This is a genomic window from Blastococcus sp. LR1, from assembly GCF_020166105.1.
Classification (GTDB): Bacteria; Actinomycetota; Actinomycetes; order Mycobacteriales; family Geodermatophilaceae; genus Blastococcus.
Genome location: NZ_JAIUJY010000001.1, coordinates 791,667 through 848,451, shown reverse-complemented (window position 1 = coordinate 848,451; position 56,785 = coordinate 791,667). Strand labels below are relative to the sequence as shown.

Sequence of the window (56,785 nt, the reverse complement as noted above, 5' to 3'; positions counted from 1 at the left end):
CCAGGTGCTGCTCACCTCGATGCGCGGGCAGGCGCTCACCTACTCGCTGCAGCCGGACGCACCCCGCACCGGCCCGCACCTGGAGCACTGGGCGACGATCGTCGAGGCCTTCACCGCCGCTCCCTGACCTCGGAGGTCAGGCGAGCAGGCGCTTGCTGATGACCTCGTTCATGATCTCGTTCGTCCCGCCGCCGATGCCCAGGATCCGGGCGTCCCGGTAGTGCCGCTCGACCTCGGACTCCCGCATGTAGCCCATGCCGCCGTGGATCTGCACCGCCTCGTTCACGACGAAGTCACTGGCGTTGACGGCGGTGTTCTTGGCCATCGAGACCTCGGTGACGACGTCGTCGCCGGCCAGGTGCCGCAGCAGGACCGTGCGCGTGTAGGTGCGGGCGACGTCGACCTGGCGGGCCATCTCGGCCAGCTTGTGCCGGATCACCTGGCGCGCGGTCAGCGGCCGGCCGAACGTCTCCCGCTGACGGGCCCACTGCACGGTCAGGTCCAGGCAGCGGGCGGCGGTGGCGTAGGCCTGCACGGCCAGGCTCAGCCGTTCGGACTGGAACTGCCGCATGATCTGGAGGAAGCCGCTGTTCTCCGGGCCGACCAGGTTCTCCACCGGCACGCGGACGTCGAGGAAGGAGAGCTCGGCGGTGTCCGAGCAGCGCCAGCCCATCTTGTCCAGCCGCCGTGACACGGTGAACCCCGGCGTGCCCTTGTCGACCACGAGCAGCGAGACGCCGCCGTAGCCCTCGCCGCCGGTGCGCACCGCGGTGGTCACGAAGTCGGCCCGGACGCCGCTGGTGATGAAGGTCTTCGCGCCGTTGACGACGTAGCAGTCGCCGTCGCGCTCGGCTCGGGTCCGCAGCTGGGCGACGTCGGAGCCGGCATCGGGCTCGCTGACCCCGAGCGAGCCGATCAGCTCGCCGGCCAGGGTCGGGCGGACGTAACGCTCGGCCAGGTCGGCCGATCCGCTCGCCACGATGTGCGGCAGCGCGATCCCGTGGGTGAAGAGCGCGGCCACCACGCCGGTGGAGCCCCCGCCCAGGAGGATCTCCTCGGTGACGATGGTGGAGTCGACGGCGTCCCCGCCCCCGCCGCCGACCTCCTCCGGAAACCCGACGCCGAGCAGCCCGACGGCGGCAGCCCGCCGGTGCAGCTCGCGGGGCAGCTCGCCGGCCGCCTCCCACTCCGGCAGGTGCGGGGCGATCTCCCGGCGCACGAAGTCGCGGGCCAGCTGCCGCAGGGCGAGTCGTTCCGGCGTCGTCCACGGGTCGGTGCCCGGTCCGGTCGCCGTCGCTGTCGTCCCGGTGTCCGGCTCCACTGGCGGCTCTCCGATCGTCGGCCCCGAACCCCCTGTCGAGCAGGGCCGGAGCGCGGATGTGTGCGCTGCGCTCCGCAGTCTTCGGGTACCTGACGGAGTCGTCAACTAGCGGCGATGTGGCAGTCTGCCGAGGTCCCGAACCGCCGCGAGAGGAGCCCGATGGCAGCCCCCGGGCAGGAGCAGCTGCCGTCCACCGACCGGGGACGGCGGACCCGCGCCGCACTGCTGGCGGCGGGCCGGGAGCTCTTCGAGGAGCGCGGGTTCGCCGACGTGCGGATCGACCACGTCTCCGAGCGCGCCGGGGTCTCGCACGGCACCTTCTACACCTGGTTCGACTCCAAGGAAGCGCTGCTGCGGCAGATCGTCGCCGACGTCGTCGAGGACATCTTCGCCTCCACCGTCGTCGGCTCCCGGCTGCCGCCCGAGGCCGCCTACGAGCGCATCGAGGCCGCCAACCGGCTCTACCTGGTCGCCGTCACGCGGCACGCGCGGATCCTGCGCGTCCTGAACTCCCTCGCCGACACCCGCGAGGAGTTCCAGCGGCTGCGGGTCGACGTCCGCGAGTCGTTCGTGCGCCGTGGCATGGAGGGACTGGTGCGCCTGCAGGAGCTGGGGCTGGCCGACCGGGACCTGCCGCCGCGTGCCGTCGCCAGCGCACTGGGCGCGATGGTGGAGTCCTTCGCGCACCTCTGGCAGGACCCGGTCGAGGAGCTCGACGAGGACGCCGCCGTCGACGTCCTCACCCGGCTGTGGGCCGGCGCGATCGGGCTGCCCCGCTCCTCCTGGCCCGTCTGAGTCCCTGACCGCGAGGCTCAGTCCGGCTGTGCCCAGGCGGGCCGGCGCTTCTCCAGCAGTGCCGCGATGCCCTCCCGGGCCTCGTCGGACCCGAACCGCTCCGCCGACAGCGCCGCCATCCGGCCGAAGTCCGCGGCCAGGTCCGGTCCCGGCAGGTCCCGCAGCAGCTGCTTAGTGGCGGCGACCGCCTCGGGGGCGCCGAGCGCGAGCTGTGCGACCAGCTCGTCGACGGTGGCGTCCAGCCGGTCCTCGGGCACGGCGCGATCCAGCAGCCCGGCCTCCCGCGCCCGCTCGCCGTCGAACGGCTCGCCGGTGAGGAACAGCTCCCGCGCCGCCCGCGGGTCCATCCGGCGCAGCACCGGGACGGCGATGATCGCCGGGGCGACACCGATGCGGACCTCGCTGAACCCGAAGGTCGCCGTCGTCAGGCCGACGGTGAGGTCGCAGGCGGCGATCAGCCCGAGACCACCGGCCCGGGCCGCGCCGTTCACCCGGGCGACCACCGGCTTGGAGCCCTCCAGGATCAGCGTGAGGATCTCCGGCAGGTTGACCACCGGCCGCACGCCGGTGCGCTGCTCCTTGAGGTCGGCGCCGGAGCAGAAGACCGGCCCGGCCCCGGTGAGGACGACGGCCCGGGTGGCCGGGTCGTCCATCGCCTCCCGCAGCGCGGCGTGCAGCTGCTCGAGCAGCGCGGCGGAGAGCGCATTGCGGTTGGCCGGGGAGTCGAGCGTCAGGACGGCGGCCGGCCCCCGCCGCTCGGCCCGCACCAGGGCCTCAGCCACGGAACTCGCTCCTCAGCTCGTGCTTCTGGATCTTCCCGGTCGCGGTCTTCGGCAGGCCGACGCGGACGTCGATCCGCTTGGGCACCTGGAAGCCGGCGAGGTGCTCGCGGCAGTGGGCGAGCAGCTGCTCGGTCAGCGCCGCCGGGTCGGCGTCCGGGTCGGCCGGGACGACGACGCCGGTCACGGCCTCGCCCCAGCGGTCGTCGGGGACGCCGATGACGGCTGCCTCCACGATCCCCGGAAAGGCCAGCAGCACCCGCTCGACCTCGACCGAGGAGACGTTCTCCCCGCCGGTCTTGACCATGTCCTTGACCCGGTCGGTGAACCAGACGACGCCCTCGTCGTCGAGGTGGCCGACGTCGCCGCTGTGGAACCAGCCGTGCGCGAAGGCGGCGGTGTTCGCGTCCCTGTTGTTCCAGTAGCCGCTCATCACGTGCGGGCCGCGGTAGACGATCTCGCCGGTCCCGCCCGCCGGCACCAGCTCGCCCGCGGGGTCCATGATCCGGGTGTCGACGGTGACCGTGGACGGTCCCCACGACGCGGCCTTGGTCTCCTGGTGCGCGGGCCACTGGAACACCGTGGCCGGCACGCACTCGGTCTGGCCGGAGCCGAGCAGCACCTTGGCGTTCGGGAACGCCGCGGCGATCTCGGTGATCCGCTCCTGCGGCATGGGCGCCATGGCGTAGATGGCCAGCTGGACCGAGGAGAGGTCGCGGGTGCGGATGCCGGGGGTCGCCAGGAGCGCGGCGTACATCATCGGCAGCAGCATCAGGTGCGTGGCCGACCGCTTCTCGATGACCTCCAGGAAGCCCTCGGGGTCGAACCCGCGGGGGAGGACCGCGGTGCCGCCGGTGAGCAGGATCGGCAGCAGCAGGGTGTCCAACGCGGTGGTGTGGAACAGCGGCAGCACGATCGGCATGACCGAGTACTCGTCGCCGCGGCGGTGGCCGGTCTGCAGCGCGTTGCTGAGCACTCCGACGTGCACCGAGAGGTGACTGGTGAGCACGCCCTTGGGCCGGGCGGTGGTGCCCGAGGTGTAGAGGCAGTGCACGGTGTCGCGGTCCTCGACCATCACCTGGACCGGCGTCGGGTCGACGGCGACGTCGTCCCAGCGCCGCACCGGGCGGCCGGCGATCGACTTCGGCACCGAGTCGCCGGTCACGATCACCGTGGTGATCTGCGGGAGCGACGGCAGCACCGCCTCGAGCAGCGGCACGAATGGCGGATCGGCGACGACGGTGCGGGTGCCGGAGTCGCCGAGGATCCAGCCGATGTCCTCCGGCGCGAGCATCAGGTTGACCGGCAGCGCGACCAGCCCCGCCTTGGCGCAGCCGAAGAAGCTGGCGGCGAAGCGCCACGAGTTGCCCAGCAGGAAGGCGACCGGCTCCTGGCGGCCGACGCCGGCGTCGAGCAGCCCGCGCCCGAACGCCTCCGCGGCTGCGTCGAGGCGGCCGTAGCTGATCTCCTCCTCACCGTCGACGATCGCGGTGCGATCGGCGAACAGCTGGGTGGAGCGGGTGAGCAGATCGCCGATCGAGAACCGAGTGGCCAGGTTCAGCTCGAGGGGGTCGATCCCGGACAGGTCAGGACGCATCGTTGCTCTCCTCGACGTTCGCCGTGACGACCGCGAGCGTCGCGCCCGTCTCCACCTGCGCGCCGACGGCGACGTGCAGGGCCTGCACCACGCCGGCAGCGGGCGCCACCACGGGGTGCTCCATCTTCATGGCCTCCAGGACCAGCACCAGCTGTCCTGCCTCGACCCGGTCGCCCTCGGCGACGGCGACCCGGGTGACCGCGCCGGGCATGCTCGCGGTCAGTGAGCCGGGCGCCACCGAGGCGCTCGGCTCGGGGAAGCGCGGCAGCTCGACCAGCGACGTCGGACCCTCCGGGCCGTCGACGAAGTGCGCGTCGCCGTCGACGTGCACGGCGTAGCTGCCGCGCAGGCCGTCGGCCTCGATCTCCAGCCGCACCCGGCCGGGGCCCTCGATTCCGCTGCCGAGCACGCTCAGCTGCACGGCCTCGCCGTCGACGTCGGCGGTCAGCCCGGTCCGGTCCAGCCGGTAGTGCACGGTGCCGACGTCGAAGGTCGTCGTCTGCGGCACCGTCGGGTTGTTGCGCCACCCCGCCGGCAGGTCGCCCAGCACAGGCGCGGCGGCCCGGCGCAGGGCAGCGCCGGCGAGCGCGGCCACGACCGCGTGCCGACGTCGTCCCGCGTCGTCGACCAGCGGCGCGGCGAGGGTGTCCAGGCCGTGCCGTTCCAGGAACGCGGTGTCGGTCTCCCCGGCGAGGAAGGCCTCGCTGCGCAGTACCCGCACCAGCAGGTCGCGGTTGGTCGTCAGCCCGTGCAGCCGGGCCCGGGTGAGCGCGCCGGCCAGCGCGAGCGCCGCCGAGGATCGGTCCGGCGCCCAGGCGATGACCTTGGCCAGCATCGGGTCGTAGTGCACGCCGACCTCGCCGCCGGCCGCGACGCCGCTGTCCACCCGGATGCCGGCGCCGGCGGTCGGGGTGAACTCCGCGTCCGTCGGGATCGCGAAGTCGGCCAGCCGCCCGGACTGCGGAAGCCAGTTGCGGGCCGGGTCCTCGGCGTAGAGGCGCACCTCGATCGCGGAGCCGGTGAGCGTGGGGGAGACCGCCTCGGCCGGCAGCGGACGTCCCGCAGCGACGTCGAACTGCAGCCGGACCAGGTCCAGCCCGGTGACCGCCTCGGTGACCGGGTGCTCCACTTGCAGGCGGGTGTTCATCTCCAGGAAGAAGAACTCACCGGAGTCGTCGAGCAGGAACTCCACGGTCCCCGCGCCGAGGTAGTCGATGGCGCGGGCCGCGGTGACCGCCGCGTCCTGCAGCCGCGAGCGCAGCTCCGGGCCGACGGCGGGTGACGGCGCCTCCTCGACCACCTTCTGGTGCCGTCGCTGGATCGAGCACTCGCGCTCGAACAGGGCGACGGTCGTGCCGTGCCGGTCGCCGAAGACCTGCACCTCGATGTGCCGGGGGCGCTCGACCAGCCGCTCCAGGAAGACCGTGCCGTCGCCGAACGCGGACGCCGCCTCGCGGCCGGCGCCCTCGACGGCCTCGGCCAGCTCGCCGGGCTCGCGGACCGCGCGCATGCCGCGACCACCACCGCCGAACGAGGCCTTGACCAGCAGCGGATAGCCCACCTCTGCGCCGGCCTTGGCCAGGGTGTCGCCGGAGAGCCCGGTCGCGTCGATGCTGGGCAGGGTCGGCACCCCGGCCTGCTGCATGAGCTCCTTGGCAGCGAGCTTGCTGCCCATCGCCTCGACCGCCTCCGGGCTCGGCCCGACGTAGACCAGGCCGGCCTCGGCGACCGCGCGGGCGAACCCCGCGTTCTCCGAGAGGAAGCCGTAGCCGGGGTGCACGCAGTCAGCGCCCGCCTTCAGCGCCGCGGCCACGACGAGGTCGGCCCGCAGGTAGGTCTCGGCGGGCGAATTGCCCGGCAGCCGGACGGCGACGTCGGCATCGGCGACGAAGGGCGCATCGGCATCGGCGTCGGAGTAGACCGCCACGGTGCGCATGCCCATGGCGCGGGCCGTGGCGAACACGCGGCGGGCGATCTCGCCTCGGTTGGCGACCAGCACGCTGGTCAGATTCCGAACGGTCACAGCCGGAACACCCCCCATCCGTCGTGCAGTCCTTCGACCGGTGCGTTGTGGATGGCCGACAGGGCGAGCCCGAGCACCGTGCGGGTGTCGCGCGGATCGATGATGCCGTCGTCGTAGAGCCGTCCGGAGAGGAACAGCGCCAGCGACTCGGCCTCGATCTGCTGCTCCACCGCGGCCTTCATCAGCGCCGCCGACTCCTCGTCGTAGTCCCGGCCGCGCGCCTGGGCGCTGGCCCGGCCCACGATGTCGAGGACGCCGGCGAGCTGGGCCGCCCCCATGACCGCGCTCTTGGCGTTGGGCCAGGTGAAGAGGAAGCGGGGGTCGTAGGCCCGGCCGCACATGCCGTAGTTGCCGGCGCCGTAGGAGGCCCCGATGTTGACGGTGAGGTGAGGGACCCGGCTGTTGGAGACGGCGTTGATCATCTGCGAGCCGGCCTTGATGATCCCGTCCTGCTCGTACTCCGTGCCGACCATGTAGCCGGTGGTGTTCTGCAGGAAGAGCAGCGGGGTGTCGGTCTGGTTGGCCAGCTGGATGAACTGCGCGGCCTTCTCGGCGTCCTGCCGGAACAGCACGCCGCGCGCGTTGGCCAGCACGCCGATCGGATAGCCGTGGATGCTCGCCCAGCCGGTGACCAGCGAGGTGCCGTAGAGCGGCTTGTGCTCGTCGAAGCGGCTGCCGTCGACGATGCGGTCCAGCACGTCACGGGGGTCCAGCGGCTGGCGCAGGTCCGCCGGCGCCAGGTCGAGCAGCTCGTCGGGGTCGAACAGCGGCGGATCGGCGGGCCGTGAGGGGCCGGGGCCGCGCTTGCGCCAGTTGAGGTTGCGGATGATCTGGCGCCCGAGCCGGATCGCGTCCACCTCGTCGACGGCGAGGTGATCGGCGCTGCCGGAGATGCGCGCGTGCATCGACGCCCCGCCGAGCGACTCCTCGTCGGCCTCCTCGCCGGTGGCCATCTTGACCAGCGGCGGACCGGCCAGGAACACCTTGCTCCGGCCCTCGATCATCACCACGTGGTCGCTCATGCCGGGCACGTAGGCGCCGCCGGCGGTGCTGTTGCCGAACACCAGGGAGACCGTCGGGATGCCCTGGGAGGAGAGCCGCGTGAGGTTCCGGAAGCCGCGCCCGCCGGGGATGAAGATCTCCGACTGGGTGGGCAGGTCGGCGCCGCCGGATTCGACCAGGCTGAGGAACGGCAGCCGGTTGGTCTCGGCGATGTCGTGCGCCCGCCCGGCCTTGCGCAGCGTGTACGGGTTGGAGGTGCCACCCCGCACCGTCGGGTCGTTGGCGGAGATCATCACCTCCACGCCCTCGACGACGCCGATGCCGGTGACCTGACTGGCGCCGACGGGGAAGTCGGTGCCCCACGCCGCGTAGGGGGAGAGCTCGAGGAAGGGGCTGTCGCGGTCGAGCAGCAGCTCGATCCGCTCGCGCACGGTCAGCTTGCCGCGCTTGCGGTGCCGGGCCAGGGCGCTCTCGCCACCGCCGGCGTTCGCCAGGCCGCGCTGCTCCTCGAGCTCGGCCAGTCGTTCCAGCAGTGCCGCGCGGTTGCCCGCGGCGCGGTCGTCGAGAACGGTCATGCACCCACCTCCGGGGGCAGCAGGTCCACCGGGACGTCGACTGCGCGGGAGCGCAGCCACTCGCCCACGGCTTTCGCCTGGGGGTCGAACCGGGTGCCCGCGGCGACGCCGTCGCCGAGCAGCCCGGGCAGTTGGAAGAGCAGCGCCCGAAGCCCGGGCAGGAGCTCCCGGGTCACCGGCAGGTCGGCGGCCTCGGGAAGCAGCGCGCGCAGCCGGTCGGGAGTGAGGAAGGCGGCCAGCCAGGCGAAACCGTCGTCGCTGCGCGCGTAGACGCCGAGCGTCGCGGCGCCGCCCTTGTCGCCGCTGCGCGCACCGGCGACGAGTCCCAGCGGCACCCGCCGGGTCGGGCCGGAGTCGCTCCACGCCGGGGCCTCCGCCGCCGCGGGAACGAGAGGAGTGCCCGCGGGAGCAGCGGGGGAGGGGAGGGTCTCCGTCGTCCCGTCGGGCAGGCCGACGATCTGTGGCACCTCCGCCGCCGGCACCCAGGCCGCCGTGTAGACGCCGTACGGCGACGGGCTCGGCGGTGCCGAGGTGGCGTGGAAGCCGGGGATGCTGGCCAGGCCCAGTTCGATGACCGGCACGGTGAAGCCCTTGCCGACCTTGCGCCGGTCGCGGTCCTTGACCGTGATGTGCAGGAGGGCGGCGGCCTCCTCCTGCACGGGGGCGTCCGGGGAGTCGGTGCGGGCCAGGGCGACCCGCACCTCCTCGACGCCCTCCAGCGCGGGTGCGAGCTGGCGGCGCAGGAGTGCGGCCTTCTGCTCGACGTCCAGCCCGGTCAGCGGCAGGGTCATCGAGTTCCGGAAGCCGCCGAGCCGGTTGACCGCGACCTTGAGGTGCGCGCCGGCGGGCACTCCGCGTGCGCCGGAGATCTCGACCCGGTCCGGGCCGGCCTGGCGCAGCCGCAGGGAATCGAACCGGGTGACGACGTCGGGGCCGCCGTAGGAGGTGCCGGTGAGCTCGTAGAGCAGCTGCTCGGTGACCGTCTCGACCGTGACCGCGCCACCGGTGCCCGCGTGCTTGGTGATGACCGACGAGCCGTCGGCGGCGATCTCGGCGAGCGGGAAGCCGATGCGGTCCAGCGCGGCGGGGTCGGCGTCGAGCAGCTCGGCGAAGAAGCTGAAGTTGCCGCCGGTCGCCTGCGCGCCGCACTCCAGCACGTGCCCGGCGACGGTGGCGCCGGCCAGCGCGTCCAGGTCGGCTGTGCCCCAGTCGTCGCGGCCCCAGCCGTGGTGCCAGGCGGCCGGCCCGACGACGAGGCTGGCGTCGGTCACCCGGCCGGTGACGACGACGTCCGCGCCGGCCTCCAGCGCGCGCACGATCCCGCGGCAGCCGAGGTAGGCGTTGGCGGTGAGGGCGTCGACGACGTCGCGGTCGCCCGGTGCGCGGTCGCCGCCGCGGAGCAGCCCGCGCGCGGTCAGGTCACCGACGCGGGGGAGCAGGTCGTCGCCGCTCACCGTCGCCACCTCGACCTGCAGGCCGAGGCGCGCCCCGAGCTCGCTCACCGCCGCGGCCAGCCCCTGCGGGTTGAGCCCGCCGGCGTTGCTGACGACCCGCACTCCGCGCTCCAGCGCGGTGCCGAGGCACTCCTCGAGCTGGGAGAGGAAGGTGCGGGCGTACCCGGCAGAGGCGTCCTCGGCCTTCTGCCGGCCGAGGATCAGCATGGTCAGCTCGGCCAGGTAGTCGCCGGTGAGGACGTCGACCTCCCCGCCCTCGAGCATCTCGCGCATGGCGCTGTGCCGGTCGCCGTAGAAGCCGGAGACGTTCGCGACCCGCAGCGGCGCGGTCATGACCGGGCTCCCAGCGGCTCGCGCCCGGTCCCGGGTGGCCCGGCGAAGGCCTGGGCGATCCCCATCCACTCCTCCGCGCCCGCGCCGGTCACCTCGAGGTCGACGTCGGAGCGGTGCCGGCGCTGGGTGACCAGCAGGCAGAAGTCCAGGGCCGGGCCGCGGACGACGTCGCCGGCGTCCTCGGGTCCCCAGTTCCACTCGGCGCCGTCGGGGCCGCGGAGCTCGACCCGGACCGGCTGCTCGGGGACGGCGAGGCCGCGCACCAGGTAGGAGAACGTGCGGGCGCGGACGCCGATCTCGGCGACCGAGCGCAGCCGCGCCGTGCCGGGGCGGTCCTGGCCGAGCGCGTCCACGACGTCCTGCCCGTGCGCCCAGGTCTCCATCAGCCGGGCGGTCACGAAGGACGCCGGGCTCATCGGCGGGCCGAACCACGGCACCCGGACGCCGGGCTCGAGGGTGCGCAGGGATGCTGTCAGGGCGTCGCGGCCGATCCGCCAGGCGGTCAGCACGTCGGCCGGGGGAGTGTCGCGCCCCTCGGCGGTCAGCTGCTCGACGTAGTCGAGGATCTCGGCGCCGAGAGCGGAGAGCAGTGCGCCGAAGCCCTCCGGGTCGGTGACCGCCAGCAGCGCGTCGCGGTCGAAGAAGCGCAGGTGGTTGATCGTGTCGCGGATGTCCCAGCCGGCCGCCGGGGTGGGGGTGGCCCAGGCGGCGTCGTCCAGCGGGGCGACGCGGGCGTCGAGGTCGGCGGACTCGGCCGCGAGGTCGTCGACCAGAGCGCCGAGCAGCGCGACCCGGTCGCTCACGCGAACCCGTCCATCCGGGCCAGCACCTGCAGCATCACCTCGTCGGCGCCACCGCCGATCGAGGCCAGCCGGCTGTCCCGGAAGAACCGGGCGGTCCAGGTCTCCTCCATGTAGCCCATGCCGCCGTGGAACTGCAGGCACGTGTCGGCGACCTCGCGCAGCAGCCGGCCGGCGGTGAGCTTGGCGACCGTCGCCTGCCGGGTGGTGTCCTCGCCGGCGAGGTAGGACTCGGCGCAGGCGTAGTTGTGCGACTCGAGCACGTCGACGGCGGCGGAGAGCTCGGCCAGCCGGAAGCCCAGGTACTGGCTCTTCATCAGCGGCCCGCCGAACGCCTCGCGCTGCCTGAGGTGGTCGCGGGTGCGTTCGATCGCGTGCCGGCAGCTGCCCACCGCTCCGTAGGCGGCGAACATGCGCTCGACGACGAACTGCGCCATCTGCTGCTGGAAGCCGCGGCCGATCGTGCCGATCGTGTTCGAGACCGGCACCCGGACGTCCTCGAAGTAGAGCTCCGCGGTGTCCGACGACCGGTTGCCCAGCTTGTCGAGCTTCCGCGAGACGGAGAACCCGGGCGTCGTCGTCTCCACGACGATCTGGCTCATCCCGCGGTGGCCGCCCTCGTCGGAGGTGCGGGCCAGCAGGCAGAGCCAGTCGGCCTGGGTGCCGTTGGTGATGTACAGCTTGCTGCCGTTGATCACCCAGTCGTCGCCGTCGCGGACCGCCTTGGTGCGCAGCCCGGCGACGTCGGAGCCCGCACCGGCCTCGGTGACCGCGATGGAGGCGACCGCGGTGCCGCGGATGGCGGGCTCGAGATAGCGGCGCTTGAGGTCGTCGCTGCCGAACTCGTGCAGCGAGGGGGTCGCCATCATGGTCTGGACGCCGATGGCCATCGGGACGCCGGCGCAGCCGGAGCGGTGCAGCTCCTCGCAGAGGATCACTGAGAACAGGTGGTCGGCGCCCTGCCCGCCGTACTCGGGGTCGTACTCCAGGCCGAGCAGCCCGAGCTCGCCGAGCTTCGGGAACAGCTCGTGCGCGGGGAAGATGCCGTCGCGCTCCCAGTCGTCGACGTGCGGGGCGATCTCCTTGTCGACGACGTCGCGGACGACCTTCCGGAACGCCTTGTGCTCGTCGGTGAAACGCATGCGGAACCCCCTGCGGAACGCCCCGGGACCGGGTCGGCGCCGAACTTGACGATGGCGTCAGGTCTATCAGGGAAGTGTGACCCGCACAACGATCCACCGGCTATGGTGCCGCCCGTGATCAGCGTGGCCATCATCGGCAGCGGCTTCGGCGGGCTGGCCGCCGCCGTGCGCCTGAAGCAGGCCGGCGTCATCGACCTCGTGCTCTTCGAGAAGAGCGACGACGTCGGCGGCGTCTGGCGGGAGAACACGTATCCCGGGGCGGCGTGCGACGTCCCCTCGCACCTCTACTCGCTGTCCTTCGCGCCGAAGCCGGACTGGTCACGCCGGTTCGCCCCGCAGGCGGAGATCCACGCCTACCTGCGCGACGTCGCCCGTGACTTCGGCGTCCTGCCGCACATCCGCTTCGGCACCGAGGTGCTCGCCGCGGCCTTCGACGAGGACACCGCTCGCTGGCGGCTCACGCTCGCCGGAGGGGCGGAGCACGAGGCCGACGTGCTGATCACCGCCACCGGCCAGCTCAGCCGCCCCAGCCGGCCCGACGTGCCGGGGCTGGACAGCTTCGAGGGCACCCTCTTCCACTCCGCGCAGTGGAACCACGAGCACGACCTCACCGGCGAGAAGGTCGCTGTGCTCGGCACGGGGGCGAGCGCGATCCAGTTCGTGCCGGCGATCGCACCGCGCACCGGATCGCTGGCGGTCTTCCAGCGCTCGGCCCCCTGGGTGTTCCCGAAGAACGACCGCGCCTACCGCACCCGCGCGAAGGCAGCCTTCGCCCGGGTGCCCGGGCTGCTGCGCGCGTCCCGCGCGGTCACCTACGTGACCAACGAGCTCCGGTCACTGGGCATCAACACCGACGACCGCCTGCTCGCGACGCATCGCGCGGTCTACCGCAAGCACCTGGCGGCATCGGTGGCCGACCCGGTGCTGCGCGCGAAGCTGACTCCGACGGACCCGATCGGCTGCAAGCGCATCCTGCTGTCCAACGACTGGTACGCAGCACTCCAGCTGCCGCAGGTCGAGGTGGTGACCGACCGGATCACCGAGGTGCGGCCGCACTCGATCGTCACCGCCGACGGCGCCGAGCGGGAGGTGGACACGATCGTCCTGGGCACCGGCTTCACCGCCACGGACTTCCTCGCCCCGATGCGGATCACCGGCCGCGGTGGCCGCGACCTGCACGAGCAGTGGGCCGACGGCGCCAGCGCCTACCTCGGCACCGTCGTCCCGGGCTTTCCGAACCTGTTCGTGCTCTACGGCCCGAACACCAACCTCGGCCACAACTCGATCATCTTCATGCTCGAGGCCCAGGTGCGGTGGGTCGTGCAGGCCGTGCAGCACCTGCGGCAGGGGAGCGCGCGCTGGCTGGACGTGCGCCGCGACGTCGCCGAGGCGTTCGACGGCTGGATCCAGCGGCGGGTGCGCGGCACCGTCTTCGCCGGCGGCTGCCGCAGCTGGTACCTGACCGAGAGCGGCCGGAACACCCAGAACTGGCCGGCGTCCACCCTCACCTTCCGGCGCCGGCTGCACCGGCTGCGACCGGAGGACTTCGCGGCGGCCCCGGCCGCCGCTCCCGCAGGAGATGACCGTGTCGCGCAGGCCTGAGCACGTCGACGTCGTCGTCGTCGGCAGCGGGTTCGGCGGGAGCACCGCCGCGCTGCGGCTGTCGGAGAAGGGCTACCGGGTCGCGGTGCTGGAGGCCGGGCGCCGGTTCACCGACGACGAGCTGCCGACGACCTCCTGGAACCTGCGCCGCTACCTCTGGGCACCCCAGCTCGGCTGTTACGGGGTGCAGCGGCTCCACCTCCTGCCCGACGTGCTGATCATGGCCGGCGCCGGGGTGGGCGGTGGCTCGCTGAACTACGCGAACACGCTCTACAAGCCGCCAAGCGCGTACTTCCGCGATCCGCAGTGGGTCGGGATCACCGACTGGGAGGCCGAGCTCGCGCCGTACTACGAGCAGGCGAGCCGGATGCTCGGCGTCACGACCAATCCGACCGTCACCGCGGCCGACGAGATCTTCCGCGAGGTGGCCGAGGAGATGGGGGTCGCCGACACCGTCGTCCCCACGCCGGTCGGCGTCTTCTTCGGCGAGCCGGGGATGACGGTGCCGGATCCGTACTTCGGGGGAGCGGGACCCGAGCGGACCGGCTGCACCGAGTGCGGGTCCTGCATGACCGGCTGCCGGGTCGGCGCCAAGAACACCCTGGTCAAGAACTACCTGCACCTCGCCGAGCGGGCCGGAGCGGTGGTGCACCCGCTCACGACGGTGACCGCGGTGCGTCCCCGCGCCGGGGGCGGCTGGGAGGTGGAAGCCGTGCGCACCGACGCCTGGCTGAGGAAGCGGAGCGTGCGTCGCTGGACCTGCGACCAGGTCGTGCTGGCCGCGGGCACCTACGGCACCCAGCGGCTGCTGCACGCCATGCGCGACGGCGGCACGCTGCCGGAGCTCTCCGCGCGTCTCGGCCACCAGACGCGGACCAACTCCGAAGCGGTGCTGGCGGCGTCCGGACGGCGCAGGGGAACGGTCGACTACAGCCGCGGGGTGGCCATCACCTCGTCGTTCCACCTCGACGAGCACACCCACCTGGAGCCGGTCCGTTACGGGAAGGGCAGCAACGCCATCGGCCTGCTGCAGACGGTGCTGGTCGACGGCGGCGGTCGCGTGCCGCGCTGGCTGAAGGCGCTCGGGGTGATCGCACGGAACCCGGCTGCCTTCGTCCGGCTGCTGTCGGTGCGCGGCTGGTCCGAGCGCACGGTGATCGCGCTGGTCATGCAGAGCCGGGACAACAGCATCGTGGTGTCGGGACGGCGTTCCCGCTTCGGCCGGCGGCTCACCAGCCGGCCCGGTCCGGGCGAGCCCAACCCGACCTGGATCCCGGGTGGTCACGAGGCGGTGCGGCGGATCGCGGCGAAGATCGGCGGCGACCCCGGCGGGGCGATGACCGAGCTGGTGAACATCCCGATGACCGCGCACTTCCTCGGGGGCTGCGCCATCAGCAGGACCCCGGCGACCGGCGTCGTCGACCCCTACCACCGGGTGCACGGCTACCCGGGGCTGTCGGTCGTCGACGGATCCGCCGTCTCGGCGAACCTCGGGGTGAACCCGTCGCTCACGATCACCGCGCAGGCCGAGCGTGCCGTGGCGCTGTGGCCGAACAAGGGGGAGGTCGACCTCCGGCCCGCGCCGGGTGAGACGTACCGGCCGGTGGCTCCGGTGCCGCCGCGCGCGCCGGTGGTTCCGGCCTCCGCGCCGGGGGCGCTCCGGCTGCCGGTGACCGTGCTGACCCGACGGAGTGTCGAAAGCCGGTAGTTGTACTGGATACAGCGTCGGCGATGTCGATAGATCGTGCGTGACCGATATCAGCGCCGATCCGGACCACCCCACCGGCTTCTGGGCCGCGATCCCCCGTGGCGCCCAGTTGGACGAGGCCGGGTTCCGGAGCCGACACCGGATCATCTGCGTGGTCCTCGCGCTGCACCTGCCGATGCTCGTCGGCATCGCGCTGGTCCGCGGCCACTTCCACGGCGTCGCCCTGTTCGGGCAGCTGGCCGCCCTCGTGGCGCTGCTCGGCGTCGCCCTGCTGATGCGCGGCATGATGGTGCGCGCGTCGGCGGCCGCAGTCGGACTGATGTTCGGCGCCGACCTGCTCGTGCACGTCGGTGGCGGTCTCACCGACCTGCACATCTGGTTCTACGTGCTGCTGGCGCTGGTCGCGCTGTACCAGATGTGGACGCCGTTCCTGCTCGCCGTCGCCTTCGTCGCGGTGCACCACGCCGTCACCAGCCTCTTCGCACCCGAGGCGGTGTTCTCCACCGAGCAGGCGCAGGAGAACCCGCTGCTGTTCGCCCTGCTGCACGCCGTCTTCCTGCTGACCGAGGCGTTCTTCCTCGCCTACACGTGGAAGTTCACCGAGGAGTCCGACCGAGGCCGCCGCGCCGAGGCGCGACGGGCCGAGGGGCAGGCGCAGGCGCAGGCCCAGGCGCAGGCCGAGCTCGCCGCCGAGCGCGCGAAGACCGCGGACGAGGCGGCCTGCCGGCTGGCCGAGCAGGAGAAGCGGGCCGCGGCCCTCGAGGACCGGCTGGCCGGGCTGGTCGAGGCCGGCCGCCGGCTGGACGAGAACGTCGGGACGGCGACCGACGTCATGAGCGGGCTGCGGGCGGCGATCTCCGAGATCGCGACGGCCGCCACCCACGCGAGCACCACGGCGAACCAGGCGAGTGCCGGTTCGCGGGAGAGCGCCGAGACGATCGAGCGCCTGGCCGCCACCATGGCCGAGATCGACCAGATCGCCGGCAGCATCTCCTCGATCGCCGACCAGACCAACCTGCTGGCGCTCAACGCGACCATCGAGTCCGCGCGCGCCGGTGAGGCCGGCAAGGGGTTCGCCGTCGTGGCGGGAGAGGTCAAGGACCTCGCCTCCGAGACGGCGCGGGCCACCGAGCGGATCCGGGGCGTGGTCGACACGGTGCGCGGCGACGTGCAGGCGGCCGGGATCGCGCTCGGCAAGGTCCAGGAGGTCATCCAGGGCGTGGTCGAGGCGCAGTCCACCATCTCGGCCGCGGTCGAGGAGCAGAGCGTCTCGACCGCCCAGGCGCAGGACGCCATCGAGGGGGCCTCCCGCGAGGCGACCCGGGTGGCCGAGGACCTGCGGAGCATCGTCGCCGGCATGTGAGCCGCGCACGACGAGGGCCCGGTCGGAATCCGACCGGGCCCTCGCCGTGTCCTGGGTGCCCGCGTCGTGGGCGCCCGCGTGCTCAGGTGACCGGCAGCCCCGCCAGTCCGGCGATCAGCCCGAGCGCCGCGCAGACGCCGAGCGTGCGCAGCACCGACCACTCCACCCGGAACAGCAGCACCGCCGCGATCAGGGCGAGGACCAGTGCGAGCGGCCGCAGCGAGCCGAGGTCGGGGAGCTCCAGGTGCAGCGGCCCGGCGTCGACGGGGCGGGAGTCGGCGAACAGCGTGTGCACCGCGAAGTAGACGCCGAGGTTGGCGATGACGCCGACCACCGCGGCCGTGATCCCGGTGAGCGCCGACGACAGGGACCGGTTGCCGCGCAGCCGCTCCATGTAGGGCGCGCCGAGCAGCACGAACAGGAAGCTCGGCACGAACGTCACCCAGGTGACCAGCAGCGAGGCGAGCACCGCCGCCACCCACGGGTCGAGGTCGCCCGGTGCGCGGTAGGCGCCGAGGAACGCGACGAACTGCACCACCATGATCAGCGGGCCGGGGGTCGTCTCGGCCAGGGCCAGTCCGCGCACCATCTCGCCCGGTGACAGCCAGCCGTAGGTGGCCACGGCCTGCTGGGCCACGTAGGCGAGCACCGCGTAGGCGCCGCCGAAGGTGACGACCGCGGTGCCGGAGAAGAACAGGCCCTGCTCGGTGAAGGTGCTGTGCGCGCCGGTGAGCGCCGCGACGATCGCGATCGGCACACCCCAGACCAGCAGCCCGACCAACAGCACGCGCAGGGTTCGCCGCGTCGTGGGTGCCTCGGTGTGCAGGACGTCGTCGGAGATCACCGGGGGCGGCCCGGCGTCGACGTCGTCGGTCTTCTTCGCCGGCGGAGCGGGGCGCCACCGTCCCAGCGCCCAGCCGGCGAGGCCGGCGACCGCCACGACCACGGGGAACGGAAGGCCGAACAGCGCCAGGGCCAGGAACGCGGCGACCGCCAGCGCGACGAGCTCGGGTCGATCCAAGGTCTTCTTCGCCACCCGGACGACGGCCTGCGCCACGATCGCGAGGACGGCGGGGGCGAGGCCGGCGAACAGCGCGAGCACGGCGGTCGTCGTCCCGAAGGCGACGTAGATCGCCGACAGCACCAGCAGCGCGACGACGCCGGGCAGTACGAACAGCCCGCCCGCGACCAGCCCGCCGCGGGTGCCGTGCAGCAGCCAGCCGACGTAGGTGGCCAGCTGCTGGGCCTCCGGACCGGGCAGCAGCATGCAGTAGTTCATCGCGTGCAGGAACCGGCGCTGGCCGATCCAGCGCTTCTCGTCGACCAGCGTGCGCTGCATGACCGCGATCTGGCCGGCCGGGCCGCCGAAGGTCTGCAGGGAGATCAGGAACCACGCGCGGACGGCGGTGCGGAAGGGCACTCCCGTCTCCTCGTGCGGGGGAGCGGTCTCGCTGGTCATGGACGTCCTCGTCGTCGGTTCCGGGCGGGGAAGGGTCAGGCGGGTTCGCGGCCGAGCAGCAGCCGGCGGCAGTGGAACTCGTGGAGCCCGTCGAAGACCGGGCCCGAGACGGCGAGGGTGCGCTCGTCGTCGAGGTCGGCCTCGTGCACGATCTCGGCGATCCGCCAGAGCACCGGGTCGGTGAGCTCGTAGCGGCGCAGGATCGTCTCGAAGGAGCAGTCGCCGCCGTGGTGGCCCAGGTCGACGCCGCGCATGTCGAAGGGCGTGGCGTCGGATGGCACCTCGGCAGGATCGGCCACGAAGGTGAACTCCGCGTGTGGGTCGATGAAACGGCGGATCAGCCAGGCGTACGCGGCCCGGTCGATGTGGATGCCGGCGCGGGTGGCCCACCTCATCGCGCCGGCACCTCGCTCCGGTCCGCCGCCGCCAGGTCCGCCGCTACCAGGTCGCGCAGCGCCGCAGCTGCGGCATCGCGCTCCGGCGGGGGGAAGAAATCGCGCCGGTCGACGGCGCGGAACTCGGTGCGGAGCCGGCGCAGCGCCCGGGACCGGTCGGCGGGTTCGGCGGTGGCTGCGGCGCGGCACTGCCCGGTCAGCGCCAGGTACTCCTCGGCGCGGGCGGCGGCCATCGTCGTCGCCAGCTTCTTCTCCTGGGCGGTGCTGGTCGGGCGGGCCACCCAGATACCTGCCGTGCCACCGGCCTCGTGGACGTCCCCGGAGAGCCACTCGAGCTGCTCGCGGGTGCGCGCGTCGGACGGGAGCGCCACCAGCCCGTCGGCCAGTTGCACCACGCCGAGCCGCTTGAGCCGGCGCCACAGCGCGGTGCGAGGGCCGGAGGGTTCCCGGGGCAGCCGGTAGGACAGCAGCACCCACTCGCCCGGCCCGGTCGTCGTCACGGCGGTAATGCAGCCACGGTTGCACCGAAACTGTCCAGTGCAGCTGACGGCATCGACGAGCTTCCCGGGCGGGCCGGACGAGTAGGTTCCTCGCATGACGGCCTCTCAGCACGACACCGGGTGGGCGCCGGCGTCGATGCACGCCCTGGCCGACGTGATGAGCCGGACGGCGCGGCGCCTCCAGGAGGAGCACGGCGACGTCGAGGCCACGCTCCAGGCGATCACCGCCGCCGCGGTGAAGGTGGTGCCGCACGTGGACGAGTGCGGCATCAGCTATGTCATCGGCCGCAGGAAGGTCGAGCCACGGGCGTCGACCAGCGCGCTGCCGCGGGAGGTCGACGCGCTGCAGGAGCGGACCGGCCAGGGGCCGTGCATGGACGCGGTGTGGGACGACGAGGTCGTCCGCGCCGACGACGTCCGCACCGACAGCCGCTGGCCGGAGTTCGCCCGGGAGGCCGCGGACCTCGGCGTGGGCAGCATGCTCTGCTACCAGCTCTTCGTGGAGGGCGACCAGATGGGCGCGCTCAACCTCTACTCGCGGACGCCCGGCGCCTTCGACCGCGAGAGCGAGGACTTCGGGCACATGCTCGCCGCCCACGCCGCAGTGGCCATCGCCGGCGCCGAGCACGAGGAGCACCTCCGCGCGGCGGTGAACAGCCGCGATCTCATCGGCCAGGCCAAGGGCATCCTGATGGAGCGGCACAAGCTCACCGCGGACCAGGCCTTCGGTGTGCTCGCCCGGGTGTCCCAGGAGATGAACCGGAAGCTGGCCGACGTCGCCCGCGAGATCACCGACACCGGCGCCGTGCCCAGCGGGACCCGGCGCCGGGACTGACCGCTACTCCCGGACGACCCACACCTGGGCCGGGCCCTGGGGCGTGTCCTGCGTCCGGGCCGGCTGGAACTGCTCGTAGACGCCGAACCACTTGGGACCGTCGTAGACCAGCGTCGAGGAGACCAGCGACTCGATCGGCAGCTCGTCGACCTCGCCGTGCCTCGGGCCGCCCCAGTGGAAGACCAGGGTGCTGCCGGCGATGGAGGTCTCTCGCTTCTTGGGGGAGCGCGCCCGCGGTGCGACCGGGGTGCGGTCGCGTGCGGGGCGTGCGGTCGTCGGGCGGGTCGGGACAGACGTCATCTCGGGAAGCTCTCGTTCGAGGGGCGGGCCGGGGTGGCTGCTTCACCCGTGCACGCTGGGCGGCTCATGCCCACTCCGCGACGGTTCGAACCGGACCGGCGGCGGATGTGGCGCACGCCTCTCCCGCGGCGTGTCGTCGGCGACCTGCCGCCGAGATCGTGGCGCGGGGGCATCCGGCCAGGCATACTTTGCCGAGTTTGGTGGGGCACAACCGAAAGGGACGGACAAGCGTGGTCGAGCCGGGCCGGGGGCCGGTGGCAGAGGAGAGCCAGGACGTCCTGGCACTGCTGGACGAGTTCGCGGACGTCGCGACCTTCCTGGATTCGCTGGTCGCCTGGGCGGTGGAGCAGACCCCCGGCGCCGAGGCGTGCGGGCTCACCCTGGAGCAGGCGGGGCGCGGGATGACCGTGACCTACAGCGGCGAGCTCGCTGCAGCCGGCGACGAGCGCCAGTACGAGCTGGACGACGGTCCCTGCCTGCAGGCGATGCGGACCGGGAAGCGCGTCACGGTCGCCGACATGGCGACCGAGCAGCGATGGGGGCGCTATCCGCAGCGCGCGATCGAGGCCGGGGTGCGCTCGTCGTTGTCCTTTCCGCTCGAGGTCGGGAACCGCGGGCGCGGGGCGCTGAACCTGTACGCGCGGGAGGCGGACGCGTTCACCTCCGCGGACGAGGTGGCCGGACACACGTGGGCCGGCCAGGCCGCCGGCGCGCTGGCGGTGGCGTGGCAGATGGCCGAGCGGGACGAGGTGGTCGACCTGCTGAACCAGGGCATGGTGACCCGGCAGGTGATCGGCCAGGCGGTCGGCCTGCTGATGGCGCAGCGCCGGTGCACCGCGGAGGAGGCCTTCGACATGCTGAAGGTCGCGAGCCAGCGGAACAACGAGAAGCTCCGCGACGTCGCCGCGCGCATGGTCGCCGGTCACGAGGAGGACGCGCGCACCTCGCGCTGACCGCGCTGCGGGGCCCCGGCGCATCCCCTCGCCGCCAGGTCGACGACCTCGCCGACGATCCATACCGCCGGCGGCCGTACCTCCTCGTCCCGGAGCGTGCCCCCGAGGTCGGCCAGGGTCGTGCGGATCGTCCGCTGCCGCGCGGTCGTCCCGTCGGTCACGACGGCGACCGGTGTGGCCGGCCGGCGCCCGTGTTCGACGAGCGCGGCGGCGATGGCCGCCGCGGTGTCGACGCCCATGAGGACGACCACGGTGCCCCGCAGACGGCCGATCGCCGACCAGTCGACCAGGGACTGCGGATGACCCGGCGGAACGTGCCCGGAGACGACGACGAACTCGTGCGTGAGCCCGCGGTGGGTCACCGGGATGCCGGCGATCCCGGGTACGCCCACGGCACTGGTGACGCCTGGCACCACCTCGACCGGGACGTCGGCGGCCACGCAGGCGAGCACCTCCTCCATGCCCCGGCCGAACACGAACGGGTCCCCGCCCTTGAGCCGCACGACCTGCTTTCCCTCCCGCGCGGAGGACACCAGCACCTCGTTGATCTGCTCCTGCGGCATGGCGCGTCCCCGGGGCAGCTTCGAGGCGTCCACCAGCCGGACGTCGGGGCGGAGGCCGGCCACGAGCGTCCGGGGGGCGAGGTGGTCGACCACGACCACGTCGGCGAGCGACAGGGCCTGCTGTCCGCGCACCGTGATGAGACCGGGGTCGCCGGGTCCGCCGCCGACCAGGACGACGCGGCCGGACCGGCCCTCGTGCGCGGGCCGCTCCTCCGCCGGCGGGAGCAGGGAGTCGGGGAGCGCGGAGGAGTTCTCCCGGTCGTCGAGGCGCGTGCAGAAGATCCGGCGGTCCTCGGCGTCGCCCACGACGACCTCGTCGACCGCGGCCTCACCGGTCGCCGCCACGGCGTACCAGGCGCCGTCCAGGTCTCCTGACGCATAGGAACGGCGGGTCCACGACGCGGAACCCGCCGCGGCCATCGACTCCAGGGCGGGAACGACCGTGGCGCTGACGACGGTGACCAGCGCATCGGCGTCGAGGAGCCCGGCCGCGGCCCGGTAGGCGGCCGGACCGCCCCCGACGACGACCACCCGCCGGCCCTGCAGGCGGAGGCCGACGGGGTGCAGCGGAACGGGCCGGAGCGGCGACGTAGTGCTCACGGGACCTCCTCGGGGTCGGGATCGGATGGGAGGACGGCGGTGAGCGCCTCGGCGAATGCCCGCGAGACGTCCGGCTCGCGCACGGCGATGCGGAGGTGGTCGGTGGTCAGGCCGGGGAAGGTGTCGCCGCGGCGCACCGCCCAGCCCCGCCGCCGGAGCTCCTCCCGGACGCGGCCGCCGTCGGGGACGCGGAGCAGCACGAAGGACGAGCGCGGGGACCCCTCGACCACCACGGATGGGGGCAGCTCCGCGAGCAGGGCGGCGCGCCGGCTCTCGAGGTCGCGGGCAGCGGCGTCGGCCTCGGCACGTGCGGTCGCCGTGCTGCAGGCGGCCAGCGCCGCGAGCGCGGGTGTGGACACCGGCCAGTGCGGCTGCTGCGCGGCCAGCCGGGCGACCAGCTGCGCCGGGCCGAGCGCGTAGCCGACCCGCAGACCCGCCAGCCCCCAGGTCTTGGTCAGGCTCCGCACCACGACCAGACCCGGAAGGTCCCGCCGGGACGCGAGGGACTCCGGCTCTCCCGGAATCGTGTCGGCGAACGCCTCGTCGACCAGCAGGACCCGTCCTGGCCGCGCCAGCTCGGCGACCACCGTCGCGGGGTGCAGCACGGAGGTCGGGTTCGTCGGGTTGCCGAGCACGACCAGGTCGGCATCCTCGGGGACGGCCGACGGGTCGAGGCGCCATCCGTCCTCGGCCCGCAGGACGACTCGGGTGACCGGGTGGCCGGCCGCCCGCAGTGCCGCCTCGGGTTCGGTGAACGACGGGTGGACGACGGCGGCGAGGCGGGGCCGCACCGCCCGGGCGACGAGGACGAAGGCCTCGGCCGCCCCCGCGGTGAGGAGCACCTCGTCGACCGGGCGGCCGGAGGCGGCGGCGACCGCCGCCCGGGCGGGGCCAGGGTCCGGATAGGCCGCGGCGGCATCGATCGAGGCGTGCAGGACGGCGCGCAGCCACTCCGGCGGCGCGGCGACGCGGACGTTGACCGCCAGGTCGATCAGCCCGGGGGCCAGCTCGGCGTCGCCGTGGTGGGAGAGGTCGGTCATGCGCCCGGCACCTCTGCCTCTGCCTCTGCCCCTGCCACTGCCACTGCCACGGTCACGCGGCCGAGCGCCGTCTTGGGCACCGTCAGCGTGCCGCCGTCGAGCAGGGCAGCGGCCTCGGCCACCGACGGGGTGCCGACGGTGGCGGCGACGCGGTCGGACGGGGTCGGCACGGGGACGCGGGCCAGGGCGGACGCGGGGTGCCCGACGAGCCGCCAGCCCCGGCGCATCGCCGCCTCCTGCAGTCCCGGTTCCCGCAGTCGGGCGTCGAGGGTGGACAGCCGCACGTCGGTGCTGTCGGCCGGCAGCACCGCGTCCACGGCGGCGAGCACTTCCTCGGCGCCGATTCCGCTCGTCGTCCCCACGCCCACGGTGATCACGGGCGGGCTCCCGGCTCGGGCAGTGCGGCCAGCAGGTCTCCTGCGGTTCGCGGAAGGGCGCCGGGTGGCAGCAGGCCCAGCCCGCGCAGCCTCGTTCCGAGCGTCAGCGCCCACGGCCGGTCCAGTCGCGCGCGCCCGAGCAGGGCCGGATCCGCCAGGACCTCGTCGGGGGGACCCTGGACGACTCCCCGGTCCACCACCACCGCGACCTCGTCCGCCCACCGGAGTGCGAGGTCGACGTCGTGGGTGCTCATGACCACGGTGGAGTCGTTCTCCTGCAGCCTGGCAAGCGCTGTCAGCGTCTCGGCCACCGCGGCCGGGTCGAGGCCGGCGGTGGGCTCGTCGAGCAGCAGCACGCACGGCCGCATGGCGACAGCGCCTGCGATGGCGACCCGCTTGCGCTCGCCGAAGGACAGCTGGTGGGTGGGGCGCGCCGACAGGTCGTCGACGGCGAGCAGGTCCAGCGCCTCGTCCACCCGGGCGCGCGCTTCCTGCTCGTCGAGCCCCAGGTTGAGCGGGCCGAACGAGACGTCCTGCGCCACGGAGGCGCTGAACAACTGGTCGTCGGGGTCCTGCAGGACGAGCTGGACGGTCTGCCGGTGCGCCCGCAGGCCGGAGCGGGTGTACGCCACGGGGACGCCGTCCACGGTGACGGTGCCTGCGGCCGGGCGCAGCGCCCCGGACAGGCAGCGCAGCAGCGTGGTCTTGCCCGAGCCGTTGGCTCCGAGCACGGCGAGCCGCCGTCCGGCGGGCACGGTCAGCGATGCGCCGTCCAGCACGCGGCTGCCCGGCCCGTACCCGACGACCAGCCCCTCGGCGGCCAGCGCGCGGTGGCTCATGCCAGCACCAGCGAGGCGGTGACGATGCCGGCGATCCCGGCGCCCGAGGCGGTGAGGAACAGGGCGGAGGAGGGCAGCGTCTCGGGCAGCACCCGCAGGCCGGTTTCCATGCCCCGTCCGGCCAGCCCGTCCTGCATCCTGCGGGCGCGGTCCCAGGAGCGGACCAGGACGGCGGCGGCCAGGGCGCCCGAGGAGCGGTAGGAGCGGCGCAGCGAGGAGTACCCCATCCGCGCGGCCTGTGCCTCGCGGATGGTGCGCAGGCTGTCCAGCAGCACGAACAGCAGCCGGTAGACGACCGAGGCGACCTCGACGACGGCGGCCGGCACCCGCGCGCGGCGCAGGGCGGGGAGCAGATCCGACATCGGCGTCGTCGTCGCCAGGAGCAGCACCGCGGCGCCCCCGGCCATCGCGTGCCCGACGAGGGAACCGGCGGTGGCCGCCGCGTCCGGTGCCCAGCCGGGCCCGCCGCTACCGATCTGCACGACCGCGGTGACCGCGCCGACTGCCACGAACGCCAGCGGCCAGCGCACCGCCCGGCCGAAGGTGCGGGCGGGCACCCGGGCGGGGCCCAGGGCGAGCCCCACCGCGGCGATGCCGACCAGCAGGCTGCCCGGCCACGCCGGGAGCACGAGGGCGGTGACGACGAGGCCGCCGCAGAGCAGCAGCTTGTCGCCGGGGGCGCGCCGGCGCCAGGCGCTGGCCCACGCCGCGTCGTCCACGGCCAGACCGGTCACCGCGGTTCGGCGGCCTGGCGGCGGCCGCGCAGCAGACCGAGCACGTAGCCGAGCACGCCGGCCCCGAGCGCGGCCTGCAGGGCGAACAACCCCGACTCGACCTCACCGGCCGGGCTGAACAGCGGATCGAACCAGGGGGTGTGGCCCCCGGCCTCCAGCTCCTCGGTCACGGCGGCGTCGGTGCCGCCGTACTCGGAGGTGCCGCCGTCCAGCAGGAGCGGTACGGCGAAGAGCGCGACGACGGCGAGGACCAGCAGCGCGTTGACCAGGGTTCGGCGGGTCACGCGGCACTCCCGGTGGGAGCGGGGGTCAGGATGCCGAGTCGCTCGAGCTCGGGCCGGGCGTTTCCGGTCAGCGCGCGGAACAGCAGGACGCCGAGCAGCCCCTCGCCGACGGCCAGCGGGATCTGGGTGACGGCGAAGACGCCGAGGAACTTGACCAGCGCGCCGGCCAGGCCGCTCCCGGCGTCGGGGAACGCCAGAGCCAGCTGGACGGAGGTGGTGACGTAGGTGGCCAGGTCGGCCAGCGCGACTCCCGCGAAGACGGCCGGGAGGAGCCCCGCGCCGACCGCTCTGGTCAGCCGGTAGGCGCCGTAGCCGACCCACGGTCCGACCACGGCGAAGGCGAACGCGTTGGCTCCCAGGGTGGTCAGCCCGCCGTGCGCCAGCAGCAGTGCCTGGAACAGCAGGACGACGGTGCCCAGCAGCGCCATCACCGGTGGCCGGAAGAGGATCGCTCCGGGGCCGGTGCCGGTCGGATGGCTGGAGCTTCCGGTGACGCTCGGCAGCTTGATGGCACTGAGCACGAAGGTGAAGGCCCCGGCCGCGCCGAGCAGCAGCGTCGCCTCCGGGTTCTCCCGCACCTCCCTGACGACGGCCCGGGCGCCGTGCACGACGAACGGTGCGGCGGCGATCGTCCAGCCGACCGCGTGCCCGACCGGCAGGAAGCCTTCAGCGATGTGCACGGGCGTGCTCCGATCGACGGGCGCAGGCGGTGACGAAGCGGGAGGCGAGCTGCGGACTGCCGGCCCAGTTCAGGTGCAGGTAGGAGGCGTGCACGCTGCCGGCGACGAACCCCTCGGGGCCGGCCTCCGACCAGCGCCAGGCGCCGTCGCGGCCGGCCGGCGGGTCGGCGTGCGTGCGGTGGAACTCGTGGCCGCGCACGCGGGTGCCGGCCGGTGCGAGCACCGAGTCGGACACGGCGACCGCCGACCGGTAGCCGAGGGTGAGCCGGGGCGACATCGCCGTCGCCACGTCGAGCACTCCGCACATCGGGACGCCGTCGAGCTCGCGGGCCAGGTAGAGCAGCCCCGCGCACTCCGCGGCCACCGGTGCGCCCCGGGCCGCGAGCGCCGCGACCTCGGCGCGCAGCGACTCGTTGGCCGACAGCTCGGCGGCGTGCACCTCGGGAAAGCCGCCGCCGACCACGAGCCCTGCGGTGCCGGGTGGCAGTACCTCGTCGCGCAGCGGGTCGACGGTCACGACCTCCGCTCCCGCGGCCTCGAGCAGCTCGGTGTTCTCCGCGTAGCCGAAGGTGAAGGCGGGACCGCCGGCGACCGCGATCCGCGGCCGGCCCGGGCTGGTGGCGACCTCGGCGGCGGGATTCCAGGGGCGGGCGTCCAGCGGAGGAGCGGAGCGGGCGAGGGCGAGCACGGCGTCGAGGTCGACGGAGGAGGCCACGACCTCGCCCAGCCGGCGGACGGTCGCCAGCGCCGCGTCCGACCGCTCGGCCGCCGGGATCAGGCCCAGGTGCCGGGACGGTGTGTGCAGCTGCTCCATCCGGCGGACCGCGCCGAGCACCGGCACCCCGGCCGCGCCGAGCGCCTCGCGCAGGATCGACTCGTGCCGGTCGCTGCCGACCCGGTTGAGGACGACGCCGCCGAGCCGGACGGCGGGGTCGAAGGTGGCGAACCCGTGCACCAGCGCGGCCACGGACCGCGCCTGCGAGGAGGCGTCGACGACGAGCACGACCGGCGCCCGCAGCAGCCCGGCGACGTGCGCGGTGGAGGCGAAGCCCGGCTCGACCGACGGGTGGCTGGCGCCGTCGAACAGGCCCATCACGCCCTCGACGACGGCGACGTCGGCCGGCCCCGGGTGCATCGCGCCGCGCAGGAACAGCGGCGCGATGCGCTCCTCGCCGACCAGCCAGGGGTCCAGGTTGCGGCCCGGGCGGCCGGCCGCGAGACCGGAGTAGCCGGGGTCGATGTAGTCGGGGCCGACCTTGTGCGGCGAGACGGTGAGCCCGCGGGCGGTGAAGGCGGCGACGAGCCCCGTGGCCACCGACGTCTTGCCCGCGTTGCTGCTCGGGGCCGCCACGACGATCCGTGCTGTCCCCCGCCCGCCCCTGCTCACCACTCGATGCCTCGCTGACCCTTCTGGCCCGCGTCCATCGGGTGCTTGACCTTGGTCATCTCGACCACCAGGTCCGCCGCTTCGATCAACGCCGCAGGGGCGTCGCGGCCGGTGATCACCACGTGCTGGGTGCCGGGCCGGGAGGTCAGCGTCGCGACGACGTCGTCCACGTCGACCCACCCCCACTTCAGCGGGTAGGTGAACTCGTCGAGCACGTAGAAGCGGTGTGCCTCGGCGGCCAGGTCGCGCTTGATCTGCGCCCAGCCCTCGGCGGCGTCGGCGGCGTGGTCGACCTCGCTGCCCTGGCGGCGCGACCAGCTCCAGCCCGAGCCCATCTTGTGCCAGACGACCGGGCCGCCCTCGCCGGTCTGCTCGTGCACCCGGCCCAGTGCGGTCAGCGCGTTCTCCTCGCCGACCTTCCACTTGGCGCTCTTGACGAACTGGTAGACCGCGGTCGACCAGCCCTGGTTCCACGCGCGCAGAGCCATGCCGAACGCCGCGGTGGACTTGCCCTTCATCTCGCCGGTGTGCACGACGAGCAGCGGGCGGTTGCGCCGCTGCCGCGTGGTGAGCCCGTCCTGCGGGGTGACGGCGACCTGTCCCTGCGGCATCAGGCGGCCCTCGCGCCGCGGACCGTGGCGGCCAGCGAGTCGGCGGCGAGCTCGTCGAGCCGGAGGGTCTGCGCGCCGAGCGCCGTCCCCAGCGTGGCGGCCAGGCCGAGGCGGACCGGGCCGGACTCGCAGTCGACGACCACCGCGGCCGTGCCCGTCGCAGCCAGCAGCGCCGCGGCGGTGCGGGCCTCGGTCAGCGCGGCACCTCCGCGTGCCCCGGTGGCCCGGCCGTCGGTGACGACGACGAGCAGCGGCCGGCGCTGCGGATCGCGGATCCGCTCCCGGCGGAGGACCTGCTGCGCCTCGATCAGCCCCGCGGCCAGCGGCGTCCGCCCGCCGGTGGGCAGCTCGGCGAGCCGGGCGGCCGCCGCCTCCACCGACCAGGTGGGCGGCAGGGCGACCTCGGCCGCCGCGCCGCGGAAGGTGACCAGTCCGACCTTGTCGCGGCGCTGGTAGGCGTCCAGCAGCAGCGACAGGATCGCGCCCTTGACCGCGCCCATCCGGGCCCGGGAGCCCATCGAGCCGCTGGCGTCGACGACGAAGAGGACGAGGTTGCCCTCGCGACCCTCGAGGACGGCCTGGCGCAGGTCCTCGCGGGCGATGCGCAGGCCGGGGCCGGTGCGCCCGCGCGCCCGCTGGTGCGGCGCGGCGGCCAGCACGGTGCCGGTCAGGTGCAGCTTCGTGACGGTGCCGGCCGGGCGGGTGGACCCGACGACGCGGCCGCGCTCCGAGCGGGCCCGCGACCGGCGGCCCGAGGCGCCGGCGCCGATGCCGGGCACCTCCAGGCGGCGCGCGCGGAACGGGTCCGACGGTGCGACGGCGGCCCGGTCGGGTGCCGGTGCGGCGTCGGCGGAACCTCCGCCCTCGCCCCGGGGCGAGGTGGTCGGCTCGCCCGCCGACTCAGGGCCATCGTGGCCATCTCGGCCCTCGGGGGCCGGGCCGTCGGGGGTGCCGGAGGGCGGGGGAGGAGTGCCGCCGTCGTCGCCGGGGCCGTCGCTTCCGCGGTCGTCGTCCTCCGGGCCGTCGTCGTCGGGGCCGTCGTCGTCCGGGCCGTCGTCGGGGCGGCTGTCGGCCAGCGTCGAGTCGAGGAGGTCCTCGTCGAGCCCAGGGGCGTCGAACGGGTTGCGCCGGCGGCGGTGCGGCAGCGCGAGGCGGGCGGCCACGCGCACGTCGTCCTCGGTCACTTCGTCGCGGCCGCACCAGGCGGCGTGCGCGATCGCGGCGCGGGCGGTGACCAGGTCGGCGCGCAGGCCGTCGACGTCGAAGGCGGCGCAGACCGCGGTCACCTGCTGGAGCGCGGCGTCGGAGAGCACGACGTGCGGCAGCCGGGCGCGGGCGTCGGCGATGCGGTCGGCCAGCGCGGTCTCCTCCGTCGCCCACGTCGTGGCGAACCCGGCCGGGTCGGCGTCGGAGGCGAACCGGCGGCGCACCACCTCGGCGCGCTGGGCGGGGTCGCGCGGCGCGGCCACCTCGACGGTGAGGCCGAACCGGTCGAGCAGCTGCGGCCGCAGCTCGCCCTCCTCCGGGTTCATGGTCCCGACGAGGAGGAAGCGGGCGGCGTGCCGGACCGAGACGCCCTCCCGCTCGACGTAGGCGGTGCCCATCGCGGCGGCGTCCAGCAGCAGGTCGACCAGGTGGTCGTGCAGCAGGTTGACCTCGTCGACGTAGAGCACGCCGCGGTGGGCGGCGGCCAGCAGGCCGGGCTCGAACGCCTTGACGCCCTCGGTGAGCGCGCGCTCCAGGTCCAGCGAGCCGACGACCCGGTCCTCCGAGGCGCCGACGGGCAGCTCGACCAGCCGGGCCGAACGGGCGGGGCCGCCGGCGGTGGGCTCGTGCGGGCCGTCGGGGCAGGCCGGGTCGGGTGCCGCGGGATCGCAGGCGAACCGGCAGCCCGGAACGACGGCGACCGGCGGTAGCACGGCGGCCAGCGCACGGACGGTCGTCGACTTCGCCGTGCCCTTCTCGCCGCGCACCAGCACGCCGCCGACGGCGGGGGAGACGGCGTTGAGCAGGAGGGCCAGCCGCATGTCGTCCATGCCGACGACGGCGCTGAAGGGGTACGTCATGCCGAAAAACGGCGCACGGAGCACGGTCCTCTCCCCGGGTGTCCACGCCCGGAGGTGGCAGGAGCGCGACGGCGGGAGTTCCTGACTAACCGGAGAACCGGCTCACAGTGGCGGGACCGCGCCGGAATCTCACCGGGCTTCCTCCACTGCCGTCGCGTGTGGCGGCGTCATGGAACCACAACCGGTGCCCGGACCGACAGCCCCGGGGTCAGCCCGCGGCCGAGCCCGGCGGCAGGAGCGGGAGGTCCGGCGGAGCTCCGGTCTCGATCAGCCGCCAGAGCGCCGCGGTGTCGGCGTGCTCGGCGACGAGGTCGCCGAGACGGTCCAGGCGGGCCTCGCGGACCGCGGCGAAATCCGTGTCCGGAGCGGGGACGAACCGGCGACCGGTGGTGCGCGCGACCTCGGCGAGGAAGGCCCGCCGGAACCCGTCGTTCTCCAGCGCGCCGTGCCACGTGGTGCCGAGGACCGACCCCGCCCGGGCGCCGTCGAGGAACGGCTCGGCGGCAGGGGTGCCGGAGTTCCAGTCCACGGTGACCACCCCGTGGTGGATCTCGTAACCGTCGACGGGCTGCCCGAGGGCTGTTCCCGACGGCCGTCCCAGGGTCTTCTCGGGGGCGAACCGGACGTCGGTGGGCAGCAGGCCGAGCCCGGCGACGGTGCCGGCGCGGGACTCGACGTCGTCGGTGATGGTGCGGGCCAGCATCTGGTGGCCGCCGCAGATGCCGAGGACCGGGCCGTCGGCGGCGGCGTGCCGGCGCACCGCCTCGGCCAGGCCCGTCTCCCGCAGCCAGGCGAGGTCGGCGACGGTCGACCGCGTGCCGGGGAGGACGACGAGGTCGGCGTCGGCCAGCTCCTCGGGTCGGGTCACGTACCGGACGAGGACCCCGGGCTCGGCGGCCAGCGCGTCGAGGTCGGTGAAGTTCGACAGCCGGGGCAGCCGGGCGACCGCGACGCGGAGCACGTCTTCGCCGTGCGGCGGCGCGATCATCGCGCCTCCGGTCGGCACGCCGAGGGAGTCCTCGACGTCGAGCTCCAGCCCGCCGAGCCAGGGCAGCACCCCGAGCGTCGGACGGCCGGTGAGCCGCTCCAGCTCGACCAGGCCGGGTTCCAGCAGGCGGACGTCGCCGCGGAACTTGTTGACCAGGAACCCGGCGACCAGCCGCTGGTCGGCCGGCGGCATCAGCGCGACCGTGCCGTAGAGCGCGGGGAAGAGCCCGCCCCGGTCGATGTCGCCGACCACCAGGACGGGGAGCTCGGCGGCGGTCGCCAGGCCCATGTTGGCGATGTCGTCGGCGCGCAGGTTGATCTCGGTGGGGGAACCCGCGCCCTCGCAGATCACCACGTCGAAGCGGGAGCGAAGGTCGGCCAGGCTGGTCAGCACCTGCTCCAGCAGCGCGGCCTTCATCGGCCGGTAGCTGAGCGCGGTCACATCGGCGACCGCCCGCCCGAGGACGACGACCTGGCTGGAGTTGTCGCCGCCGGGCTTGAGCAGCACCGGGTTCATCGCCGCCTCGGGCTCGACCCGTGCGGCGGCTGCCTGCATGACCTGCGCCCGGCCGATCTCCGCGCCGTCCAGGGTGACCATGGAGTTGTTGCTCATGTTCTGGGCCTTGAACGGCGCGACGGAGACGCCCTCGCGCACCAGCCACCGGCAGATGCCCGCGGTGACCACCGACTTGCCGGCGTCCGAGGTGGTGCCGGCGACCAGCAGCGCCCCGCTCACGACCGGCCCCGCATCAGCCGGGTGACCACCGCGAGGACCGCAGCGCTGATCCAGACGGCCCTCGACAGCCGGACGGCGGCGCCGATGTCGGCGGCCGTCGGCGGCCGGCCCGACCCCAGGAACGGACGGTCCTCGACCCGGGAGCCGTACACGTTCCGCCCGCCCAGCCGAACGCCGAGCGCGCCCGCCGCCGCCGCCTCGCACCGACCGGAGTTCGGGCTCGGATGCGCCGCGCCGTCGCGCAGCCAGGTGCGCAGCGCGCCGGTCGCGGAGCCCCCCGTGGCCCCGGCGCAGACGACGGTCAGTGCGGCGGTGAGCCGGGCCGGCAGCCAGTTGGCGACGTCGTCCAGGCGCGCCGACGCCCAGCCGAACCGCTCGTAGCGGGGCGACCGGTGGCCGACCATCGCGTCGAGGGTGTTCACCGCCCGGTAGCCGAGCAGCCCCGGAAGACCGGCGACCGCGCCCCAGAAGAGCGGGGCGACCGCTGCGTCCGAGGTGTTCTCCGCGACGGACTCGACGGTCGCGCGGGCCAGCCCGTCCACCCCGAGCGCCCGCGGGTCCCGGCCGGCCAGCGCCGGCAGCGCCGCGCGGCCGGCGTCGACGTCGCCGGCCTCCAGCGCGGTTCGCATCCGGGTCGCCGCGCGGCCGAGCGAGGTGCCCCCGAGGACGGCCCAGGTCGCCGCGGCGGTGGTCAGCGTCCGGGCGATCGGGGAGCTCCGCGTGCTGCGGTCGACCAGCGATCCGAGCCCGGACGCCGCCGCGACCAGCCCGAGCGCGTGGCCGGTGCCGACCGCCCGGGAGTCGCGCCAGACCGCCCGCTCGAGCGCGGCGGCGACCGTGCCGAAGCCGGCCACCGGATGGGCGCGCCGGGGGTCGGCGAACAGCAGGTCGGCGGCGGCGCCCAGCGCCAGGCCGGTCGCGATCGAGGTGTCCATCGCCGCCCATCGTGTCAACCGGCCCCGGAGGGCCGGTGCCTAGGATCGCCCGTCGTGCGTGCTGAGAAGCGGGGAAGCCCTGCGCCGGTGACCGTCGTGGGCATCGGCGCCGACGGCTGGGACGGGCTCTCCCCGACGGCTCGCCGGGCGATCGAGTCGGCCGACGTGCTGCGCGGCAGCGCCCGCCAGCTGGGGCTGGTGCCGGCGTCGGTGACCGCCGAACGAGTGCCCTGGCCCTCGCCGATGGGCCCGGCGCTCGCCGCGGTGCGCGAGACGCACCCCGGCCGTCGCGTCGTCGTCCTGGCCAGCGGCGACCCGATGTTCTCCGGCATCGGCACCTCGCTGGTCCGGGCGCTCGGACCGGAGGTCGTGGACGTCGTCCCGCACTCCTCGTCGGTGACCCTGGCCTGCGCGCGGCTCGGCTGGGCGGTCGAGGAGACGACGGTCGTGACGGTCGTCGGCCGGCCGGTCGAGCTGCTCGCCCCGCACGTGACCCCGGGCCGGAGACTGCTGGTTCTCGGGTCGGACACGCGCTCGCCCGCCGCGGTGGCGGACCGTCTCGTGGCCTGGGGCTACGGCGCCAGCCGGGTCACGGCCCTGGCCCAGCTGGGCGGCCCGGACGAGCGGCGGTTCGCCGGAACCGCGGCGGAGTGGCCGCACGCCGAGACCGATCCGCTGGTGCTGACCGCCGTCGAGGTGGTCGCCGACCCCGGCAGCGTGCCGCTGCCGACGACACCGGGGCTGCCCGACGACGCCTACGAGCACGACGGCCAGCTGACCAAGCGCGACGTCCGGACGGTGACGCTCGCCCGGCTGGCCCCGCTGCCGGGTCAGCTGCTGTGGGACGTCGGCGCGGGGGCCGGGTCCATCGGGATCGAGTGGATGCGCGTGCACCCGTCGTGCCGCGCGGTCGCGGTCGAGGCGCACCCCGACCGGGCCGCGCGGATCGGGCGGAACGCCGGCCGGCTCGGTGTGCCCGACCTCCGGGTGGTCCACGGCCGGGCGCCGGAGGCGCTGGCCGGCCTGCCCGCGCCCGACGCGGTCTTCGTCGGTGGGGGAGCGACCGCTCCTGGCGTCCTCGACGCGTGCTGGGACGCCCTGCCCACCGGCGGCCGGCTGGTGGTCAACGCCGTCACGCTGGAGAGCGAGGCGGTGCTCGCCGAGCGCCATGCACGGGAGGGCGGTGAGCTGGTCCGGCTCGGCGTCGCCACCGCCGCCCCGGTGGGCGGCTTCACCGGCTGGAAGCCGGCCATGCCCGTGACGATCTGGTCGGGAGTCAAGCCATGACGGTGCACTTCATCGGAGCCGGCCCCGGTGCCGCCGACCTGGTCACGCTGCGCGCGGCCCGGATCATCGCCGCGGCCCCGGTCTGCCTCTACGCGGGCGCCCTGGTGCCGCGCGAGCTGCTGGACACCGCTCCGGCCGGGGCCCGGCTGGTCGACACCGCCGACCTCGACCTGGACCAGATCACCGCGGAGCTGCTGGCCGCGCACGAGGCCGGTCACGACGTCGCCCGGCTGCACTCCGGCGACCCGTCGGTCTACAGCGCGATGGCCGAGCAGATGCGCCGGCTGGACGCGCTGGGCGTGCCCTACGACGTCGTCCCCGGGGTGCCGGCGTTCGCCGCGGCCGCCGCCTCGCTGAAGCGGGAGCTCACCGTGCCGGGCGTGGGTCAGACGGTGATCCTGACCCGCACCTCGGCCCGCTCGACGCCGATGCCGGAGGGGGAGGACCTGGCAACGCTCGGCGCCTCGCGGGCGACCCTGGTGCTGCACCTGGCCGTGCAGCGGATCGCCGAGCTGGTGCCAGAGCTCGTGCCGCACTACGGCGCGGACTGCCCGGTGGCGGTGGTCGCCCGGGCCAGCCGGGACGACGAGCTGATCCTGCGGGGCACCCTCGCCGACATCGCCGGGCAGGTCGCCGACGCCGGGGTGAAGCGGACGGCGGTCGTCATCGTCGGAGCCGTGCTGACCGCGGGGGAGTTCCCCGACAGCCACCTCTACTCGACGACGAGATGCCGCTGAGCGCGGCCCACGATCGTGCCGCCGCGGTCGATGACGACGACGTCCACCTCGACCGGCGCCCCGCGGAGGACGCCGAGGGCGGTCTCCCGGGCGCCGGCCGCGACCAGGTCGCCGAGCGGCAGACCGGCCGCCTGGCACTGCTGGAGCGCGTCGAGCGCGGTGTTCGCCGCCCGCACGCCCTCCACCAGCTCGGGTGCGCCGCCGGCGTCGCGGACCAGAGCGGCCAGCGACTCCGTGGACACCTGCGAGCGGCCCGAGTGCAGGTCGAGGTGACCATCGGCGAGCTTGGCCAGCTTGCCGATCCCGCCGGCGATCGTCAGGCGGGGAACCGGGTGACGCCGGAGGTACTTCAGCACCGCACCGGCGAAGTCGCCCATGTCCAGCAGCGCGTCCTCGGGGAGCCCGTGGAGCTCGGTGACCACCCGCTCGCTGGTCGAGCCGGTGCACCCGGCCACGTGCTCGTGCCCGGCCGCCCGGGCCACGTCGATGCCGCGACGGATCGAGTCGATCCACGACGAGCACGAGTACGGGACGACGACGCCGGTCGTGCCCAGGATCGACAGCCCGCCCAGGATGCCCAGCCGCGGGTTCCACGTCTTGCGGGCCAGCTCCTCGCCGTGCTCGACCGAGATCTCGACGACGACGTCGCCGGTGCCCCCGTGGCGGGCGGCGACCGCCGCGACGTGCTCGCGCATGAACTGCCGCGGCATCGGGTTGATCGCGGGCTCGCCGACCGGCAGCGGAAGCCCCGGCTTGGTCACGGTGCCGACGCCCTCCCCGGCACGGAAGGTGACCCCGGTGCCCGGTTCGCCGTGGGTCACCCGCGCCGAGACGAGCGCCCCGTGGGTGACGTCGGGGTCGTCGCCGGCGTCCTTGACCACGCCGACGGTCGCGGCGCCGCCGTCCAGCGCCTCCCTGGCCAGCGCGAACGACGGGTGCTTGTCATGCGGCAGGTCGATCACGACCGGGTCCGGGAACTCGCCGGTGAGCAGCGCCGTGTACGCGGCGGTGGTGGCCGCGGTCGCGCAGGCGCCCGTCGTCCATCCGTAGCGCAGCCCCGTGGCGCCGTCCCGACTCACGCGATCAGCATGCCTGGACGCTTCCGGTGACCGGCCGGGTGCTGGTCCTCGGGGGCACGGGGGAGGCGCGACGGCTGGCCACGGCGCTGGTCGCCGATGGGGTCGACGTGCTGACCTCGCTGGCCGGCCGGGTCGCCGATCCCGCGCTGCCGGCGGGCGAGGTGCGCGTCGGAGGCTTCGGCGGCGCCGAGGGGCTGACCGACTGGCTGCGGGCCCACCCGGTGCGCGCGGTGGTCGACGCGACCCACCCGTTCGCCGCCGTCATGACCGCCTCGGCGGCGCGGGCGGCCGAGGTCACCGGCGTTCCGCTGCTCCGCCTGCAGCGCCCCGGATGGTCCGAGCAGCCGGGCGACGACTGGCGGTGGGTCGGGTCGCTGGCTGACGCCGCGGCGGCCGTCGACGGCTTTTCCTGCGTCTTCCTCACGACGGGCCGGCAGGGGCTGGGTGCCTTCGCCGGACTGACGGCGCACTGCCTCGTGCGCTCCGTCGACGCTCCGGAGCCGCCGCTGCCCGCGCGGACCACGGTGGTGCTGGCGCGCGGTCCGTTCACCGTCGACGAGGAGCTGGCGCTGATGCGCGAGCACCGGGTCGACGTCGTCGTCACCAAGGACTCGGGCGGGTCCCTGACCGAGGCCAAGCTGACCGCTGCCCGCGAGCTCGGGCTGCCGGTCGTGCTGGTCCGGCGCCCGCCGCTGCCGGCCGGGGTGCCGACGGTCGCGACCGTCGACGAGGCGCTGACCTGGCTGCGCGCCGGTCTCGATCCGACCACATCCGTTGACTGACTGGCGGGGGACGAGGACGGTCGCCGCCATGCGATGGCGGACGACCGTCTCCGTGACCGGTCCTCTCGAGTGCCGGGACGGCGACCCCTCCGCACCCGACCCGGAGCGCTCGCTGAGCGACGTCGACGTCCAGTTCTTCCAGGGCGAGGGCTCCCCGGAGACGCTGGGCGACGTCCGCAGCACGGGGACGACCTACGACGGCACCGTGGTCATCGTCGTGCCGGAGGACGCGGAGCACGGACCGGCTCGGATCTCGGTCGGCGGACTGGCCGGAGCAGGGATCACCGTCCTCCCCTGACCGACGTCACCCGTTCAGGCGTGCAGGGTGCCGTCGGGATCGGCGGTGACCGCGGGCAGGACCCGCGTCTCCCCGCAGCCGGGTCCGTTGGGCTCGACCAGCTCGGTGCGTACGGTCCCGCTGCCGCGGTACAGCTCCCCGCCGGTGCCGGGATCGGTCAGCGTGACGCGCACCTCGACCTCGTCCCGGTCGGGGATGCGCGGCTCGATCCGGTGCACGGTCTCCTCGACCGGCGAGCCCTCGTACCAGGGGTCACGGGCACCGCAGTCGCTCTCGACGCACAGGCTGGCGCCGACCGTCCGCGGATCGACGTCGAGCGCGCTCACGTCCACGCTCACCGCCGTCACGAGCATGACCAGGCTGCACGCCTGCGGGGGTCCGCCCTCGCTGCAGCCGGCCAGGACGAGAAGCGCGAGGGCCGCTCCCGGCCGGACCGGTGACCGGGTGCCCCGAGCTCGTCGTGCCACGGGGTCAGCCTGTCACCGCGGAGCGGCCCCGGGGTAGCTCCGCGACGTCCAGACCAGGCCCGACGGCCCCACGCGCGTCTGGGACGAGCCGATGATCAGCAGGCACCGCATGTCCACCGTCTCCGGATCCAGATCGCCCAGGGTCGTCACGGTGAGCCGCTCCTCGGGGCCGCCGACGTCCCGGCCGACCACGACCACGGTCTCTGGCGACCGGACCTCCAGCAGCGCCTCCCGCGCCTCGCCGAGCTGGTGCGGGCGGTGCTTCGACCGCGGGTTGTAGAGCGCGATCACCAGGTCGGCGGCCGCCGCGTGCCGCAGCCGGTCGACGACGACGTCCCACGGCTTGAGGACGTCGGACAGCGACAGCACGCAGAAGTCGTGGCCCAGCGGTGCGCCGACCTTCGAGGCCACCGCCTGGGCCGCGGTCAGCCCCGGAACGATCCGCACCGGAACGCCGGCGAACTCCGGCCGGCCGGCCACCTCGAGGACGGCGGCGGCCATCGCGAAGACGCCGGGGTCCCCGCTGGACACCACGGCCACCCGCCGTCCCGCGCGGGCGAGCTCCAGCGCGTGGGCCGCGCGCTCGGCCTCCACCCGGTTGTCGGTCGGGAACCGCTCCTGGCGCGGGTTGGCCGGCACCCGGTCCAGGTAGGGGCCGTAGCCGATCAGCACCTCGGCGGTGGCCAGTGCGTCGGCGGCCTCGGGGGTCGTCCAGTACCGCGCGCCGGGGCCGAGCCCCACGACGACGACCTCGCCGGCGGGCCCGTCGCCGTCGGCGGCCCGCTCGGCCATCGGCAGCTCACCGATGAGCGGGCTGGGCAGCAGCACCAGCGAGAAGTAGGGGACGCTCTCCGGGTCCACCTCGGCGAGGGGGAGGGTCCGCTGCCCCTCGGTCGTCGCACGCTCGACGTACAGCGCGCGGTCGAGGACGCCCGCCTGGTCGAACGCCTCGCGGACCTGCGGAAACGTGCGCCCAAGCTTCATCACGGCGGCGGAGTCCGTCGTCGACAGCCACTCGGCGAGCTCGTCGGCACCCAGCGTGCCGGGCAGGACGGTGAGCACCTCGTCGCGTTCCACCAGCGGCCGGCCGACGGCCGCCGCGGCGCCGCTGACGCTGGTCACGCCCGGGACGACCTCGGTCGGGTACCGGTGCGCGAGCCGCTTGTGCATGTGCATGTACGAGCCGTAGAAGAACGGGTCGCCCTCGGCCAGCACGACGACGTCGCGACCGGCCTCCAGGTGTGCGGCCAGCCGGGCGGCCGCCGCCTCGTAGAACTCGTCGATGGCGCCCTGGTAGCCGCCGGGGTGGTCGGTCGTCTCGGTGGTGACCGGATAGACCAGCAGCTCCTCGATCTGGCCCTCGTGCAGGTAGGGCGCGGCGATCCCGCGGGCGACCGAGCGACCGTGCCGCGCGGCGTGGAAGGCGACGACGTCGGCCGCGCCGATCAGCCGGGCGGCCTTCACGGTGACCAGCTCCGGGTCGCCCGGGCCGAGCCCGACCCCGTACAGGCGCCCGGTCATTCGACGTCGCTCGCGATCGCGTTCACGGCCGCGGCCGTGATGGCGCTGCCACCGCGGCGGCCCCGCACGACGAGGAAGTCCAGGTTCGAGGCGGCGAGGGCGTCCTTGGACTCGGCGGCGCCGATGAAGCCCACCGGGATGCCGAGCACGGCCGCCGGCCGGGGCCCGCCCGCGGCCACCATCTCCAGCAGGTGGAACAGCGCGGTGGGCGCGTTGCCGATGGCGACGACGGCCCCGCCCAGCCGGTCCCGCCACAGCTCCAGCGCGGCGGCGGTGCGGGTGGTGCCGAGCTCCGCGGCGAGGCCGGGGGTGCGCGGGTCGTTGAGCGTGCAGAGGACGTCGTTGTCCTTCGGCAGCCGTCGTCGGGTGATCCCGGAGGCGACCATCTGGACGTCGCACAGCACCGGTGCGCCGGCGTCGAGCGCCGCGCGGGCGCGTTCGACCACGGCGGGGGCGAAGGCCAGGTCATCGACCAGGTCGACCTGCCCGCAGGCGTGGATCATGCGCACCGCGACCCGTGCCACGTCCTCCGGGAGGGCGGCGAGATCGGCCTCGGCGCGGATGGTGGCGAACGACTGCCGGTAGATCTCGGCGCCGTCCTTCTCGTACTCGTGCAGCTCCATCGGGCGCAGAGGCTACGTCCCGGGAACGCAGGCCGGCCGCCGGGGCGGGTCAGCCGGCGCGGGTGGTGACCGGCTCGTCGGTGATGCGGGGAAGGATGAGGATCTCGGTGCCGTCCGGGCGGAACGTGCGCCATCGGCCGTCGGCTTGTCGCTCGATCCGGAAGCCGTGGTGGACCTTGGTGTGGTGCCGCTCGCACAGCAGAGCGCCGTTCTCGAGGCAGGTGTCCCCGCCGTCGATCCAGTGGATGACGTGGTGGACGTCGCACCAGTAGGAGGGGGCGTCGCAGCCGGCGAACACGCAGTGCTGGTCCCGGACCTCGATCGCCCTGCGCAGGTGTGGCGGGAAGAGCCGCTTCGTCTGACCGAGGTCGAGGGGTTGGCCTTCGGGGCCGATCACGATGCGGGTGACGGCGCCGTCGCAGGCCAGCCAGCGGGCCTTGGCCGCGGAGATGATGCCGCCGAACGTGGTGCGCCCGGCCCCGGCACCGGGGGAGGTGTCCATCAGGTCCTCGTGGTCGATGAGCACCCCGACGTGCGGCTTGTGCCCGCGCAGCGTGGGCAGGCTGCCGGACGCCAGCACGTTGTCGCACAGCTGCACCAGGGCATCCCCGGCCTGCTGGGCGCGGCTGCGGGTGTCACCGGCGGGGCGGCAGGCCTGCACGATCGACTCGATCGCGGCCTGGAACTTCTCCCCGCCCACCTCGTCGAGCACGAACCGGCCGACGACCAAGCCCTTGCTGTCCCGCGAGACGGTCAGGCTGCGCTGCTCGGTGGGGTCGGGTTCCTCTCCGTCGGGGTCGAGCCGCTGAAGGTAGTGCTTCACGACCTGGACCAGTTCGGTGTGCGGAGCCCGCACCGCGGCATCGGTGAGCGCGGCGTCGATCGCCGCGACGTCCACGCCCTGCGCCTGCGCCCGGGCCAGGTTCTCCGCCGAGGCGACCGGCGCGATCACCGACACCGCCTCCGGGCTCACCGCCCCCGCCGCAGCCGCCGCGGCCAGGACGGGCAACGACTCCAGAGCACGGCCGTTGCGCACGATCTGGGCGGCCGCACCCTGCGACAGCCGGTGGTGCCCCCGCAGCCAGGAGGCCATCGACGCCTTCCCGTCGTGCTCGGGGGCCTGGGTCAGCTCGCCCTCGCGCACGCTGCGGGCCAGATCGGCGTCCAGGCGGTTCCGCGCCCGTACCAGCACGGCCGACCGTTCGAGCATCGCCGGCCCGAAGCTGGACTTCAGATCCTGACCGGCGAGCGCCTGCAGAGCGCCGTCGAGGCACTCCAGCGGTGTCTCGCAAACGGTCGAACACACGTACGAACAGTACCGCTTCGCGAGTCCTGCGGCTACCTGTTCTCGCAGGTCAGCGGCTTGTCCACAGATCTCAGGCAGGCCTTGACGAAGGCGACGCAGGCTCTCTGCGGAGGAAGCCGCTCAGGCGATCCAGTAGCCGGTCGGCGTCGCCACCACGTCCACGACGTCTCCCTGCGGGCGACCGCAGCGCCGCTCGCAGCCGACCCAGTGCTGCCGGGCGCCGTCCGCCGGGAGCTCTCCGGCGGTCACCGCCGCCACGACGTCGCCCCGGACGTCGGCCAGCGACTTCGCGCACCCGGGCCGTCCGGCGCACGCGGTGACCCGGAGCCAGGGGCTGCCGGGGTCCAGCACGAGCCCGGCGGCCGCGAGCCCGGCCATCGCCGACGCGTCCGGCAGGTCCGGGACGACGACGCTGCGCCACGGCGTCAGCTGCACCTCGGTGGCCGTGGTGCTGGCGAGGAGCTCGGTCTGCTCCGCGGTCAGCCGGCCCAGCGGGACGACGGCGACCAGCGCGGTGCGGCCGTCGTCCTGGCGCACGGCGCCGGCCGGGCTGACGGCGGGCGACGGCGGAACGGGTCGGGGCTCGGCGTGCGCGCCGCCCAGCGCGGCCGCGATACGGGCGGAGCCGTCGGCCAGTTCGCCCACCCGCCAGGCGGTGCCGCCGTCCGCTTCGCGCACGTCGAGGAAAGCGCGGGTCGCGGCCAGCGCGAGCGCGACCGCCCCGTCGGGGTCGGTGCGCAGTCCGCTGTCGACGCCGGCCAGCAGCAGCGCGACCGTGCTCCGGTCCAGGGCCAGCAGGCCGATGTCGGCACCCAGCCCGGCGACGTCTCCGCGGCCGTCGTCGAACGCGGCGAGGAAACGGCCGGGCAGCCGCGCCAGCTCCGGATCGCCGCACTGCCCGGCGTCGAAGGCCGGCACCCAGGACCGGACGTCGAGCAGCCCGCCGGACCGGCCGGAGAGCACGCTCGCCAGCACGTTGCGCGCCGTCTCGTGGGTCGCGCTCGGCAGCAGCCCGGCCGCTGCCAGCCGGTTGCCGAGCTCCGGCGCGGCCCCCTGGTCCAGGCCGCGGAGCTGCACGTTCCCTCGGCTGGTCAGCTCCAGGGCGCCGTCGCCGAGTTCGCGCGCGGCGGTCGCGAGCACCCGCAGCTGCACGGCGGTGAGCACGCCCCCGGGGACCCGGACCCGGGCGAGGGCGCCGTCGGCAGCGGCGTGGGTCTGGAGCGCGCCGGGGCAGGCGTCCGCCCGGTCGCGGAGCGGGAGAGGGGTCATCGCGGTCCGAGGCTACGACCCCCGACTAGGGCCGGCCGTCGAACGACATCCACACCCGCCGTCGCTCGGAGCGGCTGCGCACCTGCGCCATCGCCTCCACCCGGCGGCGCTGCTCGGCGGAGGCCACGTGCTGCACGACGGCGGTCTCGGCCGCGCGCATCGCCTTCTCCGCGGCGAACTCCGCCGGGGTGGAGGGGAACTCGTCGGCCCCGTCGGGGTCATCCCCGTCGACCCGGCGGGCGTAGGGGCTGTCCGACGGCAGGTTCCCGCTCACCCGCCCGTAGGTCCCCAGCACGAGCAGCAGGAAGCCGGCGATCACGGAGAACACGACGTTGCTCAGCCGGAACGCCAGGAAGTTGAGCTCGGTCTGCAGCACCGCCAGATTGGCCAGCGCCGAGACCAGGAACAGCACGCCGACGACGATCATCACCGTCGAGGCGATGCGCGGCCCGCTGAGCGCCGCACCCACCAGCACAGCGGCGGTGACCAGCGAGATCGTCGACAGCAGGCCGTTGCTGGACAGGCCCAGGATCCGTTCGCCCTCGGTCGAGAAGAAGTCCAGACCGCCGGCGAAGCCGAGCACCCCGAAGACGGCGATCACCGTGGCGACCAGCACCGCCCCGGTGCGGTGCACCAGATGGACCCGGCTGCCGGGCGGCTCCGCACCGGCGGGCGTCGCGGGGGATGCCGAGCGGGGGGCAGAGGTGGTGGAGCGGCGGAGATGCGGGCGCAGGGTCATGGCGACTCCCTCGGGCGGACCGGCGGACACCTGCTCTTCGCGGGCGGCACCGCCACTGGATGCGCGCCGCGGTGCGGTGGACCGGTAGCGTCCGGCGCACACCACGGCAGTCAGCGAGGAAGTCGGTGCGAATCCGACGCGGTCCCGCCACTGTGAGCCCGGCCCCGAACTCGGGGGCCGGCTGAGCCAGACACTCCGGCTGCCGTGCCCGACGACCCGGGGCGCGGACCCCGAGTGAGGAACGCGCCGTGAGCGACCCTGCCTTCACCCTGCTGTCCACCAGCGACACCGATCTGCTGTCCGCCCGCGCCTCGGGTACAGGCTGGCGGCTGGGCAACCCCGCGCGGCTGGACGCTCCGGGCATCGCCGCGCTCGCTGCCGGCAGCGCGCTCGTCGTCGTCCGGATCCTCGGGGTGCGGCGGCAGTACGAGGAGATGCTGGCGCCCCTGCTCGCCGGGCCCGCGCCGGTCGTCGTCCTCGGCGGCGAGCAGGTGCCCGACGCCGAGCTGATGGAGCTCTCCACCGTGCCGATGGGCGTGGCCACGGAGGCGCACGGCTACCTGGCGCAGGGCGGCCCGGACAACCTCGTGCAGCTGCGGCGGTTCCTGTCCGACACCGTGCTGCTGACCGGCGAGGGCTTCGAGCCGCCGGCGGTGGCGCCCGACTGGGGAGTGCTGGAGCGAACGCCGCGGACGACGAGCGGCCCGCGGGTCGCCGTCCTCTACTACCGGGCGCACCACCTCTCCGGGAACACCGGCTTCGTGGAGTCGATGTGCCGTGCGATCGAGGACGCCGGCGGGCAGGCGCTGCCGGTGTTCACCTCCTCGCTCCGCTCGGTGGGCCCGGAGCTGCTGGAGACGCTGCGCACCGCCGACGCCCTGGTCGTCACCGTGCTGGCGGCCGGGGGTTCGCGGCCCGCCACCGCGCAGGCCGGCGGGGACGACGGCGCGTGGGACGTCGGCGCGCTGGCCGCGCTGGACGTGCCCGTGATCCAGGGCCTGTGCCTCACCCGGTCCCGCGCGGAGTGGCTGGCCGACGACGACGGGCTCTCCCCGCTCGACGTCGGCAACCAGGTCGCCATCCCGGAGTTCGACGGCCGGCTGATCACTGTGCCGTTCTCCTTCAAGGAGACCGACTCCGACGGGCTGACGCAGTACGTCGCCGATCCCGAACGGGCGGCGCGGGTGGCCGGCACCGCCGTCGCCCATGCCCGGCTGCGGCACACCCCGCCGGCCGAGCGGCGGATCGTGGTGATGCTCAGCGCCTACCCGACCAAGCACGCGCGGATCGGGAACGCCGTCGGCCTGGACACCCCCGCCTCCGTGGTCCGGCTGCTGGCCGCGATGCAGGGTCAGGGGTACGACATCGGGCCCTTCGACGGCCCTGGCGCGCTGCCTGGCGTCGCCGAGCTGGACGGCGACGCTCTCTTCCACGCGCTCATCGCGGCCGGCGGCCAGGACGCCGACTGGCTCACCGAGGAGCAGCTGTCCGGCAACCCGGTGCGCATCCCGGCCGAGCGCTACCGCGACTTCTTCGACACGCTCCCCGCCGACCTGCGCGAGGCGATGACCGAGCACTGGGGCGAGGCGCCCGGCTCGCTGTTCGTGGACGGCGGCGACATCGTCTTCGCCGCCCTCCGCGCGGGCAACGTCGTGGTGATGGTCCAGCCGCCGCGCGGCTTCGGGGAGAACCCGATCGCGATCTACCACGACCCCGACCTGCCGCCGTCGCACCACTACCTGGCCGCGTACTGGTGGCTGCGGTCGGAATTCGGCGCGCACGCGATCGTGCACGTCGGCAAGCACGGCAACCTGGAGTGGCTGCCGGGCAAGACCGTCGGCCTCTCCGCCTCGTGCGGCCCCGACGCAGCCCTCGGGGACGTGCCGTTGGTCTACCCGTTCCTGGTCAACGACCCCGGCGAGGGCTCGCAGGCCAAGCGCCGCGCGCACGCGACGCTGGTCGACCACATGGTGCCGCCCATGGCCCGCGCCGACTCCTACGGCGACATCGCGCGGCTGGAGCAGCTGCTCGACGAGCACGCCAACATCGCGGCCATGGACCCGGCGAAGCTGCCTGCCGTCCGCGCGCAGATCTGGACCCTGCTGCAGGCCGCCAAGCTCGACGCCGATCTGGGCCTGGCCGAGCGCCCGGAGGACGACCACTTCGACGAGATGATCCTGCACGTCGACGGGTGGCTCTGCGAGATCAAGGACAGCCAGATCCGGGACGGCCTGCACGTCCTGGGGACGCCGCCCAGCGGGCAGGACCGGGTCGACCTGGTGCTGGCCATGCTGCGTGCCCGGCAGATCTGGGGCGGCTCGGTGGCACTTCCGGGTCTGCGCGAGGCGCTGGGTCTGGTCGAGGACGGCACCGCCGGGCGGGTCGAGACCGACCGGATCGAGGCGCTCGCCGAGGCGCTGGTCGTCGCGATGGAGTCGCGCGCATGGACCCCCGCAGCCGTCGACGACGTCGTGCACGAGGTGCTCGGCCGGTCGGACGAGGCGGTCGCGGCGGTGCTGCGGTTCGCCGTCGCCGAGGTGGTGCCCCGGCTGGCCCGGACCACCGACGAGCTCGACGCAACCCTGCACGCGCTCGAGGGCGGCTACGTGCCGGCCGGCCCCAGCGGTTCGCCGCTGCGCGGGCTGGTAAACGTGCTTCCGACCGGCCGCAACTTCTACTCGGTCGACCCGCGCGCCGTGCCCTCACGGCTGGCGTGGGAGACCGGCCAGGCGATGGCGGAGTCGCTGGTCGACCGCTACCGCGCCGACACCGGCGACTTCCCGCGTTCGGTCGGGCTGTCGGTGTGGGGGACCTCGGCCATGCGCACCTCAGGGGACGACGTCGCCGAGATCCTGGCGCTCCTGGGCGTCCAGCCGGTGTGGGACGAGGCGTCCCGGCGAGTGACGGGGCTCGAACCCGTTCCACTGGACGAGCTGGGCCGGCCGCGGATCGACGTCACCGTGCGGATCAGCGGCTTCTTCCGGGACGCCTTCCCGCACGTGGTGACCATGCTCGACGACGCGGTCACCCTGGTCGCCGGTCTCGACGAGCCCGCCGAGCGGAACTACGTGCGGGCGCACGTCGACGCCGACCTCGCCGCCCACGGCGACCGCCGCCGGGCCACCACCCGGGTGTTCGGCTCCAAGCCCGGCGCCTACGGGGCCGGCCTGCTGTCGCTGATCGACTCCCGCGACTGGCGCGGGGACGCCGACCTCGCCGAGGTGTACGCGGTGTGGGGCGGCTACGCCTACGGCCGCGGCCTCGACGGCGTGCAGGCCCGGCCGGACATGGAGACGGCCTACCGGCGGATCGCCGTCGCCGCCAAGAACGTGGACACCCGCGAGCACGACATCGCCGACTCCGACGACTACTTCCAGTACCACGGCGGGATGGTGGCGACGGTCCGCGCGCTGACCGGCCGTGCGCCGGCGGCGTACATCGGGGACTCGACCCGGCCGGAGTCCGTGCGCACCCGATCGCTCACCGAGGAGACCGCCCGCGTCTTCCGGGCGCGGGTGGTGAACCCGAAGTGGCTGGCCGCGATGCGCCGGCACGGCTACAAGGGCGCCTTCGAGCTGGCCGCCACCGTCGACTACCTCTTCGGCTACGACGCCACCACCGGGGTGGTCGCCGACTGGATGTACGAGAAGCTGGCGCAGACCTACGTGCTCGATCCCGAGAACCGGGAGTTCATGGAGAAGTCGAACCCCTGGGCCCTGCACGGGATCGCCGAGCGGCTGCTGGAGGCGGTCGACCGGAAGATGTGGGCCGAGCCCGACCCGGCGCTGCTGGCCGAGCTGCAGCAGGCCTACCTCGACACCGAGGGCGACCTGGAGGGCGGGGAGTCACCGGCGCAGGCCCGTACCTGAGCGCCGGAGGACCGCGCAGTCATCCCTGGGTCGGGTTCGGTATCTCAGGCCAGGGCGCCGGCGAGGACGTGGGCGGCGATCGCGCCGGCCACGGCCAGCACGAGCCAGGCGAACCAGCGGCGCAGCCGGTCGGTGTCGACGCGTGCGGCGAGCCGTCCGGCGGCGAGGGCGGCGACGACGGCCGGAGCTGTGAAGGCGACGGTCGTCGGTACGTCGAGGGCGGCGTCACCCGCATGCGCGAGGAAGCCGGCGGCAGAGTTGATCGCCACCACCAGCAGCGACGTTCCGACGGCGGTGGACATCGGGAGGCCGAGGGCCAGGACGAGCACCGGAACGATGAGGAAGCCGCCGCCGACCCCGAGCAGGCCGGTGAGGAAGCCGATCGCCAGGCCGCCGGCCAGCGTCCGCGGCAGGCACCGGTGCCAGTTCACCCGGCCGCCGTCGACGCTGCATGCGGTGCCGATCGCAGGCTCCTCCTGCAGCATGCGGACGCCGGCGGCGACCATCAGGGCGACGAACAGTGCCAGGGTGACGGCGTCGGGCAGCAGCCGGTTGGCGGCGGCCCCGGCGAAGGCGGTCGCCGCGCCGGCCGCACCGAACAGCAGCCCGATCCGCCAGCCGACCTGGCCCGCCCGCAGCCGCGGCAGCAGGGCGACCAGCGCGGTGATGCCGACCATGACCAGCGAGGTGGCGACGGCCTGCTGCAGGTCCTGGCCGGCGAGGAGCACCAGCGCCGGCACGGCGAGGATCGAGCCACCACCGCCGAGCAGCCCGACGAGCGCGCCGATGACCAGGCCGAGGCCGACCGGGACGGCGATCACCGGGCTGCCGCGGCAGTGAGGGGCATCAGCGGCGGCCGGTGAGCCTGGCCAGCCAGCCGCCGGAGCGCTCGGGTCGGGGGTGGCCCGGGCAGCGCTGGGCGCTCGGGACGCCGGCCATCACGCGGTCGACGTGCTGGCCGCAGCCGGCCCAGGTCGTCCTGCCGCAGGTGGTGCAGGGAACTGCTCGGCACATGGGGGATCTCCTCTGTTCTCGATGGACGTGCGAAATGGGGTGGGGGGTCAGGCGGCGTCGGCGTGCAGGCCGACGGCGGCCGCGCCGGTGCCGGGGTCGCCGTAGCCTCCGTCGACCAGGACGGGACGGCGGCCGGTGCGGGCGAGCAGCGAGGCGGCGATCGAGGCCCGGTAGCCCGAGCCGCAGTAGACCCACACGTCGCCGGCGGGCAGCTCGTCGATGCGGTCGGTCAACTCGTGGATCGGGATGTGCCGGGACCCACGCACGCCGCCGCCGGAGCGCTCGTCGGCGCGCCGGGCGTCGACCACCACCAGGCCGGGGTCGACGGCCAGGGCCTCGGCCAGGTCGGCGAAGTCGCGGACCGGATACGAGGCCGGCTCCTGATCGGCGACGAGCTCCTCAGGGCTGCCGATCGCGGCGCCGGCGAGCCGGTCGATGCCGATGCGGACCAGCTCGCGGCGGGCGTCGGCGACCTGCTGCTCGGTCTCGCCGATCAGGGTCAGCGGCGCTCCCCACGGCACGAGCCAGCCCACGTAGGTGACGAAGTTGGCGATCGCCAGCTCGAAGTTCAGCGCGCCCGGCAGGTGCTGGTGCGCGAAGGCGGTGCGGCTGCGCAGGTCGATGACCCACTCGCCGGCGGCGAGCCGGCCGGCCAGCTCGGCGGCGTCGACAGGCCGCGGCAGAGAGAGGTCCACCGGTGCGGGGCCTGCGGCGTTGACCGGGCCCATGTGCGCGTACCAGGCGGGGACGGCGGTCAGGCCGGCGACCAGCTGGTCGACGAACGTCTGCTCGTCCTGCGTCAGGGCCGGGTTCACCGCCGCCTGCTCGCCGACGGTGGAGGAGTCCCCGCTGGTCGGCGTGGCCGCGCAGAACGAGCCGAAGCCATGGCTCGGGAACACCAGGGTGCCGGCGGGCAGCTCGTCGACCAGCCGGCGCACCGAGTGGTACTGGGCGTGCGTGAGCTCGTCGGTGTGCTCGGGGCCGACCAGGTCGGTGCGGCCGGTGGAGCCGTGCAGCATGGAGCCACCGGTGAAGACCGCCTGCACCGACCCGGCATCGTCGGTGAGCACGTAGCTGACGTGGTGGTGGGTGTGGCCGGGGGTGTGCAGCACGCGGATGCGCATCGGGCCGGCCTCGAGGACGTCGCCGTCCGCGGCCGGCACCCGCTCGTAGGCCACCGAGTCCCCGGCCGGGACGGCGTACCGCGCGCCGGTCGTCCGGGCCAGCTCGAGCCCGCCGGTCACGTAGTCGTTGTGCAGGTGGGTCTCCAGTACGAGCGCGATGCGGACGTCCCGCTGCTCCGCGAGGGCCAGCACCCGGTCGATGTCGCGCTGCGGGTCGACGACGACGCCGACGCTGCCGGCGCTGACCAGGTAGCTGCGGTCCCCGAGGCCGGTGGTCTCGATGACGTCGATCTGCACGGAAGCTCCTAGGTACGATAAGGTACGGTACGGTACGGTACGGGGCAGGGGTATCCAGATGACGCAGGAACCGGAAGGTTCGTCCCGGCGTCAGGCGGCTGTCAGGCGAGGGAGAGGAAGAGGCGTTCGAGCTCGCGGAGGTCGACCTCGCGCGTCTCGCCGTCCTCGTTGGTCGAGCAGTAGCGCATTCCCGTCGAGACGACGGCGAAGCCGGCCTTGCTCAGCGCCTTGGAGGCGGCGGCCAGCTGGGTGACGACGGCGGAGCAGTCCCGGCCGTCCTCGATCATGCGGACGATGCCGCCGATCTGACCCTCGATGCGCTTGAGCCGCTTGACGACGTCGGCGAGCTCGCCCTGGGGGATGTCCACGGCGACGACGGTACATACCCCGGGGGGTATCCGCCACCCGGGGTCCGGGGGGTCACCCGGAACGGCGAGAGGCCCCGGTCGGTAACCGACCGGGGCCTCTCTTCGTGGGGTGAGTGACGGGACTTGAACCCGCGACATCCAGGATCACAACCTGGCGCTCTACCAACTGAGCTACACCCACCGTGTGCCCACCCCGGACGCGGACGCCCGAGGGAACGCGGCAACGATACCGGAGACCGCGGGCCGATCCGCCGGGGGATCGGCAGGCGTCAGGCGGTGCCGGCGTCGCCCGCGCTCAGCAGCTCGCTGAACGAGCCGGTCACCTGCTCCGCGGCGCTCTTCGCCTGATCGCTGTTCGGGCCGGGCGTCGGCACGAACAGCGTCTGCCGGTAGTAGGCCAGCTCGCGCACCGACTCGATGATGTCGGCCAGCGCGCGGTGGGCCAGGCCCTTGGCCGGCTGGGCGAAGTACACCCGCGGGTACCAGCGCCGGGCCAGCTCCTTGACCGAGGAGACGTCGACCATCCGGTAGTGCAGGTGGTCGTCGAGCTCGGGCATGTCGCGGGCGAGGAAGCCGCGGTCGGTGCCGATCGAGTTGCCGCACAGGGGGGCGGTCCGGCGCTCCGGCACGAACCGCTTGATGTACGCCAGGACCTGCTGCTCGGCCTCGGCGACCGTGAGCGTCGCCGCGCGGACCTCGTCGGTGAGCCCGGACTTCGCGTGCATGTCCCGCACGAACTCGGTCATGCCGTCGAGGTCGGCGTCGTCGGCGGAGATGATCAGGTCCAGACCGGGGTCCAGCACGTTGAGGTCGGAGTCGGTGATCAGCACCGCGATCTCGATGAGCTTGTCGTTGATGAGGTCCAGACCGGTCATCTCGCAGTCGATCCAGACCAGGTGTCCCGCGCTCTCCGCCACGTCGGCTGAGAGTACGCACCGCCCGTCGCGTGCGCCCCGATCGCCCCGCGGGTGTCGGCTCTGGCGCACCAGCGGCAACGGCGCGAGCCGAAACGCTCGGCCACGGCCCGGTTCACCGCTAGGGTCGCCGGAACGCCTCACGTCAGGAAGCAATCCCTGTGTCGACTGCACCCGCACGCACCACGCCCGAGGCCCCGGGAACGCTCCGCGCAGGGCTGGCCCACCCCGTGGCGCTCCTCCGGTGGCTCTGGACTGCCTACATGACGCCCGGCCGCCCGGGGCGGGCCACGGACCAGACCGAGCTGCGGTGGATCTACACCGCCTGGCTCGGGGCTTTCCTGCTGAAGATGCTGGGCTCGTCGTGGGACGTCTCGTGGCACTTCAAGTGGCTGCGCGACGACCTGGCACCGCCGCACCTGCTCAACACCGTCGGCACCGCGGTCGTCGTCGTCCTGGTGCTCTTCCACAGCTACAGCGGCTACGGCGTCGACCGCCGGGCGCTGCGGCTCATGCAGGTGGGCATCGGCACCTTCCTGGTGGCGATCCCGATCGACATCGTCAACCACCGCATCAACGGGCTGGACATCACCAGCTGGAGCCCGAGCCACGCGCTGCTCTACCTCGGCACGGCGATCATGCTGGCCGGCGCGCTGCGCGGCTGGTGGCTCTACGCCGCGCCGGGCCGGGTGCGCGACCTCGTCTCGCTGGGGCTGTGGCTGTTCTTCGTCGAGAACGTCGTCTTCCCGAACCAGCACCAGGAGTACGGGGTCCTGTCGCTGGAGGCCTACCAGGCCGGCCGCACGACGGCCGAGCCGATGCTCCTGGACTTCGCCGCCGCCCAGGGCCAGACGCCGGCCATGTTCATGCTGCCGGTGCCCTCCTGGGTGCACCCGGCCTGGCTGATCTGCGCGGGGCTGCTCTCCCTGGTCGTGGCCCGCAAGATGGTCGGCCTGCGCTGGACCGCGACGGTCATCGCCGTCGTCTACCTGGGCTACCGCGGGGTCATGTGGCTGGCGCTGGTCGCGATGGGCTTCCCGTCCTCGGTGCTCCCGGTCGTGCTGATCCTCGGTGCCGTGCTCATCGACGTCGCCGTCACCCACCGCGTGCCGGGCTGGGCCGCGGGGATCGCGGTCACCGCGGCCGTCTACGGCCTGGCGTTCCCGCTGGAGGCCATGGGCCTGCTGCCGCCGTGGAACTGGTGGTCGGCGCTGCCGGTCGCCGTCGGTTTCGCGGTGCTCTGGGCACTGGTCGACCTCGTCGGGCGCAGCTCCTGGCTGGCCCGCTGGCGGGTCGCCGACGAGCCCGCAGTGCTCGCCGAGACCGCCACCGCCTGACCCGCTCCGCCTCGGCGCGGAGCGCCGGAGCGGCTGCGGGGATGACGTAGCGTCGACGGTGGCTGCGTCACGGGGGCGCCGGAGCCCGCACCCCGACGTGCGCCCGGCGGCGCAGACCGGAACCGAACGAGCGAGCGCCCGGAGGACGACGACGTGCTGGTCCTGACTCCCGAGCCGTTGCAGACGGCGGGGGAGCGCGCCTTCTTCGGCGAGCTGTCGCGGTGGGACACCGGCGCCTCGGTCCGCGCCGCGGTGGTCGCGTCGATCCCGCTGGTGGACGGGCCGCTGGGGCGCCGGCAGTCCGACGCCGTCCTGCTCGTGCCCGAGGGCGTCGCAGTGATCCGGGTGGTCGAGGTGGCGCGGCAGTCCGGCGTCGTCACGGCCACGCCGGAGGGTGCGTGGAGCATCGCCGCCGAGGGCGGGGACAGCCAGGTGCTGCAGCTCGCCGGAGGCGGGTCCAGCCCGCTCGACGGGCTGATGCGGGCCGGCATGGACACCGCGGTGAAGCTGCGCCGGGCAGGGCTCGAGCCCGGCCGGATCGCCCGGCTCACGGTCCTCGTCGGCGAGGTCACCGGACTGGTGCCGGCCGACGGCGACCTGGGGGAGGGCGACATCGTCGCCACCCTCGAGCCGAGGTCGCTGCTGCTGGCCTTCGCCCGGGCCAGCCGGCACGCCGGCGTCGACAACCCCCGGCTCTGGACGACGGCCGACGTGCGCGCGGCGCTGCTGGCGCTGGAGCTCCCCGGCCGCGGACCGACCGTCGAGGAGCTGAACGGGGAGGCCTTCCCCTACTCGCCCTACGTGCTGCGCCGTCCGCAGCTGCTGACCCCGGCCGCCATGGCCGCCGCGCCGATGATCGCCGACCCCGCCGCGCCGCCCTCGGAGGGCAGCGCCCCGGTTCGCGGCGCCGCCGATCCGCTGAGCGCCACCGCGGTCGCGCGCGCGGTCGCCGCCTCGGTCGCCTCCGGGCACGCCGCCGCCGTGTCGGCCGCGGCGCCACCGCGGGCGGCGCCCAACCTGACCGGGCAGCGGGACACCGTCGCCGTCGACGGCCCGGCCTCCCCGCCGAAGGGTGACGCCGGGATTGGCGGCCTGTTCGCGGGTGCCGCGCCCGAGCCGGAGCAGGCGGGACCGGCGCGGACGGCCGTCCAGCCGGTGACCCCGCGGGCCGAAGAGCCGCCGCCGCGGCCGCCGCTGTCGCCCGCGTGGCTCCCTGCTGGCCCGGACCGATCGCCGACCGAGCCCGGGTCCGGCGGCGACCGGTCCCGCTGGACGCTGGTCGTCGCCGCAGCGGTGCTCGCGCTGGTCGTCGTCTGCGGCGTCGCCGTGTGGCTGGTGAACTCCGGCGACCCGGAGGGCGGGTCCGGGAACGGCGGAACCGCCGCGGCGACCCCGACGGCCGAGGTGGGCCCCGTGCCCGGCGACGTGCTGCCCGCCGGGGGGACCCGCTTCACCGTCGAGCAGGTGCAGGTCGACGACACCTGCGCCGGGCACGCCTACGGGGACGTGGCCACCTTCCTGGAGGGCACCGACTGCCTCGGGCTCTCCCGGGCGCTGTACTCCGCGAGCGTCGAGGGCGCTCCGGTCGTGGTCTCGGTGTCCCGGGTGGCCATGGCCGACCCGGCGACGGCGCGGCAGCTGCGCGGGCTGGCCGACACCAACGGCAGCGGCAACGTCAGCGACCTGCTGCGCGAGGGCGTCACGTTCGACGGCGCCCCGGAGGCGCTGAGCTCCGCCGAGTACGCCAGCGCCGTCTCCGGAGCCACGGTCACGATCGTGGAGAGCTCGTGGTCGGACCCGGCGACGGCGGGCAGCACCGCGGCGATCGACGCCGTCGCCACCGCGGGCCTGGCGCTGCCGGTTCCCCCTCTGCCGAAGTAGCCGGGCCCTCGGGCCGACGAGCCCTCAGGTCGTCGCGGTCAGCGGTGCGAAGTCCGAATCGGCGACCGGTACATCGAGCTCGAGGCTGAGCCACTCGTGGATCTCGGCGCTCAGGCCGTCGACGATCTTGGTCGCCCGGAGCACGAGCCCGGTGAGGACATCGACCTCCAGGACGAACTCGTCACCGCCGGCGATCATCCCTAGGGCGTTGGCAGCTGGATCCTGGTCCTGGGTCTCGGCTCGGGGAACGAGAGTGACCGTGTAGCAGTGCCGCCCAGCGACGCGTGACCTGCTGACGGGTCTGAGCTCGAAGAGCTTCGGCAGGCGTCCGGGGCGCAAGAGGGCCAGCGCCTCTGCACCTCCGTGGCTCAGTCCCGGATCGCCCACGTTGGTCGACACCTTCGGGCCGGTGCGCACCCAGAAGATCGGCCCGTCGAGCACCAGGAGGTCCGGCGGTGTGTCGTCACCCTGGGAGGACAGCCGCTCGACGCGCACCCTGGTGCCGTTGCGATCGACCGTGACCGTTCGGAGTGCCTCGACGACCGCAGGTCGGCTCCCTTCCGATGGGAGAGTTGGTGATTCCCACACCGCCGAGCCGGACGCCGCCAGACGAGCGAAGTGCTGGTCGAAGGCGAGCAGGACCAGATCGTGACGCCGCCAATGCCTCCACACGCCGCGCGCGGTCGTCCACGAGGAGTCTGCGTCCTGCATGAGCTCGATGAGCCCGCCGCCGCTCGGCTCGGTGGGCTCTGGCCCTTCGTTCACGGCTGGCTCTCCTCGGTACGGTGCATCGACGGCGGTGCAGCGGGCGATCACACCAGGGGCATGACCGCCCGCCGCTATTCGGGGGTCAGCGGAAGACCGTCACCGTAGGCACGGCCCGCGATCAGGTGCCGCAGCCCACGCTGACGATCGTTCCGAGCTTGTCGTACACGGGCTGATGGTTCACAGACATTTGAACGGCGACCGGCCTGTAGTAACGGGTCACACCAGGAGTGCAGGGATAGCTGGCGTCGGAACGATTCATGTAGCCGGTTGCCTTGCGGGTGATCGAATCGAATCGAGTGGTCTCCTTATTGCACCCGTAGTTGGCACCTACCCGATCGCACACCTGAACGCCTGCCTTGATCTCGGTGTAGACCGAGCCCGACGTGCACTGCCAGTAGGCGCCGAACTGGACCGATCTCGTATTCCGAATCGCATTCGAGAAGGTCCCTCGGCACACTCCCACTGGCCAGTTGGCCGTCGACATGCCATCGCCGGTCGAAGCCTCGGCGGGAGGCGTGTCGACCTCCCAGCTGTTTGCGTACTGCGAGCCAGGGGGATCGTCGATCACTCGGGGGCCCTTGGGAGCGGCGTTCGCCGCCCCCGCCCCGACTGCTGACAAGCAGTAACGCAGCACAAATTGCGACTAGGACCCGAGACTTCGCTGAAGCACCTTCCGGTAGCGGGGAAGGTGAATCTTGGGTATCAGTAGTCGTCGCGTCAATAGCTTCGGCTATTCCTGCTCCGATATGCGCCCGGATCCTCTGAGACGGGGAAGGCCGACGGAGAGCGTCCTCCTGCCCTGGGCCGCCGTATTCGACCAGAACGACTCTTGTCGCCCGTGATCGATGCTGCGGGCAGGGGCGCGGAAGGGGCTGTAGATGTGTATTCGACCCGGCGAGGGTGGAGGCGACCACGTTCGGTCGGTCTGCACGGTCAGGCGGTCGCGGCGGCCCAGGCCATCGCAGTCAGCAGTGCGGCCATGGCGGAGCGGTCCAGCCGGCCAGCGCTGTGCGGGGTGGAGTTGATCAGCCCGAAGACGGCGTGCGCCCGTGCCCGGCAGGTGGCGGCCTCCGCGCCGGGGTGCAGGCGTGCCAGCACCGCCACCCACACCTCGACGTACTGGCGCTGCAGCCGGCGCACCTGGCCGGCCTGCTCCTCGGCCAGCGACGGGAGGTCGCGGTCGTGCACCACGATCAGCGCCGGGTTGTCGAGGGCGAACTCGACCTGGAAGTCGATCAGCGCGCGCAGCTGGGCCTCCGGATCCGCGCCGGCGGCCGCGACCCGCGCCCGGCCACCCTCGGCCAGTCGCTCGCTGATCCGCAGCAGCATCTCGGCGAGCATCGCGTCCTTGCTCGCGAAGTGCCGGTAGATCGCCGGGCCCGTCACGCCCACCGCGGCGCCGACGTCGTCCACACCCACCGCGCGGGACCCGCGCTCGGCGAACAGCTGGGCCGCGGCCTGCAGGATCTGCTCGCGGCGCGACGGGCGGTCGACGTCGGCGTGCAGCGCCGCGTCCCGCGTCGAGATCATGCCGGGATGCTAGCGCGGCCGTGAACCACTGTTAACTCCTCGTCGTGGGGAGTGGACCGCAGCTGTGAACCACCGTTAACCTCAGCCCGTGGACGCACCGGTGCTGCCCCGAGCCCAGTCGGCCGACCCCGAGGCGGCGGCCCGCAACGCCGCGGCGCATGCCGAGTTGGCTGCCGACCTGGCCGGTCAGCTGCGGCGGGTGTCGCTCGGCGGCGGTGAGCGCGCCCGCGAGCGGCACTCCTCCCGCGGCAAGCTGCTGCCCCGCGAGCGGATCGACGCCCTGCTCGACCCGGGCAGCCCGTTCCTCGAGCTCTCCGCGCTGGCGGCGCACGGCATGTACGACGGCGATGCGCCGGCCGCCGGGATCATCACCGGCATCGGGCGGGTGAGCGGCCGCGAGTGCGTGATCGTCGCCAACGACGCCACCGTCAAGGGCGGCACCTACTACCCCATGACGGTGAAGAAGCACCTGCGCGCGCAGGAGGTGGCGCTGTCCAACCGGCTGCCCTGCATCTACCTCGTCGACTCCGGCGGGGCCTTCCTGCCGATGCAGGACGAGGTCTTCCCCGACCGCGAGCACTTCGGCCGGATCTTCTTCAACCAGGCGAACCTCTCCAAGGCCGGCGTCGCGCAGATCGCCGCGGTGATGGGGTCGTGCACCGCCGGCGGCGCCTACGTGCCGGCGATGAGCGACGAGTGCGTGATCGTCCGCGACCAGGGCACGATCTTCCTGGGCGGCCCGCCGCTGGTGAAGGCGGCGACCGGCGAGGTCGTCACCGCCGAGGACCTCGGTGGCGGCG

54 protein-coding genes, 1 tRNA gene and 2 riboswitches (2 of these 57 only partly in view) are annotated in these 56,785 nt (G+C 74.2%); of the genes, 15 read left to right on the top strand and 40 right to left on the bottom strand.

What is annotated here, in order from left to right:
* A protein-coding gene (locus LBW97_RS04205; RefSeq protein ID WP_224498142.1) for a TetR/AcrR family transcriptional regulator crosses the window boundary here: on the top strand, window positions 1–127 show its 3' portion. 425 nt of this gene lie to the left of the window's left edge; only the last 127 of its 552 coding nucleotides appear in the window; the start codon falls outside the window, past its left edge; the stop codon is at window positions 125–127.
* 9 nt (window positions 128–136) lie between these two features.
* Here the strand turns inward: LBW97_RS04205 and LBW97_RS04200 are convergent, their stop codons facing one another.
* A complete protein-coding gene (locus tag LBW97_RS04200; protein ID WP_224498141.1) occupies window positions 137–1,321 on the bottom strand; it encodes an acyl-CoA dehydrogenase family protein in 1,185 nt (394 codons plus the stop codon).
* A 159-nt stretch (window positions 1,322–1,480) separates the two neighbouring features.
* Here LBW97_RS04200 and LBW97_RS04195 point away from each other — a divergent pair, with 159 nt between their 5' ends.
* On the top strand, window positions 1,481–2,116 hold the full coding sequence (locus LBW97_RS04195; RefSeq protein WP_224498140.1) for a TetR/AcrR family transcriptional regulator: 636 nt from the start codon (window positions 1,481–1,483) through the stop codon (window positions 2,114–2,116).
* Between the two features lie 17 nt (window positions 2,117–2,133).
* On the opposite strand, the gene LBW97_RS04190 is transcribed toward LBW97_RS04195, so the two are convergent.
* Genes LBW97_RS04190 through LBW97_RS04160 form a run of 7 tightly spaced genes read right to left on the bottom strand, consistent with a single transcriptional unit; the run spans window position 2,134 to window position 11,821 of the window.
* On the bottom strand, window positions 2,134–2,898 hold the full coding sequence (locus tag LBW97_RS04190) for an enoyl-CoA hydratase-related protein (protein WP_224498139.1): 765 nt from the start codon (window positions 2,896–2,898) through the stop codon (window positions 2,134–2,136).
* Window positions 2,891–4,492 carry a class I adenylate-forming enzyme family protein gene (locus LBW97_RS04185; protein ID WP_224498138.1) on the bottom strand — a complete coding sequence of 534 codons (1,602 nt, stop codon included), beginning with the start codon at window positions 4,490–4,492 and terminating at the stop codon, window positions 2,891–2,893. The genes LBW97_RS04190 and LBW97_RS04185 overlap by 8 nt, the downstream gene beginning before the upstream one ends.
* Window positions 4,482–6,515, bottom strand: a complete 2,034-nt coding sequence (locus LBW97_RS04180) for a biotin carboxylase N-terminal domain-containing protein (RefSeq protein ID WP_224498137.1) — start codon at window positions 6,513–6,515, stop codon at window positions 4,482–4,484. The genes LBW97_RS04185 and LBW97_RS04180 overlap by 11 nt, the downstream gene beginning before the upstream one ends.
* On the bottom strand, window positions 6,512–8,092 hold the full coding sequence (locus LBW97_RS04175) for an acyl-CoA carboxylase subunit beta (RefSeq protein ID WP_224498136.1): 1,581 nt from the start codon (window positions 8,090–8,092) through the stop codon (window positions 6,512–6,514). The genes LBW97_RS04180 and LBW97_RS04175 overlap by 4 nt, the downstream gene beginning before the upstream one ends.
* A complete protein-coding gene (locus tag LBW97_RS04170) occupies window positions 8,089–9,879 on the bottom strand; it encodes an acyclic terpene utilization AtuA family protein (RefSeq protein ID WP_224498135.1) in 1,791 nt (596 codons plus the stop codon). The genes LBW97_RS04175 and LBW97_RS04170 overlap by 4 nt, the downstream gene beginning before the upstream one ends.
* Window positions 9,876–10,682, bottom strand: a complete 807-nt coding sequence (locus tag LBW97_RS04165) for a TIGR03084 family metal-binding protein (RefSeq protein ID WP_224498134.1) — start codon at window positions 10,680–10,682, stop codon at window positions 9,876–9,878. Before LBW97_RS04165 ends, LBW97_RS04170 begins: the two co-directional genes overlap by 4 nt.
* On the bottom strand, window positions 10,679–11,821 hold the full coding sequence (locus LBW97_RS04160; RefSeq protein WP_224498133.1) for an acyl-CoA dehydrogenase family protein: 1,143 nt from the start codon (window positions 11,819–11,821) through the stop codon (window positions 10,679–10,681). Before LBW97_RS04160 ends, LBW97_RS04165 begins: the two co-directional genes overlap by 4 nt.
* A gap of 114 nt (window positions 11,822–11,935) precedes the next feature.
* Between LBW97_RS04160 and LBW97_RS04155 the strand changes: the two genes are divergently transcribed.
* The 3 genes from LBW97_RS04155 to LBW97_RS20325 are packed head-to-tail and all read left to right on the top strand — an operon-like array spanning window position 11,936 to window position 16,494.
* Entirely contained in the window at window positions 11,936–13,423 is a 1,488-nt protein-coding gene (locus tag LBW97_RS04155) for an NAD(P)/FAD-dependent oxidoreductase (protein ID WP_224498132.1), read from the top strand.
* Window positions 13,401–15,131, top strand: coding sequence for a GMC family oxidoreductase (locus tag LBW97_RS04150; RefSeq protein WP_304505390.1), 1,731 nt, complete (start codon window positions 13,401–13,403; stop codon window positions 15,129–15,131). Before LBW97_RS04155 ends, LBW97_RS04150 begins: the two co-directional genes overlap by 23 nt.
* Before the next feature lie 40 nt (window positions 15,132–15,171).
* Window positions 15,172–16,494: a methyl-accepting chemotaxis protein gene (locus LBW97_RS20325; RefSeq protein WP_308010409.1), complete on the top strand. Its 1,323-nt coding sequence runs from the start codon at window positions 15,172–15,174 to the stop codon at window positions 16,492–16,494.
* Window positions 16,495–16,576: 82 nt separating this feature from the next.
* Here the strand turns inward: LBW97_RS20325 and chrA are convergent, their stop codons facing one another.
* From chrA to LBW97_RS04130, 3 genes are read right to left on the bottom strand one after another with little or no spacing between them, the layout of a single operon-like run.
* Entirely contained in the window at window positions 16,577–17,953 is a 1,377-nt protein-coding gene (gene chrA, locus LBW97_RS04140) for a chromate efflux transporter (protein ID WP_224498130.1), read from the bottom strand.
* A gap of 35 nt (window positions 17,954–17,988) precedes the next feature.
* Window positions 17,989–18,348 carry a chromate resistance protein ChrB domain-containing protein gene (locus tag LBW97_RS04135; protein WP_224498129.1) on the bottom strand — a complete coding sequence of 120 codons (360 nt, stop codon included), beginning with the start codon at window positions 18,346–18,348 and terminating at the stop codon, window positions 17,989–17,991.
* A complete protein-coding gene (locus LBW97_RS04130) occupies window positions 18,345–18,848 on the bottom strand; it encodes a Chromate resistance protein ChrB (protein ID WP_224498128.1) in 504 nt (167 codons plus the stop codon). The genes LBW97_RS04135 and LBW97_RS04130 overlap by 4 nt, the downstream gene beginning before the upstream one ends.
* Before the next feature lie 94 nt (window positions 18,849–18,942).
* Here LBW97_RS04130 and LBW97_RS04125 point away from each other — a divergent pair, with 94 nt between their 5' ends.
* A complete protein-coding gene (locus LBW97_RS04125) occupies window positions 18,943–19,683 on the top strand; it encodes a GAF and ANTAR domain-containing protein (protein ID WP_224498127.1) in 741 nt (246 codons plus the stop codon).
* 3 nt (window positions 19,684–19,686) lie between these two features.
* On the opposite strand, the gene LBW97_RS04120 is transcribed toward LBW97_RS04125, so the two are convergent.
* A complete protein-coding gene (locus tag LBW97_RS04120; protein ID WP_224498126.1) occupies window positions 19,687–19,983 on the bottom strand; it encodes a hypothetical protein in 297 nt (98 codons plus the stop codon).
* 230 nt (window positions 19,984–20,213) lie between these two features.
* Between LBW97_RS04120 and LBW97_RS04115 the strand changes: the two genes are divergently transcribed.
* Entirely contained in the window at window positions 20,214–20,936 is a 723-nt protein-coding gene (locus LBW97_RS04115) for a GAF and ANTAR domain-containing protein (protein WP_224498125.1), read from the top strand.
* Here the strand turns inward: LBW97_RS04115 and cobA are convergent.
* The 12 genes from cobA to LBW97_RS04055 form a co-directional block, all read right to left on the bottom strand.
* Window positions 20,906–22,099, bottom strand: a complete 1,194-nt coding sequence (gene cobA / locus LBW97_RS04110; RefSeq protein ID WP_224498124.1) for a uroporphyrinogen-III C-methyltransferase — start codon at window positions 22,097–22,099, stop codon at window positions 20,906–20,908. The genes LBW97_RS04115 and cobA overlap by 31 nt on opposite strands.
* Window positions 22,096–23,139, bottom strand: a complete 1,044-nt coding sequence (gene cobC, locus LBW97_RS04105) for an Rv2231c family pyridoxal phosphate-dependent protein CobC (RefSeq protein ID WP_224498123.1) — start codon at window positions 23,137–23,139, stop codon at window positions 22,096–22,098. Before cobC ends, cobA begins: the two co-directional genes overlap by 4 nt.
* Window positions 23,136–23,516, bottom strand: a complete 381-nt coding sequence (locus tag LBW97_RS04100) for a cobalamin biosynthesis protein (RefSeq protein ID WP_224498122.1) — start codon at window positions 23,514–23,516, stop codon at window positions 23,136–23,138. The genes cobC and LBW97_RS04100 overlap by 4 nt, the downstream gene beginning before the upstream one ends.
* Window positions 23,513–24,355: an energy-coupling factor ABC transporter ATP-binding protein gene (locus tag LBW97_RS04095; protein WP_224498121.1), complete on the bottom strand. Its 843-nt coding sequence runs from the start codon at window positions 24,353–24,355 to the stop codon at window positions 23,513–23,515. The genes LBW97_RS04100 and LBW97_RS04095 overlap by 4 nt, the downstream gene beginning before the upstream one ends.
* Complete coding sequence (cbiQ, locus tag LBW97_RS04090; RefSeq protein WP_224498120.1) at window positions 24,352–25,089, bottom strand: cobalt ECF transporter T component CbiQ; 738 nt, start codon at window positions 25,087–25,089, stop codon at window positions 24,352–24,354. Before cbiQ ends, LBW97_RS04095 begins: the two co-directional genes overlap by 4 nt.
* Window positions 25,086–25,373 carry an energy-coupling factor ABC transporter substrate-binding protein gene (locus LBW97_RS04085; protein ID WP_224498119.1) on the bottom strand — a complete coding sequence of 96 codons (288 nt, stop codon included), beginning with the start codon at window positions 25,371–25,373 and terminating at the stop codon, window positions 25,086–25,088. Before LBW97_RS04085 ends, cbiQ begins: the two co-directional genes overlap by 4 nt.
* Entirely contained in the window at window positions 25,370–26,053 is a 684-nt protein-coding gene (locus LBW97_RS04080) for an energy-coupling factor ABC transporter permease (RefSeq protein WP_224498118.1), read from the bottom strand. The genes LBW97_RS04085 and LBW97_RS04080 overlap by 4 nt, the downstream gene beginning before the upstream one ends.
* Complete coding sequence (locus tag LBW97_RS04075) at window positions 26,040–27,404, bottom strand: cobyrinate a,c-diamide synthase (protein WP_224498117.1); 1,365 nt, start codon at window positions 27,402–27,404, stop codon at window positions 26,040–26,042. The genes LBW97_RS04080 and LBW97_RS04075 overlap by 14 nt, the downstream gene beginning before the upstream one ends.
* Before the next feature lie 32 nt (window positions 27,405–27,436).
* Window positions 27,437–28,051 (bottom strand): cob(I)yrinic acid a,c-diamide adenosyltransferase, encoded by a 615-nt coding sequence (cobO, locus tag LBW97_RS04070; RefSeq protein ID WP_224498116.1) that lies wholly within the window; start codon window positions 28,049–28,051, stop codon window positions 27,437–27,439.
* On the bottom strand, window positions 28,051–30,117 hold the full coding sequence (locus LBW97_RS04065; RefSeq protein ID WP_224498115.1) for a putative cobaltochelatase: 2,067 nt from the start codon (window positions 30,115–30,117) through the stop codon (window positions 28,051–28,053). The genes cobO and LBW97_RS04065 overlap by 1 nt, the downstream gene beginning before the upstream one ends.
* 52 nt (window positions 30,118–30,169) lie before the next feature.
* Window positions 30,170–30,301: riboswitch (cobalamin riboswitch) on the bottom strand.
* A gap of 24 nt (window positions 30,302–30,325) precedes the next feature.
* Window positions 30,326–31,840: a cobyric acid synthase gene (locus LBW97_RS04060; protein WP_224498114.1), complete on the bottom strand. Its 1,515-nt coding sequence runs from the start codon at window positions 31,838–31,840 to the stop codon at window positions 30,326–30,328.
* Complete coding sequence (locus tag LBW97_RS04055; protein WP_224498113.1) at window positions 31,837–32,775, bottom strand: cobalamin biosynthesis protein; 939 nt, start codon at window positions 32,773–32,775, stop codon at window positions 31,837–31,839. Before LBW97_RS04055 ends, LBW97_RS04060 begins: the two co-directional genes overlap by 4 nt.
* A 54-nt stretch (window positions 32,776–32,829) precedes the next feature.
* Between LBW97_RS04055 and cbiE the strand changes: the two genes are divergently transcribed.
* Together cbiE and cobM are read left to right on the top strand one after the other, a co-directional pair.
* Window positions 32,830–34,062 (top strand): precorrin-6y C5,15-methyltransferase (decarboxylating) subunit CbiE, encoded by a 1,233-nt coding sequence (gene cbiE, locus LBW97_RS04050; RefSeq protein WP_224498112.1) that lies wholly within the window; start codon window positions 32,830–32,832, stop codon window positions 34,060–34,062.
* Window positions 34,059–34,799, top strand: a complete 741-nt coding sequence (cobM, locus tag LBW97_RS04045; RefSeq protein ID WP_224498111.1) for a precorrin-4 C(11)-methyltransferase — start codon at window positions 34,059–34,061, stop codon at window positions 34,797–34,799. The genes cbiE and cobM overlap by 4 nt, the downstream gene beginning before the upstream one ends.
* Here the strand turns inward: cobM and LBW97_RS04040 are convergent.
* On the bottom strand, window positions 34,775–35,878 hold the full coding sequence (locus tag LBW97_RS04040; RefSeq protein ID WP_224498110.1) for a cobalt-precorrin-5B (C(1))-methyltransferase: 1,104 nt from the start codon (window positions 35,876–35,878) through the stop codon (window positions 34,775–34,777). The genes cobM and LBW97_RS04040 overlap by 25 nt on opposite strands.
* 26 nt (window positions 35,879–35,904) lie before the next feature.
* Here LBW97_RS04040 and LBW97_RS04035 point away from each other — a divergent pair, with 26 nt between their 5' ends.
* Both LBW97_RS04035 and LBW97_RS04030 read left to right on the top strand, forming a co-directional pair.
* Window positions 35,905–36,660, top strand: coding sequence for a cobalt-precorrin-6A reductase (locus LBW97_RS04035; protein WP_224498109.1), 756 nt, complete (start codon window positions 35,905–35,907; stop codon window positions 36,658–36,660).
* 52 nt (window positions 36,661–36,712) lie between these two features.
* Complete coding sequence (locus LBW97_RS04030) at window positions 36,713–36,958, top strand: hypothetical protein (protein ID WP_224498108.1); 246 nt, start codon at window positions 36,713–36,715, stop codon at window positions 36,956–36,958.
* 14 nt (window positions 36,959–36,972) lie between these two features.
* Here the strand turns inward: LBW97_RS04030 and LBW97_RS04025 are convergent, their stop codons facing one another.
* The 6 genes from LBW97_RS04025 to LBW97_RS04000 form a co-directional block, all read right to left on the bottom strand.
* On the bottom strand, window positions 36,973–37,425 hold the full coding sequence (locus LBW97_RS04025; protein WP_224498107.1) for a hypothetical protein: 453 nt from the start codon (window positions 37,423–37,425) through the stop codon (window positions 36,973–36,975).
* A 12-nt stretch (window positions 37,426–37,437) separates the two neighbouring features.
* Window positions 37,438–38,946 carry a precorrin-2 C(20)-methyltransferase gene (locus tag LBW97_RS04020; RefSeq protein WP_224498106.1) on the bottom strand — a complete coding sequence of 503 codons (1,509 nt, stop codon included), beginning with the start codon at window positions 38,944–38,946 and terminating at the stop codon, window positions 37,438–37,440.
* The gene (locus LBW97_RS04015) at window positions 38,943–39,563 is read right to left on the bottom strand and encodes a precorrin-8X methylmutase (protein ID WP_304505405.1); all 621 of its coding nucleotides are present in this window, start codon (window positions 39,561–39,563) and stop codon (window positions 38,943–38,945) included. The genes LBW97_RS04020 and LBW97_RS04015 overlap by 4 nt, the downstream gene beginning before the upstream one ends.
* A 55-nt stretch (window positions 39,564–39,618) precedes the next feature.
* Window positions 39,619–40,875, bottom strand: a complete 1,257-nt coding sequence (locus LBW97_RS04010; RefSeq protein WP_224498104.1) for an HNH endonuclease signature motif containing protein — start codon at window positions 40,873–40,875, stop codon at window positions 39,619–39,621.
* A gap of 120 nt (window positions 40,876–40,995) precedes the next feature.
* Window positions 40,996–42,144 (bottom strand): nitrite/sulfite reductase, encoded by a 1,149-nt coding sequence (locus LBW97_RS04005; RefSeq protein ID WP_224498103.1) that lies wholly within the window; start codon window positions 42,142–42,144, stop codon window positions 40,996–40,998.
* Between the two features lie 25 nt (window positions 42,145–42,169).
* On the bottom strand, window positions 42,170–42,883 hold the full coding sequence (locus tag LBW97_RS04000; RefSeq protein WP_224498102.1) for a DUF4383 domain-containing protein: 714 nt from the start codon (window positions 42,881–42,883) through the stop codon (window positions 42,170–42,172).
* A gap of 115 nt (window positions 42,884–42,998) precedes the next feature.
* Window positions 42,999–43,079: riboswitch (cobalamin riboswitch) on the top strand.
* A gap of 52 nt (window positions 43,080–43,131) precedes the next feature.
* Between LBW97_RS04000 and cobN the strand changes: the two genes are divergently transcribed.
* Window positions 43,132–46,752, top strand: a complete 3,621-nt coding sequence (gene cobN / locus LBW97_RS03995; RefSeq protein WP_224498101.1) for a cobaltochelatase subunit CobN — start codon at window positions 43,132–43,134, stop codon at window positions 46,750–46,752.
* A gap of 44 nt (window positions 46,753–46,796) precedes the next feature.
* Here cobN and LBW97_RS03990 read toward each other — a convergent pair whose 3' ends face one another.
* The 6 genes from LBW97_RS03990 to orn all read right to left on the bottom strand — a co-directional run bounded on the left by LBW97_RS03990 (window position 46,797) and on the right by orn (window position 50,472).
* Entirely contained in the window at window positions 46,797–47,573 is a 777-nt protein-coding gene (locus LBW97_RS03990) for a sulfite exporter TauE/SafE family protein (protein WP_224498100.1), read from the bottom strand.
* Window positions 47,574–47,598: 25 nt separating this feature from the next.
* Window positions 47,599–47,766 (bottom strand): hypothetical protein, encoded by a 168-nt coding sequence (locus tag LBW97_RS03985; RefSeq protein WP_224498099.1) that lies wholly within the window; start codon window positions 47,764–47,766, stop codon window positions 47,599–47,601.
* A gap of 47 nt (window positions 47,767–47,813) precedes the next feature.
* Complete coding sequence (locus LBW97_RS03980; protein ID WP_224498098.1) at window positions 47,814–49,187, bottom strand: MBL fold metallo-hydrolase; 1,374 nt, start codon at window positions 49,185–49,187, stop codon at window positions 47,814–47,816.
* 101 nt (window positions 49,188–49,288) lie between these two features.
* Window positions 49,289–49,555, bottom strand: coding sequence for a metal-sensitive transcriptional regulator (locus tag LBW97_RS03975; protein WP_091984694.1), 267 nt, complete (start codon window positions 49,553–49,555; stop codon window positions 49,289–49,291).
* Window positions 49,556–49,660: 105 nt separating this feature from the next.
* Window positions 49,661–49,736 (bottom strand) — tRNA-His (locus tag LBW97_RS03970).
* Between the two features lie 88 nt (window positions 49,737–49,824).
* Window positions 49,825–50,472, bottom strand: coding sequence for an oligoribonuclease (gene orn, locus LBW97_RS03965; protein WP_224498097.1), 648 nt, complete (start codon window positions 50,470–50,472; stop codon window positions 49,825–49,827).
* Between the two features lie 158 nt (window positions 50,473–50,630).
* Between orn and LBW97_RS03960 the strand changes: the two genes are divergently transcribed.
* Window positions 50,631–51,806, top strand: a complete 1,176-nt coding sequence (locus LBW97_RS03960) for a hypothetical protein (protein WP_224498096.1) — start codon at window positions 50,631–50,633, stop codon at window positions 51,804–51,806.
* A 153-nt stretch (window positions 51,807–51,959) separates the two neighbouring features.
* Complete coding sequence (locus LBW97_RS03955; RefSeq protein ID WP_224498095.1) at window positions 51,960–53,687, top strand: hypothetical protein; 1,728 nt, start codon at window positions 51,960–51,962, stop codon at window positions 53,685–53,687.
* A 24-nt stretch (window positions 53,688–53,711) separates the two neighbouring features.
* On the opposite strand, the gene LBW97_RS03950 is transcribed toward LBW97_RS03955, so the two are convergent.
* From LBW97_RS03950 to LBW97_RS03940, 3 genes are all read right to left on the bottom strand, one after another.
* Complete coding sequence (locus LBW97_RS03950; protein ID WP_224498094.1) at window positions 53,712–54,503, bottom strand: hypothetical protein; 792 nt, start codon at window positions 54,501–54,503, stop codon at window positions 53,712–53,714.
* A 70-nt stretch (window positions 54,504–54,573) separates the two neighbouring features.
* Window positions 54,574–55,023 carry a hypothetical protein gene (locus tag LBW97_RS03945; RefSeq protein ID WP_224498093.1) on the bottom strand — a complete coding sequence of 150 codons (450 nt, stop codon included), beginning with the start codon at window positions 55,021–55,023 and terminating at the stop codon, window positions 54,574–54,576.
* Window positions 55,024–55,388: 365 nt separating this feature from the next.
* The gene (locus LBW97_RS03940) at window positions 55,389–55,985 is read right to left on the bottom strand and encodes a TetR/AcrR family transcriptional regulator (RefSeq protein WP_224498092.1); all 597 of its coding nucleotides are present in this window, start codon (window positions 55,983–55,985) and stop codon (window positions 55,389–55,391) included.
* 88 nt (window positions 55,986–56,073) lie between these two features.
* On the opposite strand from LBW97_RS03940, the gene LBW97_RS03935 reads away from it, so the two are divergent.
* Window positions 56,074–56,785 carry the start of a carboxyl transferase domain-containing protein gene (locus LBW97_RS03935; RefSeq protein WP_224498091.1) on the top strand. Its footprint extends 902 nt past the window's final position, so the window shows 712 of its 1,614 coding nt (coding positions 1–712); it begins with the start codon at window positions 56,074–56,076; its stop codon lies off the right edge, out of view.

Bases quoted from the DNA above. Each gene is read 5' to 3' on its own strand.
- LBW97_RS04185 (WP_224498138.1), bottom strand. From the start codon at position 4,492: ATGCGTCCTGACCTGTCCGGGATCGACCCCCTCGAGCTGAACCTGGCC.
- LBW97_RS04005 (WP_224498103.1), bottom strand. From the start codon at position 42,144: ATGACCCCTCTCCCGCTCCGCGACCGGGCGGACGCCTGCCCCGGCGCG.
- cobC (WP_224498123.1), bottom strand. From the start codon at position 23,139: ATGACCGACCTCTCCCACCACGGCGACGCCGAGCTGGCCCCCGGGCTG.
- cobO (WP_224498116.1), bottom strand. From the start codon at position 28,051: ATGCCGCAGGGACAGGTCGCCGTCACCCCGCAGGACGGGCTCACCACG.
- LBW97_RS04020 (WP_224498106.1), bottom strand. From the start codon at position 38,946: ATGACCGGGCGCCTGTACGGGGTCGGGCTCGGCCCGGGCGACCCGGAG.
- LBW97_RS04055 (WP_224498113.1), bottom strand. From the start codon at position 32,775: ATGGACACCTCGATCGCGACCGGCCTGGCGCTGGGCGCCGCCGCCGAC.
- LBW97_RS04095 (WP_224498121.1), bottom strand. From the start codon at position 24,355: ATGAGCCACCGCGCGCTGGCCGCCGAGGGGCTGGTCGTCGGGTACGGG.
- LBW97_RS04170 (WP_224498135.1), bottom strand. From the start codon at position 9,879: ATGACCGCGCCGCTGCGGGTCGCGAACGTCTCCGGCTTCTACGGCGAC.
- LBW97_RS03985 (WP_224498099.1), bottom strand. From the start codon at position 47,766: ATGTGCCGAGCAGTTCCCTGCACCACCTGCGGCAGGACGACCTGGGCC.
- LBW97_RS04065 (WP_224498115.1), bottom strand. From the start codon at position 30,117: ATGACGTACCCCTTCAGCGCCGTCGTCGGCATGGACGACATGCGGCTG.
- LBW97_RS04125 (WP_224498127.1), top strand. From the start codon at position 18,943: ATGACGGCCTCTCAGCACGACACCGGGTGGGCGCCGGCGTCGATGCAC.
- LBW97_RS03940 (WP_224498092.1), bottom strand. From the start codon at position 55,985: ATGATCTCGACGCGGGACGCGGCGCTGCACGCCGACGTCGACCGCCCG.
- LBW97_RS04135 (WP_224498129.1), bottom strand. From the start codon at position 18,348: ATGAGGTGGGCCACCCGCGCCGGCATCCACATCGACCGGGCCGCGTAC.
- cobM (WP_224498111.1), top strand. From the start codon at position 34,059: ATGACGGTGCACTTCATCGGAGCCGGCCCCGGTGCCGCCGACCTGGTC.
- chrA (WP_224498130.1), bottom strand. From the start codon at position 17,953: ATGACCAGCGAGACCGCTCCCCCGCACGAGGAGACGGGAGTGCCCTTC.
- LBW97_RS04195 (WP_224498140.1), top strand. From the start codon at position 1,481: ATGGCAGCCCCCGGGCAGGAGCAGCTGCCGTCCACCGACCGGGGACGG.
- LBW97_RS04160 (WP_224498133.1), bottom strand. From the start codon at position 11,821: ATGCGTTTCACCGACGAGCACAAGGCGTTCCGGAAGGTCGTCCGCGAC.
- LBW97_RS04150 (WP_304505390.1), top strand. From the start codon at position 13,401: ATGACCGTGTCGCGCAGGCCTGAGCACGTCGACGTCGTCGTCGTCGGC.
- LBW97_RS04000 (WP_224498102.1), bottom strand. From the start codon at position 42,883: ATGACCCTGCGCCCGCATCTCCGCCGCTCCACCACCTCTGCCCCCCGC.
- LBW97_RS04120 (WP_224498126.1), bottom strand. From the start codon at position 19,983: ATGACGTCTGTCCCGACCCGCCCGACGACCGCACGCCCCGCACGCGAC.
- LBW97_RS04175 (WP_224498136.1), bottom strand. From the start codon at position 8,092: ATGACCGTTCTCGACGACCGCGCCGCGGGCAACCGCGCGGCACTGCTG.